This window comes from Pirellulales bacterium (assembly GCA_036499395.1).
Taxonomy (GTDB): domain Bacteria; phylum Planctomycetota; class Planctomycetia; order Pirellulales; family JACPPG01; genus JACPPG01.
Genome location: DASYDW010000039.1, coordinates 1 through 42,583, shown reverse-complemented (window position 1 = coordinate 42,583; position 42,583 = coordinate 1). Strand labels below are relative to the sequence as shown.

The following is a 42,583-nucleotide window of genomic DNA, read 5'->3' as shown; positions in this document are numbered from 1 at the left end:
CGCACGCACTCCTGGCTCAACCGCGCACGGCGCTTGTTGATCCGCTGGGAAAAGAAAGCCGCGAATTATCTGGGCCTGCTCCATTTTCAATTCGCTATCGTCGCCTTGAGAGCCGCCAAGGTTCTCGGATAGGCTTTTAGGGGAAAAGCCTCGCCGCACAAAACGAAGACGCCCGTCGAACCACGGGGCTCGACGGGCGTCATGTTCTGTTTCGAAGCATGCTAGTGGCATGCATGGCCACGGTCAGAGATTACTTGGCGCGAAATCGGCGACGGAGGCCGAATCCGACTAAGCCGAGCATTGACCAGATCAAGAATGTGCCCGGTTCTGGCGTGGTTAGCTGACCGTTTCCGCCAGGAAGTGCAACTACCTGATCTTGATTTGAACTATTTGTGATCAGACCATTGGAATCGTAAGTCGGCGCACCGTTAGTCGCGACGATCGCGAACAGATTCGCTACCGGGCCGGCACTCGCAAGCTGGCCGAAGGCGCTGGTCATATACTTATCGGCCAAGTCGATGATATTGTTTGCTGGATTAGAAACGGCGCTGAGAGTATTCGTTACCCGGACATAAGAGGCGGCAGTCGTCCAGAAGGCATTGTTGGCTGCCGGGGTGCTTAAGGTTAGGAGTCCGGCTGGCACGTCCGAGCTTAGAGGCTTATCGTATTCAAGTTTCCAGATCGCCAATTGGAAAGCGGCCCGGGCGATCGGATCTGTGAAGACGGGGCTGCTGCTGCCACCGTTGCCCGTGATTTCGACTTGCCACATTGCGGCAATCTCGTTGGCCGCAGCTAATCCCATAGGAGTGTCGGGATTGTTGATCGGGCTAGGAGCATTCGGTAAGAATGCCTGAGTATACGTGTACTGCGTGGATCCAGGACTGACAGGTTGCGGAATCTCGATGCAGAAGCTCGTAAAACTGCCGGTCGAACCGTAGTTGATATACCCAGGATTAGGTCCCGAATCAACCGTCCACTGGAACTGGCCACCCTGTCCGGTGTTGACCGCTTCTTGACCTGAATTGAAATTGATATTGATCGATCCGTCACCGCCGTTAAATGTGCCGAGATTGGCGGTAAAGGTTGCCTGCGATTCCGCGGCAGCGAGAAGCGTGACGAGCAAGGCTCCCAACGTCCAGAAGGTTTTGACAAGCTTCATTGGTAAATCTCCTGATTTCCTTGAGGGCCGCCTTAACGCAGTTCGCGGCTGTTATGGTCTTCTGTAGGCCATACGCGGCTAAGGATGAGTTCCTGACAAATTTTTGGGGGATCGTGGATTGAGCAAGCAACGCCAACTTGACACTCCGAAGCCCGAGGTGGGCCGTTGTTGCGGATGATTTAAATCGGCGCAAGTCGCTATTGAACAATGGGTTCTGCGACAAAATGCCGCGGCTGTTCGGGCGACACCGGTCCGCAAATCGGACACGGCTTCAACTGACCGCGGAGGCATGGTTACCGCATCCAGCTTGCGCCGCAGAATAGCGGCCAAGGAGCGCACGTCTGGCTCCTTTAAAAGGCTCGAATGGCTGCCCAGAATTACCTCGACATCCACCGTCGCGGCGTATTCGCCCCACCCCAGATCATGGCGCGGAACGTGAATCAGCAGCCGGGTGCGCAGAAAAAGAGCCGGCCACTTAGAGTAAGACCGGCTGAAAGACCGCAATATTTTGAGTGGCAAACATCGCGAAACGGACGAATGCTGCTATTTCTTCCGCCAGCGGCAGAACCCCGCTACGCACAGACCCAACAGGCTCCAGCCCGCGAGACTGGTTGGCTCGGGGACTGCAGCAGAAAACTCAAAATTGGGCCCCAAAAAGGCTGTCTGCGAGTAGTCTACACCTTGGTAGATCTGGATTGTTGGGTAATCCAGTGACCCATTGTAGTCGAAATAGTATGGACCCTCAGACCCATTAGACGTCAACGTAATGCCCGAGGTGACGATGGAGCTCACCGGGATACCAGAATTTGCTGGATTGCCGCCGTTCTCATTTTCATTCGGAGCAGAAAAGCCTGCCAGCATATACGTATGACCGGCTAAAAGTTCGGTTGCAGTGACAGATTGTGACACAAAGTAACTGTACCCTGCAGGCCCACCCACGATGGCGTCACCGGCGCCGGGGCCGATCGTGGTCTGAACTAGGGGAACCGTGTGGCTTCCTGACGCGTCATAGATTGCGACATCATGGGGATATACTAGCGCGCCGCCGTTTTCCGGCGGATAGGGGCTGAGGTAATAGTCTAGCGCAGTAACTATGATGTTTGTATTGGGCGTAAACAGCATGCCGTCGTTTCCAGCTTGCGTATATACCGCGCCCGGCCCCGGCACATCCATGGCGAGATCCGCCCGCACGTCCCGCACTCTAGACGTCACTATCAAAATGGCTACCAGCCCGAATATGAATGAGGTCTGTCGCACGTTAAGTGGCCTTTCTGAATCGATGATTACAGTCACACACGCCTATCTGCTCTGCCCTTACTACGCCCGCCGGCAGGGCATCCTGACGTCGGATCGAACCTTATTTCCCAAAAATCGGCATCCGGTAAAGACGACTGCTAAAAATCGGCGCTTGTTGCAAGTGACCATCCCCTGGCTCAAACCTTGGAATGCCGCAGGGATGAAGGGAATGCCGGCATAAAAGGCCGCGTTTGAAGGTCTGCCCTACCGGTCGACGACCAGGGTAGCGATTTTCGGCACGACAACTTCTCTTCCAGGGACAACGATTTGAATCGCAGCAAGTCGCTACCGAACAATGGGTTGTGGGATAGAATGCCGCGGCTGGCTCGGCCGACACCGGTCCGCTAATCGGACGTAGAATCAGCCGACTACCGCGGCATGGTCACCGCGTCCAGCTTGCGCCGCAGAACAGCGGCCAAGGAGCGCACGTACGGCTCCTTTAAAAGGCTCGAATGGCTGCCCGGAATTACCTCGACATTTACCGCCGCGGCGTATTCGCCCCACCCCAGATCATGGCGCGGAACGTGAATCAGCGGCCGGGTGCGTGCGCGAAATAGCGAGAGCCGTCCCGCATACGGCGCGGGCCGGTACTTCAGGAAGGCGCTGAACAGCCTGGGGATCAGGTGCCGGCCGCGATCGGTCGATTCTCTCAACTCGAAGAAGTCTTCGTGCGTAGGGGTCGGCGGCGCGCGTCGCTTCAGACCCAGTCGGGCGATCAGAAAGTCGCGCATGCGATGCAGGCGCTGCCGTATTTTCCGGCGCAACGGAAATTCACGCCAGTTCCTGATCATGCCCAGAAACCAGCGTGGGAAGTTCCACAGGCAGGCCGGCGCCGCGCGCAGCACACCCCGCAACGATTGCGGCGTTTCCCAGGCCGGCGGCGTGTCGACAATGGCCAATAACGCCACGTCACGACCTGCGCGCCGTAATTGTTGCGCGATCTCGTAAGCAACTTTGCCGCCAAAGGAAAAACCGGCCAGACAGCAAGGTCCCACGGGATAGTGCGCTTGCAGTTGGGCAACGCAATCCGCCGCAACTTCCTCGACGCTTTCATAGGGCCAGGGAACTCCCTCGACTTCCCGAGGCTGGAAGCCGTACACGGGATGATCACGTCCTAAATTCCGTAGCAGGTCCTGCCAATACATCAGTTCGCCGTCGACGGAGTAGCAAATGAATAGCGGCGAACCGATTCCGTCCGGTTGCAGCACGACCAACGGCGTTGTTCCATCTTGCGGGAAGTCCTGCAAGTTCTTGGCAAGACTGGCGATCGTCGGGCGCTGGAAGAAGACGGCATAATCCAGCCGCTTGCCGAAAGCGTGTTCGATCTCGGAGAACAGGCGGATCGCCAGCAGCGAAGTTCCGCCCAGATCGAAAAAATCATCTTCGACACCGACGCTCTTCAATTCCAACAATCGCGTCCAGATGCTGACGAGTCTTTGTTCGCAATCGCCGTGCCGCGCCGCCAAGGAGGAATCGTCAGCAGGGTTGTCCAACGTCGCATCGCCAGGTTGCGCGCTGTATTTCCGCCCCGGCTGTGGTAGTTGCGAGAGGGAACATCCGGGATCGGCCACAGCGGTTTCGAGCAGCAACTTCCAGTGTTCAACCAATCGCGCGATCGTCGAGCCCGCAAAAAGGTCGCAATTATATTCAGCGGCGATTTCCAACCCACCTCGCGATTGACCTTGGACGAATAATGTCAGATCGTAGCGCGCCGAGCCTGTCTCAACAGGACAAGGGTCGATCTGGAGTTCGGGCGAGATCCAAGGGGCGCGCGGGGCATATTGCATTGCCAAGGCGACCTGGAAAATGGGCATATATGAAAGGCTGCGCGCGGGGCGAACTTCCTCGACAATCAATCCGAAGGGAACCTCTTGATGCGCATAAGCGGCCAAGGCAACGTCGCGCACGCGGTGGATCAGTTGGCGAAAGGTTGGTTCGCCCGATAAATCCGCGCGTAGTGGCAGCATATTTACGAAGAAGCCAATCAGCCCTTCGAGTTCTACACGGCGGCGTCCGGCGACCGGTGTACCGAGCACGAGGTCGTGTTCTCCGGTCTCTTGGTACAACAAGGCGTAAAGAGCCGACAGCAGAACCATGAACAACGTTACCTGTTCTGCGTGGGCAAGGTTCTCAAGCCGTTCGACAAGGTGCGACGAAAGCGCCGCGCTGTGCTGTGTCGTGCCGCGAAAAGCGGGGCGGTCCGGTCGAGGCCCATCCATCGGAAATGACGTCAAATCCGGTGATCCGGCCAGCCGACCGCGCCAATATTCAAGCTGTCCTTGCAGTTTGCGGCGGTGCGAGCTTTCATGATCCCAAGCGGCGTAATCCGCATACTGCAAGGGTAACTCCGCAAGCGGCTCGATCTGTCCTTGCCGTTGCGCCGCGTAGAGCGCCGCTAATTCGCGAAGAAGGATGTCGATCGACCAGCCGTCCGCGGCGATATGATGCACCACAATTAGCAGGATATGTTCCTGGTCGTCTAAGCAAACCAGCGACGCGCGCAACATCAGATCGCTGGCCAGGTCGAAAGGGCGGGCCGCTTGCTCGTTCAGTAATTGCTGGCAGCAATCGGAGCGCTCCTTATGTGATGCACCGCTCAGGTCGACGCGCTCGAGGTTGAACGGACAAGACGGCAATATCTCTTGCCACACTCCTTGCGGCCCGGAGCGATAGATTGTGCGAAGGATTTCGTGGCGATCCAGGAGGGTGTCGAGGCATGACTCAAGCGCAGCGATGTCCAAGGGCCCTCGGATTCGAAGTGCCAGGGGAATATTGTAGGCTCCGCCGAGCCGTGCCACCTGGTCCAGCACCCACAATCCTTGTTGTGCATGGGAAAGCGGCAAGCGTTCCTCTCGACGGGCGCGCGGTATTTCTGGCGTCGGGCCGATCGTGGCAGCGGATTGTGTTTCGAGCCATGACGCGAAAGCGAAGACCGTCGGCAATGCGAACAACCGCTCCAGCGAGATGTCGAAACCCAACGACTGGTAAAGCCGGGCGCTGACCGCCGCTGCTTTCAAGCTGTGACCGCCAAGGGCAAAGAAGTCGTCATGGATTCCCACGCGCGGCAGCCCGAGCACTTCGGCCCAGATGCGCGCCACAACCCTTTCGAAATGTGTGCGTGGCGCTTCGTAAGCAGGTTGCGCCGCCGCTTGCTGATCGAGCCTGGCACTCAGCGCCTGCCGATCAATTTTTCCGACAGAAGATTGTGGCAGAGCGTCGACAAACGTCCACGTGGAAGGAACCAGGTACGCCGGAAGCTTCGCGGCCAGGAAGCGTCGCAGATCAGCAGCGGTAGCCATCTCGCCTGCACGCAAGGACACGAACGCGGCAAGTCGCTTTTCTCCGTGCGTGTCCGTTTGGACCAGGACCACGACCCCGCTGACGGCAGGATGGCGGGTTAGAGCAATTTCGATCTCTCCCAGCTCGACACGAAAGCCACGAATCTTCACTTGCCGGTCTCGGCGGCCAAGGAACTCGATCGTTCCATCGGCGCGCCAGCGTGCTCGATCGCCAGTGCGATATATGCGCGCGCCGGATGCGCCGAGCGAGTCTTGTACAAATCGCTCGGCCGTCAAATCGGGTCGCTTCCAGTAGCCGGCCGCCAGGCCATCGCCCGCCAGGTACAACTCGCCTGGCACACCGACGGGCAAGGGCTGTAATGAATGGTCCAGTATGTAGGCGCGCGTGTTAGCGATTGGCCTACCGATCGGCAGGGAGGCGAGCTGGAGGTCGTCCCCCGTGATGACACGACTGGTGGCAAACGTCGTGGATTCTGTGGGACCGTAACAATTTATCAGCCGAGTGTGAGGAAGCTCTTTCAAGACGCGTGCAGCATGTGACACAGAGACGACATCCCCGCCGGTGCAAAGCTGCCGAATGCCGCGCAACTCTTGAACGGAATAGTCGACCATCTGATGAAATAAGGCGGCTGTCAGCCACAGGGTCGTGATCTCGTGCTGGGCGATCACCGCGCCGATCTCTTGCAACGAAGGGAGATGCGCCGGCATTAGAACCAAGCGTCCGCCGTTTAGCAGGCAGCCCCAGATCTCGAACGTCGAGGCATCGAAGGAGATGGGGGCCAACTGCAAAAAGACTTCGTCCGGCCCGAGAGCGATATAGTCGACATTCTGAACCAATCGCACGACGCCGCGATGTACGACCTCGACCCCCTTTGGCGATCCCTCGGAACCCGACGTATACATGATGTAAGCCAAGTCCGTCGCGCTCGAACGCGGCGATGGATTCGCAAGCTCACAGGAATCGGTCGCCTGGATTGCCTGGTCGAGATTCAAAACCTGGGCGCGATGCGAGGGGAAGAGATCCGCCAGGCGAGACGTCGTGACCAGCACCACCGGATTGACGTCGTGCAACATGAAGGCCAATCGCTCGGGCGGATAATTTGGATCGAGCGGAACGTAGGCAGCTCCCGCCTTCAGGATGCCAAGCACGCATTCGATCATCGCCGCTGAACGTTCGACGCACATAGCGACGGGCATGCCTCGACCAATTCCTAAGCGGCGCAGCCGATGTGCCAGTTGGTTGGCGCGCGAGTTCAACTCGCGATAGGTGATATGCCGACTTCCCTCGACCAACGCGATGCGATCGGGGGACAGTTCGACTTGCCGTTCGAAAAGCTCGTGGACAGTCGCGTCGCGCGGATAGGGCCGAGCGGTGTCATTAAAGCCATGAACTACGCAATCAAGCTCGTTGGGCGACAACAGCGAAAGCTGCGAGACCTGCAGCGCTGGATTGGCAAGCGCCCCAGCCAGCAGTGTTTGCCAGCGCTCGATGAGCCGCGCGATCGAATCCTCAGCGAACATATTCTGATCGTAATCCACCGTGATCTCGATCCCGCAGGTTTCGTTCGAGCGAGTGGAAATGGAGAGCGCGTAATGTTCGATACGTGCTGCGATCGTCGTTGGCGCGTGCGTCGCGGAGATGTCCGCTTGCTTGTCATTCTGACCTCCGTACCATGCGAAGACTGCGGCCGGTACTGGCATCGCACCACAGGTGTCGACGGAATGAGGCTGCTCAACGACGCGACTTCTACATTCGTGTGCATGCTCAGTGCTGGCCGAAAGCAACTTCTGTACTTTCAAGACCAGTTCGCTGAAAGGCTGACGATCTTCGGTCGTGATGTGCAACAGCGGCGACTTGTCCTGTTCGTTATCCGTACTACCCAAGTCTGTTGACGTGGTCGGCGCAAGCGTGCCCACCAGCAGATCAGCGTCGGGGGATAATCGACAAAGTAAAGCCGCAAAAGAAGCGAAGAGTACAGCGCCGGGGTTCGTTTGGTAGTCTTGTCCAAGTGTTATGAACTGTTGCCGCAAGGATTCGCTAAATCGGCTTCGATAAGTCGTCGATCGAATTGCCTGCCGTGACAAAGGCGCGAAGTCAGCACCGATAAGTGGCCTTCCGGCAGCGCCGCCGATTCGAACGCGGAAATCGCAGTCGCGGTTCGCGGCCACCGGATTGTCTTCGATCTTGTTCATCGTCGACTGTCGATCAGTGCTCGTTTCGTTGAGTGATCCCGACTCAGTGCGAGAACTAAGGCGTTTTCAAGCCGAAATGTCGGTCGAAGGCAGTTCAGTCAAAGGATCGTTCATCCTCGACCGAAAAGCAAAGCAAACCCGGGCAAATCGTGGCACGGGGAGCCGGTTCGCGAAGAGTGCAGGGGGCAAAACGGCTTGTCAGGTTTCGGCCTCGAGCGGCGCACCACAGAGGGGAGTAAGTCTGGACGGCATCGTGGCTGGACATTCCCCTCGAATGGTCGCGATTCATCGCTCGAGGTACGACACCCTTGTCCGGCTCAACGAAAGTCATAGTTCTGACGCTCGCGATCTCAGGTGTGTTTGCACCAACGATCGCGTTAAAAACTAACGCCGGAATCGTGGCTGGTTCGGACCATTTGGCTGCCTATGACGGACAAGACGTTCCTGGGCAACCGGACGTCGATGCCACGGTCGCATCCGAGCCGCAACCCCTTCCCAGCCTTCAAGATCTGAGCACTTTCGATAACGCCGCAACCTCGAGTTCTCTAACGGGCCCGGCAAATTCCGTCGTGGACATGGCGACTGACGCGGTTCAAACGCAGACTTCCGAATCACCATTGCTATTGCTCAGTTCGACCGCCAGTAGTCGGCCGGCCGGTTCGAAATTCGTAGCCGGCCAGTCGTCGTCGCTAAGTTTGGCTGTTCAGGCCTCTAATCAGGCTGTTAATGCCATCACCCCCATGCCGGCGAAAACCGGCCGATTGGCCTTTTGGTCCGATACCAATCCGGCCAGTGCGGCCGACATCCTGGCGGCATTTCAAAATGCGGGAATGGGCACAGTGATCAGCACAGTCCTCGCTTCAAATGCCCCCACTTCGCCAGTCGATGTTAGTGCTTACGTTGTGATCCCCCTTTCGAATCAATTCCTCTCTGACGGAGGTGTGCCCGAACCGTCAACGTACATCATGTGGATGGTACTTGGCACGGGCACCCTATCTGTGCGTTGGTGGCGCCGCCGAAAACGTGCATTATGACCTCAGTAATACACGAAGACATTTGGAATGTGAGCGCAGCTTCCGAATATGTGCGCAGGGGAAATGTAAGCGCATTGCAAAATGCGGATTGTTGTCGCATGACGAACAATGTGCCATCGTCAGACACGGCGAGGTTCACTCGGTCAGATCGGTTCGAGCATGGCATCGTCCAGCTCGACTGAAACGCCCTGCTGCAAGAAGGTGACGGCGACAATTAGCCTCGTTTGGCGGCAGCGCGCTTCGATAATTCCCTCGATGCCGGCGAAACATCCGTGCCGCACGCGAACGCGTCGTCCGGGCCGCAATTGCGACTCGATCGTCAAGGGCACATCGGCGGCGATGAGCCGCTGCACCTGCACGAGATCGTTATGCAAACGCCGGCCATCGATCACCGGCAGTAAATGCACAATGCGTTTAGTAGCGAGGCTTTGCGCCCGCTCGTGTTGGTCGGCAAACAGGAAGATATAGCTGCCGAAAAGGGGCTCTTGGGATCGCAAGCGTCTACCGCGATACATGTACCGCCGTTCGATCAGCGGCAGATAAAACGGCACCTCGCGGCAGGCGAGATCTTCGGCCAATCGCTTTTCTTGGCGGACCTTGGTGTAGGCCACCCACCAGCGACGCTCTGTCTCGACCGCGCAGAAATCATCAAGAAGGTCGTCAGGATAAATGGTGGTGTGACTAAGAACGAACGCCATCGCTGTCTCCTTCAGATGATCCGACCTGCGACGATGCAGGGTCTCTAGAGATCAAGCGATTATTCCGCGCAGAATCGGACGACAAATGCGCGTATTTGTCTGTCAGGAATTAATGTGCGCCTTCCAAATGCGGACTCGCAAGTCACCTATTCGTAAGGCACTACGTGGGCAAGCGACGTCAAGAATTTCTTCCTGCTTTTTATTTCTGGTGTCTGGAAAATCCGGAGATCGGCGCAGATCCGCTGTCAGGAAGTTTGTTGACAAGAATTTGTTCGCTGCTAAAAGTCTAAGACTGTCGATGCCGTACACAGTTAAAAACGTCTTCGGGCTAGTGTACGTCAGATATCGACCGCGACGTCGTTAGGGCGTCGGCCTGCGAAGGAGATGGCACAAGACCGTTTAGGGATGTCCGAACGACTCGTGCCTTTGAAAAGTTCGTGTGCGTGGGCACGGAACGGACCAAAGCGTGTCGACTCCACCTGGTGCGTTAGCACTAGACAACGACACCTCCGGCAGGAACGCGAAAGGTGAATGCAAAGGGCGCAGGTCGACCCATGTGCACGGAGTGCAGGCCGATCACAACCTTCCCCTAGAAGGATCGGCGCTGGTAACAACAATCGTGGGCAGCGGCAACCGTGGGCAGTGCCGACCGTGGGCAGTGGCAATCATGATCGAGCTCTGCATTCATCTTGCGCCGCATCAAGGCCGAGCCGTCTGTGCCGCTTAAGCCTGGCGAAATGGCGGTCGCGAGCGCCGTTCGGCATCCGAAGTCGTGATTAAGATCCGACAGCTCCTGTGTCAGCGACTGTGAACAAATCAGGTTGGTCCGCGCGGCGTCGGTACCGAATCGGCCGCTTAGTCATGCGGCCGTGCCAATACTGTGTGCCCGATCAAGGCGACATTCTGATCGCGTGAGTCACGTTGAGTAGTGCCAAACACATTAAGCGATCCAAGAGCCGCAGGGCGGGCACCGGAAAGGGACGGCGCGCGGCCACGCCAGCAAGTGCGGCTGATCGAACGCGTAGCGCCACGGTTCGTCGAAAATCACAGGCAGCGGCTTTTCAATTTAGTGCGTTGACGCCAAAGCCCGCCGCCAAGGATGGGACGTCGCACGCATCCGCCAAGCAAGCGGGCGGAAACGTTGCGCCGCGTCCTAAGTCAAAACAAGCTGGTAGTGCCATGATTACATCCGTCCAGACCGCCGCCGCACGAAGATTACATAGCCAGGCTCTTGGCCGCCGCGTGGCGACAAAAGCAAGCAAGTCACGTACGGCCCGCGATAGCGCGGCGCGTCAAACGAATCAAGAGCAGCGCCCCGCGATCTCCCGGGCTCCGGCAAGGATTAAGCAACACGCAGGCTCGGCGGGCGCTGCCGCCCTGGCACGATCCGATCGCGCGCTTGTTGATCGTTGTCTCGCCGGAGACAGCTCGGCCTGGACGCAGCTCTATGAACAATTTCATTCGTCGCTGCTGCTTTCCATTCGAGTATTGCTGGGCGCTAGCGGTGCTCAGCGAGATCTGGTCGATGAGATCGGCGCGAAAGTGTGGTTTGCGGTGGTCGACCGAGATGGGCAGCGACTCGGCCACTTCGATGGTGAGCGCGGATGCCGGCTGAGCACCTTCCTGGCCGGCCTGGCCAGAAACGAAATCGCCCGATACTTCCGCGCCGAACGGCAACGCAACCTGCGCGAAACGCAGTTCTGCCGTAATAGCGAGAAGGTCATGTCTGATTGCCAGTGGCACAGCGAGACGGGGATGAGCACTGCCGTCACCGAGTTCCTGGCTACGCTTACGCCGCGTGAACGCGACTACTGCCAGGAGCATTTGCTTGGGGCCGGCCGACCATCGCCGATCGACTATTCCGACGCCAATCGCTGGCAATTAAATCACCGCGTCCGCCTGAAATTGTGGGCGTTCTTGGACAATCTGTAATCAAACCGAGCCAAACGTGAAGAACAATTCACAACGTATAGCGGGAGCGCGCGATCAGAATTCGAACACCGATGCGGGTTCGCCGCGCGCCGAGGCCGATCTCGCAGTTGATCGAGAAAATGCGAGCCCGGCGACCGCGCCCCTCTACAGGTCGCCCGCATACATGACTTGCGTCGCTTTGCTAGGCGTAACGTTCGTGTGGACGTATTGGCCAACGTTACTGAGACTCGCGAATGCCTGGAACGTCGAGCCCGACTATTCGCACGGATACTTTGTCATACCGCTGGCGTTGTTTTTTCTGTGGGTCCGCCGAGACCGCATGCCCGAGATCACGGGGGTGTGTTGGAGCGGCCTGCTCCTCGTCGCGCTGGGGCTCGGCCTGCATCTTTATGGGAGCCTGTATTATCTCGAACCAATGAACGGATGGTCGATGACCGTGTGGTTGGCAGGCGCGGCATTGTTGCTTGGCGGTCGACGATTCTGTATGTGGTGCCTCCCATCGATACTGTTTCTGTTGTTTATGGTCCCGTTGCCTTATGGAGTTGAGTCAGCGTTTCGCCAGCCTTTACAGCGCGTCGCGACAGAGGTCAGTTGCTGGACCTTGCAATCACTAGGGCTGCCGGCGCTCGCCGCGGGCAATGTCATCACGATTGACGATACCGAATTCGAAGTGGCGCGTGCCTGCAGTGGATTGCGGATTTTCGTATCGATCGTCGCCCTGGCCTTCGCTTATGCCGTGATCGTGCGGCGTCCGTGGTGGACCAAGGTCTTGATCTTCCTGAGCGCTCTACCGATCGCAATCGTTGCGAACGCCGTGCGTGTCACGATGGTGGGCATCGGATTCGGCCTCGTCTCGACGCCCAAGGGGCACGCCCTCGTGCATGACGTGGCTGGCTGGCTGGTGATTCCACTCGCGGCCGCCTTGATGGGAGCATTCATTTGGTACCTGGGAAGGTTGATCGTGCAGGTTAGACCGTTAACCAGCCGGGAGATGTTGCGGCGCTAAGCTGGCGTCGGCGGGAAGCAATCGTCTCGATCACGATGATGGGCAATCCATGATGAACAGCGAGCCACAATCGTCGCCGGTCAATGATCGGCGAGAACTGGTGCCAGTTGGCACGCCACGCGCCACGGCCAGGCGGGAATCGGCGCGTTTTTCGCCGCCTCCGTCGAACGGCCGGATTACGCCCGCGTTTATTCTGTGGGTGTTGTCACGCTGGTTCGCAGTGGCGGCGCCAGTGGCGCTGATTCTTGGTGGGGCGGGCGCGGTCGTGTCGTGGATGGCTTTCAAGCCGAAGTTCGAGGCCGAAGCCTGGATTCGCATCGAGGACCGTCGTCCCTATGTCGCGTTTCCGAGCCAGGAAGAGTCGAAACGCTTCGAGAAAACACAAGTCGAGACGATTCGCAGCCCGATCGTGCTCAGTAAATGCTTCAGTCAACCGGATATCGCTCAACTACCGGAGTTGAAAGCGGAACTGGATCCGGTGAAGTGGGCCGCCAAAAAACTATCGATCGTCGGCGTCGCGGATTCAGAGCTGTTTCGCATCAAATTCCAGGGGCCGAACCCGACCAACGCCGCCAAGATTTGCAATGCCATCGTGGACACCTATTTAAACCACCATCTGGGCGAGGCAACCCTGGAAGCCCAGAAAATGATCGAAACGCTTAACCGGCTGAAAGCCGACCGCGTTCACGAACTGGAGCGGATGCAAGAACGGGTGCGGACCCTGACAAAACAAGTAACGGGCAAGGACATCGGCGTCGTACTCCACAGCAAGCAAGAGAAGCCGGTAGTCAGCCCCTTGGCATCGCTTGAGACCCGACTGTCCGACGTGGAAGTCGAGCGCCAGGTCATCGAAGTGCAGCTCGAAGCGGCCCAGCAATCGTTGGAGCGTGAGGAAGAGATCGCGGTTCCTGAAACCACTTTGGAGCAGGTCGTCGCAAATGACACAGACGTCGTAGAGATGACCGCGACCTTGCAGGAAATACGAGCGCAATACCGAGAATATGAGCGCGTCTCGGCGAAGCCCGAACAATTGGACGCAGTAAAAGACCTGACGACACGGTACAAAGCGACGGCGAGCGCGCTTGCGAAGCGCAAGGCTGAAATCCGCCAGCAGGGGGCGAAGGAGATTCAAGCCGGTCTGCTGGCGTCGCGCAAGGACAAGGTCGAGGCGCTGACGGAGGAACTAAAACAGCAAAAAATGCTGGAGCAACTGCTGCACGATCGGCTGCAAGCCGAGCGCGCCGAGCTGGAGAAGAATGGCGATCAGGCGCTAAATCTCGAATTTGCGCGGAACGAGATGGAACGCGCCGAAGAGGTATTTCATCGTATCGCGGATCGCATCATGGCCTTGCAGACCGAGAAGGCCGCCGAAGCCCGTGTTTCGATCTTGAGTTCAGCGACTGCGCCCGTCGAGCCGGTGACGACGCAAACCAAGTTCGTGGCGGGCGTCGCGGGCGTGCTGTTTGTGCTGCCCTTCGCACTGGCATTGTTATGGGAGTTGCGGGTGCGTCGTGTTGCTACCGTCGACCAGTTGCAGGACGAAGCCCGTTTGCCGGTGCTCGGCGAGATTACCGAAATGCCGATTCGGTCGATGTTGCCCGGCCGCCGGGCCGACGCCAGGTTCGAGCGGCAGCGTTCAGCATTCGAGGAAAGCATCGCGCATCTTCGCACGAGCCTGGTTCTGAATGACGACACCTCGAATCTGCAAATCTTCGCCGTGGCGAGTGCCGTGAGCCGGGAAGGAAAAACTAGCGTCGCCGCGCAACTCGCGACGAATCTAGCAAAGGCCAGCAATCAACCTACGCTGTTGGTCGATGCCGATCTCCGTGACCCGGACATTCATCAAGTTTTGGGAGTTGCGCTCGGTCCGGGCCTGGCCGACGTCTTGTCGCACAAGGTATCGCTGGAAGAAGCAATTGTTCCCAGCGCCATACCAAACGTGTGGGTCTTGCCGGCGGGCCAATCCCCAGTCAGCCCGCACACGCTGTTCACTATCGACACCTACCAGAGCGTATTAGAGGCGCTACGCGCGCAATACCGCTATATCGTCTTCGACTGTCCGCCACTGTTGTCTGCCAGCGAAGCGCTCACGGTGGCCAAATCTGCCGACGGCGTCATGTTATGCACCCGGCGCGACGTCAGCCGCGTGAGCCAGGTGCGCGATGCGCGCGATCGCTTGATTCGCGCCGGCGCTCAGCTATTGGGCGTCGTCCTGAGTGGAGTATCCGCGAAGAACTACGCGGCGCGATACGGCGGGTACGGTTATGCAACCGTCGTCTCGGAAACATCCTTCGGTAGCACTGACGGCTAACAGCTACCAATGAAATCCGGTCAACGCGCTAAGCCGCTCGGCGGTCTTGCGCTGGGAACACGGGTGATAACATGTCTCACGCTTCCAAATCCAAGATGTCCAACCCTCCACGGTCAGTGGTGACGTCAGGTCGCGGCTCCGTTCCGCAAAATGCGGGCTTCACCTGGCACGTGAACTGGCCTTTATTGTTGGGGACCGTGGCCTGCGTCGCGGTGATCGCGCCGTTGGGATATCTGTGGCACTCCTATCAACTGCGACGACATGGCTCGGTGTTCTTGAGCCGCGCCGCGGTGCTCGAGGAAAAAGAAGAATGGGGCGAAGCGGTGCAAAGCGTAGAGCGTTATCTGCGAATCTATCCGGAAGACGCCGCTGCGCGAGCGCGACTGGCCCGCGACTTCGATCATCTGGCTGACGAATCGCCTGCCAAGATCCCGACGGCGGAGCGGCTGTACGGGATTGCCGTTGGTTTGGCGCCCGACCAGACGGACCTACGTATTCGGCACGCCGAGCGATTAATGCAGGTCGGGCGTTTTCGTGACGCCCTGGCGGAAATCAATGCGGCGCTTGGGCAACAGGCCGGTGATACCAAGGCTTTGCGCTTGAAAATCGCGGCGGCGTATGGAAATGCGAGGGCGCGCGGAGACTTCAGCGCGCCTGCTGAATTGATCGCCGATTTTCAACGAGCGATCGACGCGAGCAAAGGCATGCCGGAACAGATCGACCTATCCATTCAGTTTGCCGAAATGTATCGGCATGATTTGACCGAGCCAAGTGAGGACGTTCGCCGCGCGACTGCCAAACAGATCGTCGACGACATGGTGGCCGCCAACCCCGCGGTCGTCGCCGCCTGGGTTGGACGTTATCTATTTCACGCTCGCAACGACGGCACCGGGTCGGATGCCGATCTGGACCGGGCGCTCGAACTCGATACGGAACATGCGAATGTCCTGGTGCAATTGGCGGCCGCCGAGCGCGCGAAAGGCAAAGACAATGGCGCCGCTGCCGCCTTTTTCGAGAATGCCATTGCTGCGCATCCCAACGACGCGCGGTCCTATCTGGGCTTGGCGCAGCTGCAAGCCAATTCGGAACAGTCGGACGAAGCCATTGCGACGATGAAGCGCGGACTGTCGTCGGTCGGGCAGGCCGACCTGCCGTCGTTGCAGTTAACGCTGGCATCCCTCTACTTATCCGCAACGAATCTCGACGACGCGGAGCAAATGCTCAACACCACGGCCAAGCAACTGGAAAGCCGGGAAAACCGCATGACCAAGGGCGCTGTGAGTCCCTTGCGAAGCACTCTGGACGCGCTGCGGGGGCAATGGCACATGGAAAAGCAGCAATGGTCGCAGGCCATTGTTCTGCTGAATCGTTCGGTCATGGAGAATCCATCCGTTGCCACCAAGCACGAAGTATCGAGCCGTGCTCAAAGCTATATGCAACTAGGACGGTGCTACACGGCGCTCAGGCATTGGGACCAGGCTGCCATGGCGTTCAAGGAAGCCGCGGCACTTTTGCCCCAGGCCATCGCTCCTCAGTTTGCGGCCGCTCGCAGTTGGGAGGCCGCGGGGCGCATGGACGAGGCCGTGCGAGAATTTCGTAATGCGACGTTGCATCCCGAGGCGACCGATGAGGTGTGGGCTTCCTTGATCGAGGGGCAGATTCGGAAGCAGGTGACCTCGGCCGCCAAGCAACGCGACTGGCAGGCCGTCGAGGAGAGCATCGCCGAAGGGCGCAAGCGTTTTCCCGAGTCGAAGGCCTTGACGGCTCTTGTTACCCAATTAAACGACCTGCGTCAGGGTACGCGCGACACGCTGAAGTTGATGGAGGCTGCACAAGCGGCCGACCCGCGCTCGGCTAGTCTGACGGAATTACTGCTCCTGGCCTACGAGGCCGAAAAGCAGCCGGATAAAGCGGATGCGCTGCTGGGTGTCTTTGCGGCGGCCAACGACAGTGAGACCGCCGTGGTCCTGATGCGCGCGAACCTGCTGACGGCGCGCGGGAAGTTCGAGGAAGCCTGGCAACAGATCACGGCGGCCCTGCCACTGATGCCCGCCGAACAACAGGAGGCGCTCCAGTTTCGCGCCGCTAGCATCGCGATGCGGTCCGGCAAGATGGATGAAGCGAGACGCATTCTGCAAGAGTTGGCGTCACACGACGACCGTAGCGAAATCTTGCTTGAGATGCTGGCCGATCTGGCGATGGAGACCCGTGACCTGCGCGAGTTGGCACATTGGGAAGAAGAATTACGGAAGCAGGAAGGTGCCAACGGAACCGGATGGCGTTTCTATCGCGTGCAGCGACTGCTGAGCGAGGCGACCGGCGCTGACAGATCGGCGCTGGACGAAGCGGAGCAGACCGCGGCCGAGATCGTGAAATTACGGCCGATGTGGTCAATCGGTCTGGTATTGCAAGGGCAGATTGCCGCACGCCGCGGCCAGCCGGAGCGCGCCATTGATGCCTATCGCAAGGCAATTGCACTGGGCGAGACGCGGCGTTTTGCTCGTGAACAACTCGTAACGCTGTTGTACGCCACCGGTCAATTCGAGGAATTGCGGGAACATTTGGATGAATTAGGGGACGCGGCGATGCTTTCGCCGCGGTTGGGCAATATCGCCGTGGCCATGCGAATCAGACAAGGTGATTCTCACGACGCCACACGATTGGCGCAACAACAGGTCGATCAACGTCCTGACGATGCCATGAGTTTCGTAGTGCTCGGTCAGTCTTTGCTGGCCGCTAAGCAGAATGCCGAAGCCGAGGAGGCATTTCGCAAGGCGATCACGGTTTCGTCGCAGGAGGTGCGCGCTTGGCAGGGACTATTCGGCTTTTTGATGGAAATGGGGCGCCGCGAGGAAGCCGCGGCAACGGTCGCCGAGATGGCGCGTTCAGTAAAACTTCCCGAGCGCGATTTGATTTTGATCGTTGCCCAGGATCAATTGTTGCTTGACGATCAGGAGGGGGCCGCGAAATCCTTTCGCAAAGCGCTCGAGCTTGCTCCTACGGACACTATGGTTCTGAACCGAGCCGTGGCCTTTTTTACTGACCGCGATCCTGAATTTGCCGAGCGGTCATTGCGCCGCGCCCGCGAGTTAGATCCTGAGGCAAACGGTACTCGCTTGGGCCTGGCATCTTTTTTGATTGGTCGTGGGGAACAAACGCAGTTGGCCGAGGCCGCGGGGCTACTTGACAGCATGTCGCGTGAAACAAAGGGGAGCGCTCGCGCGCAAGGATTGCAAGCCCGCCTACTGCTGCGTCGTGGGCAGCCGCACGATCACCAGCGCGCCGAAAAGATTCTCGAAGACCTTGCCGCGCGCGGCGAAGCATCCGATGAAGACCGCGCGATGATCGTGGACCTGTACCAAATCGAAGGGCGCGCCCGCGAAGCGCAAGAACATGCCTTTGCACTTGTCAATCGGAACAACCCCCAGCCCCGCCATCTGGCCCGCTACGTCGATCTATTACTGAAAGACAATCGCGCCACCGAGGCCGGTCCGTGGTTGAAGAAACTGTCGGCCATCGATCCACAAAGCTTCGCGACTTTGACTCTGCGTGCCAGGTTGCTGGCCGCCGAGAGACGGTACGGAGAAATCGATTCGATCGTCGGAATGTACTTCGACGAACGATTAACTCGCGCGACAACGGATACCGAGAAGTCCAAGGTGCTCTTATCCGCCGGTAACCTGTTCGCCCAGTTGCAAATGGACGAGCAAGCGGAACGATTTTTGCGACGGGCGGCAAAGCTTGACCCGGCGGCCTATCCGTCGCTCGCGAACTGGCTGGCTCGCCACGATCATATTGATGAAGCGGTTGCGCTTTTGTTGCAGGCCGGTGCGAGCGATGACACGGCGCAGACCGCGACAGTGCTGGCCGAATCACTCTCTGTTGGGAATACGAATCGCGAAGTCGCTGCGCGTGCCGAGCCGCTACTTAACGAGGCCTGGAAAAAGCACGGCGAAGATACGAGGTTTCTTTCGGCGCTGGCTACGTGGCGGCTGGTCGAAGATCACGGCGAGGTGGCGATTCCTATTTTGCGTAAAGTGCTGCAGATCGAACCGCGCAATATCTTGGCCATGAACAATCTGACCGCCGCTCTTTCACAGCAGGCGGCACATCATGCCGAGGCCCGAGAATTGATCGATCGCGCGCTTGCGCAAGGTGGGCCGATCGCGGAACTTTTGGATACCAAAGGGACCCTCTTGCTCGACATGGGCGATATCGAAGGGGCCATCGGCGTATTGCAGGACGCGACGTCACGGTCCGTGGCCGATGCCCGGCATTTTTTGCATCTGAGCGTAGCGCTGCAACGTGTCGGCAAACTATCGGAATCTCGTGAAGCGATCGATCGCGCCCGCAAGCTCTCCCTGGATGCCGCCACACTGACTCCACGCGATCGTAAGGCGTTGGAAGAGCTCGAGCGAGATTTGAAGAGCTGAACCTGACGGAGAGGAATTTTCATGCCAAAAGCCCTAATGTTCGCAGTTGCAGCAACGTGTACGGCGACGATCGCCGCCGGTTGGGTGGAAGGGAAACTATCCAATCGCTGGGGCACACCACCTGATTTGATTGCCGCGGGAGAGTGCGTGGCACGCGTGCCAGAGCGGGTAGGCGACTGGGAGTTACAATCTTCGGAACCGTTCGAAGACGAAACGCTGCAAATGCTGCAATGCGCCGGCTATCTGTCGCGAAGTTACAAAAACGTGCTAACGGGCGACATTGTACGAGTGGCCTTGCTGGTGGGCCCCCCTGGCCCAACCGCGGTGCATACACCGGAAATCTGTTATTCCAGCCGCGGACAGACCATCGTGCAGCAACGCAAATCCATTGCCACGCGTCCCCAGCAGCGGCCCGACGAATCACTTTGGCGGATGGTCTTTCGGTCCAACGACGTCGAGCAGAATCGATTTAGCGTCGTATACGGCTGGGCCGACGCGGCGGGGCAGTGGCGCGCGTCGGTCAATCCGCGCTATGAGCACGGAGGGGCGTCGATGCTTTTCAAGATCCAAGTTGCCGCGCCTTTGGCCGATCCTGCCGACGAGCAGGGGCCCGATGTGTGTCAGCAGTTCCTGCGTGACTTTCTTCCTGCGCTCGATGCGACGTTGTTTTCGACGTCGTCGCCATCGTCGAGCTCCGTCTAAGATGCACTCACTATCTAGGAGTTGGCAACATGGCCAGCATCACGGAACGTAAAAAGCTCCGCTCTGGAGTGGCATTGACGAAGATCGACCGCGGACGGCCGCCGATCAAGATGTCAAACTATTGTCGCTGGAAGCACGGTCCCGATCGTGTCATGGCCGTGGTGCTTTTACTCCCGGCAGTACCGCTGATTGCTCTGTTGATCTTGTTGGTGAGAGTGACCTCGCGAGGGCCCGGTATTTATCGGCAGGTGCGTGTGGGGCGCAATGGCAAGTACTTCACCATGTATAAAATCCGCACGATGCGGCACGATGCCGAGGCGCGAACCGGACCGACGTGGGCCACGAACAACGACCCACGGCTGACCGGGTTGGGGCGATTCATTCGTTCTGTGCACTTGGACGAGTTGCCGCAACTGATAAATGTCGTCAAAGGAGACATGGACCTGGTGGGCCCGCGCCCCGAACGTCCGGAATTCACCCACTTTCTGGCCCAAGAAATCGACGAGTACGTTGCCCGCCTGGTAGTTCGCCCCGGCGTAACGGGCTTGGCGCAGGTCAACCTTCCTCCCGACTCGGACTTAAACAGCGTGCGACGGAAGTTAGTGCTTGATCTGGAGTACGTTCGCCACGCGAGTTTAACTCTCGATCTGCGCATTCTTTGCTGGACGGCATTGCGCCTTTGCGGAATGAAGAAGGTATCGATGCGGATCCTGAGGCTTTATCGAGCAGTGAACCTTCCGGAGGACGTGGCTCAAAGGTCCGGACCACCCGACACCGCGGTGGTTCGCGCGGCGACGGTGGACACGGTCACGGTACCTCGCCAAGGCGACGCTCATTCGCGCAAGGGCAACCCACTCCCGCAGGTGTCGCAGCAAACGAAGCCACGATGAACTACGGCGCAGTAACTGACCACGCGGGGAACGAGTAAATCGTGTCACAAGTACTCAATGCACTGACGATCGACGTCGAAGACTACTTTCAAGTCTCGGCGTTCGAAGGACATGTCGCGCGTCACGACTGGCATCATTGCGAAAGCCGCGTGGTCGAAAATACGCGTCGATTATTGCACCTGCTCGACGAGCGGAACGTGCGAGCCACGTTTTTCGTCTTGGGTTGGGTGGCCGAGCGATTTCCGCAACTCGTGAGAGATATTCACGCCACAGGGCACGAAATCGGTTCTCATAGCTATTGGCACCGGCTTGTCTATGAACTCACGCCTGACGAGTTTCGATCAGACCTGCAAAAGTCGCGCGATGTGCTTGAGCAGATCATTGGCGAACCAATCAACGCCTACCGAGCCCCCAGCTTCTCGATCACCAAGAATTCGTTCTGGGCGTTGGAGATTCTGGCTGACGAAGGCTTTACGATTGATTCCAGCATCTTCCCGATTTACCACGATCGCTATGGGATACCGGACGCTCAGCCCGGTTTACATCAGATCGATACGGCCAGTGGCGATTTGTGGGAATTTCCTCCGGCAGTTGTGCGCAAAGCACGCTTGAACATTCCCGTTTCGGGGGGCGGCTATTTTCGCCTTTATCCGCTGCCGTTCACGATTCGCTCCTTACGCAGCATCAATCAGCAGCTTGCTCGACCGTTTGTGTTTTACGTTCACCCCTGGGAAATCGATCCGGAGCAGCCTCGGTTGCGGGCAGGGTCGTGGCTGGCCCGACGACGGCATTACGTCAATCTCAGGACGACCGAATCTAAATTACGCCGGTTGCTCGCATCGTTTCGATTTGGCTGCCTGCGAGATTGCATCAAGCAGGCACAAACCGAGGCTGCAGAGTCGTCAGCGGTGTCGGCACTGTCCAGTTCGTCATCTACCCCGATCTGCTGAATCGTTACAGCATTGCCGTGGCCCAAGATAGATCGTTTAGCTGACGTCGTGGCCGATGACGAGCTTAAGAGTAAGAGTCGCCTTTCACCAAGATGAGCATCCTAGAAACCAATCGCGACCGCACGGTTCAGGGCAGTCTTGCATCTGCCGCGCGACCGTTCATCTCGGTCGTTATGCCTGTTCGCAATGAGGCGAGTGCGATCGGGAGCACCTTGAACGCCCTATTGCGGCAGAGCTACGCGCTCGATCGCTTCGAAATCATCGTGGTTGATGGCGAATCAACGGACCGCACGCGAGAAATCGTACAGGGCTTCATCGATGAATCTGGTAGTGTTCGTTTGCTTGCCAATCCTCGACGTTGGTCGAGCGCGGCACGCAACCTAGGCATTCAGGCGGCACGCGGAGAAATTCTCCTGATCGTGGATGGTCACTGCGAGATCGGCTCGGATAGATATCTTGACGAGTTGGCCTGGACATTTGAGCGGACGAGCGCCGATTGCCTTGGCCGGCCACAGCCGCTCGAAACATCGCAACCTAGCACGTTACAGCGGGCGATCGGCATCGCTCGCGCGTCGCGACTGGGGCATCATCCGGCGTCGCACGTCTTCTCGAAGCGCGAGCAAGTCGTGCCGGCTCATAGCGTGGCCGTGGCTTATCGTCGCACGGTATTCGATCGCGTAGGGCTGTTCGACGAATCGTTCGACGCTTGTGAAGACGTTGAGCTGAATCATCGGATCGATCGCGCCGGCATGCGTTGCGTGTTCGTGCCCGCGCTGCGTGTGGGGTACCATCCGCGCGCGACGTTGGCCAGGCTGTTTCAACAGATGTCGCGTTATGGCCGGGGGCGGATGCGGTTGTTGCGCAAACATCCGGAGACGTTTTCGCCCTTGGGGTTCGTGCCTGCGTTGTTTCTGTTGTTTGTGCTCGTGGGCGCTCTGTTGACCCCGTGGTCGCGCTCGGCAACATGGCTGCTCGCGACGGGCGTGGCCTCGTATGGTCTGGTCGTCGTTGGTTTCTCGGCGGGGCTGGCGATCAGAAACCGTTGCTGGAAAGAGTTGCCATTGCTGCCGGCAGTGTTCATGACGTTGCACGTTGGCGCCGGCATGGGAGTCCTGCTGGAGCTGATACGACCAACTCGTCGATCAGCCGAGGATGTCACACGGCATGAGAGTTCCTAATGGATTGGCCACGGATAGGTGCGGGCATCCATTTAGGAAAGCAATGAAGTCTTATATCTATGAAGGTATCGCAGCTTTTGGTTCGCGAGGTAAAGCGACTCACTGATATGGCTTGCGCCCATCTGACGTCAATACTTGTGCGCTACGTCGCAATCGGCTTATGCATCGACTTCAATACGTGTGGACCGTGCCATGGCATAACTCGCGCGGCACAAGATGGCGCGCCCTACTCGAACAGGTCTCTCCTTCACAAAAGCTCCTCGTCGGCAACAGCTCGCTCAAAGGCGAGGCCGTTTGCGGTGCCCTTACCCCAGGCTTACGTGCCGACTTCTGCCCCTTTACCTGCGCCCAAACCTGCAACTCGGGCGAAGGCGAAGACTGGCGCGGCGCCAAGAACTGCGATGACGCCAAAAACGAAGGCCCAGCCAATAAATGCCAAAACGTTAGCCGCGAAACGCAAAAATCCTGTTCCTCTAAAATCCAACAATCCCTTTGCGAATTCTCGGCCGAAGTCGAAGTCCGGTGCGGACCCCCGGTCAACGAAAGCGAAGAATGTCGGGGGTTCAAAGCTTTCCGCAAGCATGCCCAGCTCGTCGACAGGGCTGCGAACGGCGGCGAGGCCTTTCGCAATTCGAAGCGCCGGGACGGGTTGGCGGCCCAACCAGGCAGGATCAGGCTCAAAAAGCGCAGGGAGCTCGAAGGTCGCGAAAAGCGCGCTCGACGACCGGCGCTAAGCATGGTCGTGTCACGCAAGGCTACGAAGAATGGAAAAAGGGCCTCGCGGAAAAGTACGGCCGCACGACGTAAAAGACTCGGCATCGGGCTCGTAGCCGCGCGGAGCGGTCGTATCTGACATGAATGACGTTCGCAAAAGAGTAAAGTCGGAACCAAACATCGCAGAGAGAACGCTCCGAAAGGTGATGAATCTACACAAAGATATGAGTTTCAAAAAAGTTCTACCGCGAGTAACAAAGTGCAGCCATGGGGCGAAGTCATGATCTCCGGGCGTGATATCGTCGTACTTTCCGACGACTGGAACGGGCTGCCGACATCGACAGTCCATTTGATGCGACAGTTCTTGCGCGACAATCGGATATTTTGGCTGAATCTCGTTAGCCGCATGCCGAAGCTACGTCGCAGCGATCTCACCAAAGTGACGCACGTGGCTCGACGCTGGATGGCGGAAGGAGCGGGACTGTTGGCTCACACGACGAGCCATCAACCGACGCTTGTTCCGCGTGTGACGACACCGATCATAATTCCCTATTTCAAGCCGATCGTGCGCCGGCTGAACGGTATAAGTCTTAAGCGGCATTACGAGAAGCTATGTCGCGCGCATCAGATTCAAAGGCCGATTCTCTTGACTACGTGGCCATCAGCGGTTGACTTCGTTAAGTCAGTCGACGCGGCTCCAAAAATTTATTACTGCGTCGACGATTGGCCGCACTATCCGGGCCTGAACAGTTCGGACTGGCGACAGATGGAGGAGGATCTTCTCGAACATACCGACGCCATTGTTGCTACAAGCTCGGACCTAGTCAAAAAAGGGCGACCGGACCGCGCTACGCTCTATCTACCTCAGGGAGTGGACTTTGACCACTTTCGACGTGGCGCCGACTGTCGGGAACCGATTGCCGCATTAGAGGAAATTCCACGTCCGATCGTCGGGTTCTTCGGGCTGGTGAGCAGTTGGGTAGATTTGCAGCTGCTAAGCCGGCTGAGCGAGCACTTTCCCAACGTCTCGTTCGTGATCATCGGTAGGTCAGAACTGGATCTAAGTTTACTTCGAAAGAAACCCAACGTGTATTGCTTGGGGGCGGTCGCGTATGCAGACCTGCCGCAGTACGCAAGATATTTTGACGTCGGCCTGATCCCTTTTGTCATCGATCGACTTACCAGGGCCGTCAATCCATTGAAGCTATACGAATATTTTGCGCTTGGTTTACCTGTCCTAGCTACGCGGCTGCCAGAGTTGGAGCGTATTGAAGGACCGATCGAACTGGCGAGCACGCCAAACGAGTTTTGCGAGAAGTTGCGAGTGTTAATGGCGCGCCGTTCTCTTGCCAGGGAACAAGAGGCGATCTCGATCGCGAGCGTGAATACCTGGCGTCGGCGCGCCGAGCAGTTCAGCGTGTTTCTAGGAACTGTTGCTTTCAACTAGCGACAAATTCCGTCCGCAATGGATCCTACCCGTTAGGTTAGAAGATTGTGGCCGTAACGCCCCTTTTAACGCCTTGTCGAGAGGGTTTCGTTCCTGTGTTGACCGTCGTGCATTTTGCGGCATCGCGCTTTTATGGCGGTCCCGAGCGGCAAATGCTCGGTTTGGCGGAGCATCTCACGAATTGGCGGACAGTATTTGCGTCGTTCGCCGAGGATGGTTGCTGTCGAGAGTTCTTGAAAGTTGCCAGCGACCGAGGATTCGAAGCCTTTGGACTCGTCAATGATACTCCAAAGCTGTGGGCCGCATGTCGTGAGGTGCGGTCAATACTACGCCGCACATCGGCTCGCATGCTCATCTGTCATGGATATAAGGCGAACCTGATAGGCCGCATCGCGGCGGCGCAGGAAAAGATACCCGTTATAGCCGTATCGCGCGGTTGGACCGGGGCGAGCTTTAAGGTCAGGCGCTTTGAAGCCTTGGATCGACGAGTTCTGCACTGGATGGATCGAGTCGTGTGCGTCTCACAGGCCCAAGCTGTCAAAATGCGCCAGGCCGGTGTCGCGGCTGATCGTGTGATTGTGATTCGGAATGCGATCGATACCAGGCGTTTTCAATGTCGCGACGTCGGCTACCGCGCCCGCCTACTCGCTATGTTCGAATCGCCGCCGCGGATTATTGTCGGCGCGGCAGGTCGGTTAAGCCCCGAAAAGGGATTTGATGTCCTGATACGAGCAGCGGCACGTGTCGCGGAAAGCGATAGGTCGATCGGCTTTCTATTGTTTGGAGAAGGGCTACTTCGCTCGCAGCTCGAACGTCAAATTGCCGTCGCGCGCCTGCAAGATCGAGTCAAACTGGTGGGGTTCCACGCGGAACTGGACCAATACTTTCCGCACTTCGACATTCTGGCCCTCCCGTCGTTTACCGAAGGGTTGCCAAATGTTGTCCTGGAAGCGTTCGCTGCTGGCGTGTCTGTCGTGGCGACGGCCGTAGGCGGTGTTCCCGAGGTGGTTGACGACGGAATAAGTGGATATTTGGTACCCCCTGGCGATGATGCCGCACTGGCGGACCGACTCGTTCAGGTCGCTGGCATTAAGAGCCTTCATAAGGCAATGGGAACCCACGGTCGATGCCGAGTCGAACGCGAGTTTTCCTTCGTCGCGCAAGCCAAGGCCTACGAGGAGCTATTTTTTCAGCAATTGGGCAGCACGATCGAGCCAAACCGTTCCTTGTCTTCGAATGAAAACGATGTATTCACCCACTCAGGCCGCTGACCCCGAGATTTTAGATCGCCCGTCCGGTCAGGGTTGGCATCGCGCGATTCGCGTGTGCTACTTGATAGATCGTCTTGCCTGTGGCGGGACCGAATCTCAACTCGTGGGACTGATTGACCGTTTGGATCGAGCTAAGGTTCAGCCGTTTCTCTGCATCCTTGACGGTCGCGATAAGGTATCCCGGTGTTTTGAGCCTGTAAATTGTTCCATAAAACGATTTGGCGTTCGATCACTTGCGCGACCTTCCGCAATGCGCAAGGCAATTCGTTTTGCGGGCTGGCTACGAGCACAACAGGTAGACCTTCTTCAGGTGCATTTTCCCGACAGCACGTATTTTGGGACTTTCGCCGCGAGGCTGGCGCGCGTCCCCGTGATCCACACGCGGCGTAATGTAGGATATTCGCTGACGCGGCGACACCGTCTGTTGGGAAGGCTATCAACTCAGCTTGCGCTTTGCACGATCGCCAATTGTGAAGCCGCGCGCCGAGTATGTGTCGATCAAGAACATGCGCACCCTGCGTCCGTGGAGGTGCTGCCTAATGGAATTGACCTGGGCCGATTCAACGCAGTGCCCGACCTTGCGTCGACGTGGAGAAGTGAAGCGCCCCGCATAGGAGCCATCGCTAACCTGCGCGCGGTGAAAGGATTAGATGTATTGATCGAAGCAGCGGCCTTGGTGGGTCGTACATTTCCGGCGGCGACTTTCGTCATAGCGGGCGAGGGAACAGAACGACGTGCATTGCAACGACTCGTCGATCAACGTGGTTTATCACGGCAATTTCATTTGCTCGGCGAGGTAACAGACGCAGCGACGTTCCTGGCCAATATCGACATTGCAGTTTCAAGCTCGCATTCCGAGGGGCTGTCTAATGCGGTCTTGGAATACATGGCCGCCGGACGTGCAATCGTCGCCACCGCCGTCGGGGGCAATGTGGAATTAATTGACGTGGGACGCACCGGGCTGTTAGTACCGGCGAACGATCCGCCAGCACTCGCGCAGAATATATGTCATCTGCTCGACAAACCTGATCTCGCCGCATCATTCGGCGCGTCAGCCAAAATCGCGGTGCAAGCCTTTTTCTGGCCGCGAGTCGCTGAGTTGCATGAGCAGTTCTACCGGGCCCGGCTGACTGAATACGCCTCGATCAAGGCCGACCTAAGGAAGCCGTCTGCAACGTAACGCGTAGTGGCGTTCGGCCTCGATTGCTTTGCACGAAGTTATGTCAATCGAAACGATTCCCGGGATGCAGCCGTCGGCGCCCATCGTCTGGAGTGCGCAAAGATGATTTGGCTCCTGGGCGGGTATATGTGGCTCTTCATTCATCGGCCGTTCGAGGTATGGCCATGGCTAGGCGATTTGCGCGTCGAACGAGTTTATATGGTGTGCGTTGTCGTGGCATGGATTGCCTCGGATCGAAAACGCTGGCTTCGTAATCGCATAAACGCGGCATTCTGTATGTTTTTCCTCGTCATGCTGGCCTCGTGGAGCATGAGCAGCTATGGGGACGTCAGTACCAAAAAGGTGGAAGACTATGCGAAAACCGGCGTGCTGTTTTTGTTGGTGATGTCCTCTGTGCGAAATGAGGCGGATCTCAAGCGCCTTGTAGCGTTCTTTCTGCTGGCGGTTGGTCTCTATGCGTGTCATTCGCTTCGAGAATACTTCAACGGGAAATATGTATGGCGAATGGGAACCTCGCGCATGGTGGGAGTAGATACAACTTCAGGAGATCCTAATACGTTTGCCGGAACCCTGATCTATTCGTTGCCGATGGCACTCCCTTTTTGGTACACCGCGCAAACCTTAAAAGAGACACTGCTCATCCTTGCATACATCGTGCTCTGTGCAGTGTGCATCCTACTGACAGGGTCACGAACCGCCTTCCCTGTACTCATGTCCTACGTACTCATTATGGTATTAGCGAGCAAGCATCGAATTCGAATGATGGTGCTTCTGGCTGCGGCGCTAATGATTCTATGGAACGCTCTGCCTGAAGACCGACAAAACCGCTACCTGACTTTGATCGATCCATCGTACGGACCGCAAAACGCACAGCGGTCAGCAGAAACACGAAGTGAGCTGTTTTGGGAGGGTGTCGCCTTATGGCAGACGCACTCAGTCCTTGGAGTTGGCCCGGGCGCCTTCGCCGAGGCCACCGGCCAAGGGATTCAGGCGCACAATCTCTTCGGAGAGGTGTTGGGCGAACTCGGCAGCCTGGGCGCGCTGGGCCTCGCTGCGATCGTGTTGTGCTTTGTGCTCAACTATCGTGACGCACGTCGGATTGCAAAAGACGCGCCAGAGTGCGCCGCATCATTCTCGCACTATGTGGTTATAAGTACGTTGTGTACGACGGCCTTTCTAGTGGTAATGGGACTGGGGGGCCACAATCTGTACCGTTACAACTGGATGTGGATGGGTGCCTTTCAAGCTATCGCTTTACATGTCTTGCAACAGGCTGCTTTCGAGAATGAAGTGCAAGAGAAAGCGGGGAGCACTATGGTCGAAGCAGATGTCGAGATCGGCGCCGACGTGGCATTTGTGTAATGGAAGGCCTGACGCGTACGACGAACAAAGCACTGGCGATGCGAAATGGCTGGGCGAGTGATCACAATGGCTAGCAAGGATAGGTTCTCTCCCGTAGTTCGTGGAATCATTGCTCCCGCTTGGGCAGCTTGGGAGTATAGTCCATACCTGCGCATTTATCGTCAATTAGAACGAAGCCAATTCGTGTCGCTACGTGAGGTTGAATCGCGGCAATTCGAGGCCCTGGGGCAATTGATTGCGCACGCTTTCGCCACATGTCCGTTTTGGCGATGTCGCTTCGATGAGGTGGGACTTAAGCCGTATGATATTCGTTCGCTTAATGACATTCGCCTATTACCGCTATTGACCAAGCAAGATCTGCAGCGACATTACCCCGACATGCGTTCAACCGCCTATGCCAACGCCCTTGTGCAGGTGAAGAAGACCTCTGGGTCGACAGGCGTAGCCGTAGAAGTTGTTGTCGACGAGGCGGCACAGCAATTCAAACGCGCTGCGACCGTGCGCTCCGATCAATGGAGTGGCTGGCGCTTAGGAGAGAGGGTTGCTTGCGTGTGGGGAAATCCCGAATACGTGCGGCGCGGCTGGCGTGGACGACTGCGCAATTTGTTGCTCGAGCGAGCAACTTACCTAGATACCCTGAAAATGGATTCTGCCTCGATGTCTGCCTTTACAGACCGCCTGCGTCGGAAGCCTCCGTCGCTGCTGTTCGGCCACGCTCATTCGCTTTATCTATTGGCGGAATACGTGCGGCAAAATGGGGGGGCGGGTTTTCAGCCGCGCGGCATTATTTCTACAGCAATGGTGCTGCATGACTGGCAGCGCCGCCGCATTGCCGAAGTGTTCGATTGTCCGGTTACAAATCGCTACGGGTGCGAAGAAGTGAGCTTGATCGCGTGCGAATGCCAACGGCATGATGGCCTGCACGTCAATGCAGAAGGAGTTTTCGTCGAGATCGTTCGGTCCGACGGTTCTCCTGCCGCGCCGGGAGAGCGGGGATCCGTTGTTGTGACCGATTTGCAGAATCATGCCATGCCTATGCTGCGTTACAAAGTCGGCGATACCGCGATTGCCGCGGATCGCGTCTGCCCCTGCGGCCGTGGTTTGCCGCTCCTGGAATCCATTGAAGGACGCGAAGCCGATTATGTGACGACCGCTGCCGGCGAAATGATATCCGGAATTTCGCTGACCGAGAACTTTGCCATGCTCGTGCCAGGCGTTGGACAACTTCAGATTGTTCAGGAGGCTGTCGACCGGTTCACTTTCAGAATCGTCCGCGATCACATCTTTGATACGTCCAGCCTGGCTCGCCTGGATGCTCTGACGAAAGAGCGTTTTGGACCTGGTTGCACCTACAACTGTGAATTTGTCGAAAGTATACCGCAGGAGCCCTCGGGCAAATACCGTTTCTGCATTTCCCATGTTTCTAACGCATATACTTCACCGACAGCAGTGCCCACATGAACCCCGCCACGGTTAGCGTCGTTATTGCCACGTATAATTATGGGGCGTACATCGGGGAGGCGATACAATCCGTATTGGAACAGAGCTATACCGGTTTTGAATTGCACATTATCGATGACGGATCTACCGACGATACGCAGCAAATCGTCAGCGAATTTCTGAGTGATGCGCGCGTCCGCTATCATCGCACCACGAATAGGGGCCAGTCGGCTGCGAAAAACCTTGGAATTGCATTAAGCACCGCGCCGTTTGTCGCGTTTCTGGATGGGGATGATTTGTGGCTTCCGGATAAGCTGGAGCGGCAAATCCCACTGTTTCTGAACAAGCCTGAAATCGGTGTCGTATATAGCGCTCGGCAGGTAATGGACCCTGTTGGTCGTGCCATGTCGGTGCCGCAACGTCCTCTGTATCGCGGCAACGTACTCAATGAAATCTTTCGTCGCAACTGTGTGTGCTTCTCCTCGGCCGTGGTGCGTCGTGAGGTCTTCGAGCGCGCCGGAGGGTTCAACGAAGCACTTCCAATGGCCATCGACTACGAGTTGTGGTTGCGCATCGCAAAGCACTACCAGTTCGACTTTGTGAATGACCCGCTCGTTCTCTATCGCACCGGACACGCCAATATATCGAGCGCGCCGGGCAAGCGACTGGAAATTGTGCGACAGATTATCGAGTCGTTTTTACAAGATGAGGAGAACCAGGTGCGTATCGCGCCACGCGTGCGCAGTTTCACCCTGGCGGAGTATTGGCATGACGTCGGTATCGTATTCATGGTTGAAGGGCGCCGCAGGCAGGCATTCGCCGCATTTATCAACGCATTGAAATACTACCCCGGATTAAAAATGGCATGGCGTGGAATATTGACATGCTTGTGTCCAACGTGGATCCGCGAGAATATCTTGCGGCTCGTCGGCCGAGAGGACTGGACGCAAAAAGTCTCGTGGGGAAAAGTGGGCATGTGACCTAATAAAACCAGAATGGCGTTATCAAAAGCAGTTGAGCGTGTAATAGGAGCATGAGTGCGGCGCGCAATATACGCAGGCTACGCATGTGCGAAACAATCGATGGATTGCATGGCGCGGCAGGCCTGCGTGAAGGCGATCGCGCCGGGATCTGATCAAGGTTGTCGACGCCTCGGCAGCACGACGAGACACGTTCAGATGGAATGAACTGTCAAAATATATGAGGCCAATCTGTCGTCTTGAATGCAGGTGCGAACCCGCCTAGATCCTTGAATAGCTCAAGGAGTCTTTCGCAGACGACGCACAAACCGATGTGCAAATATGTGCATAAGGGGTTCGCTGTCGGAAGCCCATTGTCGCGGAGAATGATCCCACCTCTCCGCACCCGCCGGCCATGGGGTCGCGCTGTTTGGATTAACTGCGCCAATAGAGTTCGCGATTTCCATGCGCGACGATATGCGCCAGCGTGTGAAGTTGTTCAAAGGCCGCACCAGATCGTCAAATTACTGAAAGTCTAGGAAGAGATCGGTTGATCACAGCCAGCATAACGAGCAAGCATCGCATTCTGTTCAACGCGTTCTGTAGCGCAACCGGCTTCTGCGCGACTGCGGTGGGTGCGTTTTATATGTCCCCGCTGCTGGTGCATGGGCTCGGAAACCAGCGGTACGGCATCTGGGCGCTGGTGGAGTCAGTGCTGGCCTACCTGTCGATCCTCGATTTCGGGATCGGCGCCGCGGTGGTACGCTATATCGCCCGCTTCCACGAAGTGCATGACGAGAACGAAGTCAACCGGCTTTTCAGCACAAGTATCGTGCTGTTTGCCCTCGCAGGTCTCGTCGCTTTGGCAGTGACCATTTCATTGGCCTTCCTCTGGTCCAATCCGCTGGGAGTACCAGCCGAGTTAGTCTCGGATACGCAATGGTTATTGGTCGCCTTGGGACTCAATCTGGCAATTGGATTGCCATTGAATGTCTACGCTGCGGCTCTCGACGGGCTGGGAGACTTTCCAACAAAAACGGCGATCCGGACGTTTTTCCTAACCGTTCGGTACGCCTTATTCATGCTAGCGATTCAAGGCGACGGTGCTGTCCCGAAAATCGCGACCATCGTGCTGCTGTGTGGCGTGCTGGAATGTGCCGTGGTTGGCGTTTTCGCACATTTGCGCCTGCCGGGCCTGCGCTTTGCACCAAGGTTCGTGGATCGGTCTACGGTGCGCCGCATCGCCAGTTATAGTGGCCATGCATTCCTGGTGATGGTAGCCAGTCGAGTGTCTTTCCAAACCGATGCGATCGTAATTGGTGCTTTCTTAGCACCAGAGGCGATCACATTTTTCATGATCGGAGCGAAACTCGTCAGTTATGCCAAAGATGGCATTCGTAGTCTGACGACGGTTTTGACCCCATCGATAAGTGCGCTGGAGTCCCGTGGAGATACAGCAGGAATTCATCGCATTTTGATCACCGGTACCAGGTATGTACTATACCTTGTGCTACCCATCGAGCTTGGCTTCATAATTCTTGGTGAACCGTTCATCTCCATATGGATGGGCCCAGAATATGCGAGCGAATGCTTTACCACTCTGTGGGTTTTGGCCGTTCCTCTAGCCCTTACGATGTCGCAATCCGTTTCGGCACGGATCCTCTTTGGTACTGGACGTCTCGGGTGGTTTTCGGGTGCCACGGTTCTCGAGGCGATTACAAATCTAATCCTCAGCGTTGCTCTTGTGCGTCCATTCGGTATTGTCGGAGTTGCGATTGGAACGGCTGTGCCAAATATCGTCCTCAATCTAGCACTTGCTCAGCATATCTGCCGATGCACGAAGGTTCGCATTGCAACGTACGGCCTGCATGCCTGGCTACCACCCCTGCTTGTCGCACTTATCCCGACAGCAGTGTGGGTAGTCACCCGAGTGTACTGGGGACCGCCCGGGGAGTGGATGAGTTTTGCCTTTGTCCTTGCCACTGGACTTGCGCCTTATGCACTTTCCGTTTGCGTCCTGGAACTGCAAATGCGCAGTTGGCGTGCATCAAAGGTTGAGCGGTCCGTCAGTTTGAACCAAATGTCGTCCGTCGCATGACTTTATCTGCGGCACAATGTGACGTGAGCCGCGCCGTGGTCCGACGCGACCTAACTCTGAAAACCGGCTTGAGACAAATAGCGCAGCGTTCTACCTCGATCGCGACTCTTCGAAATGTTCTGGTATGCCGGAGAGCGCTTACGGTGCTAACAATCGTAGGCACCCACCGGTGGGTTCGTGTAATCGCACTTTCATTGTTCCTCGGTCACGGATCACGGCTGTCTGGGGACGAAGGTGTAGAATCGCAGGCCACAATGCCGACGTCTGCACAGAGTGTGGCCGCACGTGCCTTTGGCGCTCTGTTGTTGGACGATGAGGCGCCATTGCTTCCCAGGGCGCAAGATCCCAAGCATCTTCCGCGCGCTGTCCTTATCACGAAGCCCGGCTCGCGGATTGTACTGGATCGGGACTACATCGCAGCGACGACGGCACTCGTCATTGCGGCACCAAATGTGACGATCGACGGACGCGGACATGTCATCGAGTTCAATACCGATGGCAAAGCGGCCATGCCCGGGATCGTTGTTTACACGGGGGCTTGGGCTGAAGACGACAAGATCTTGCCGCCGATCAAGGGTCGCCAAGCCGACAATGTGACCATTCGGAACCTGGTCTTGAGACAAGTCAAAAAGGCTCCCAGAAGTCACGGCGTTCGTAGTTTTCACGCTAACAACCTGAAGATTGAGAACTGCACGATCATGGCAGGTGGCGAAGATGCGCAAGCCATCTTCCTTCGGTATGGCGATGTAGAGTTGCGTCGGAACGTGCTGCTAAGCGAACAAGATGGCGCGTCCAACCGACACTCCGGTCCTGCCAATGTTACTTCGCCCAAGGTAGTGGCCATCGGTAACGTCCTAGTTGGTGGTAATTCAGGGTTCAATGTCCACGAGGCTGGATCACGGCTGATCGGAAACGTCATCTCTCACTTGTCCATTGCGACTAATGGTTACGGCGTATGGTGCTATCAGCCGACGTCCGTGGAAATTCGGGATAATGTGATGCTGCCTCTTGATGGTCGCGGAGTGCTGCTGAATGGCACGAACGAAGAGCATCCAGCGAATGACAATCAAATTGTCGGCAATGTGATGCTATGTTGGAATCGACCAAATGTGGAGTACGGAGACTCGCTAAACGCCACCGGAGTACGCATACGATATGCCGCGCACCGAAATGTAGTAAGCAGCAATACCATACTTGCGGTTGGCGGCGGACTGTACGCGGGCGCAAGTGGCATCTACCTAACTAGTCAGACACCCGGCGCCACTAGCACCATCGTCGACAATTCCGTTTACGCCCTCCTGCTAGGCGAGCCGTCCCGCACGCAATTTGCGAAAGCGATTACGTTCGAGGGCCATGAGCAGTGCGACTACGCTATCGACAAAAATCAGCTTTGCAGCAACCACCACATTATTTCGCTATCCGGCTACGACACTTCGGGCGAGCAACGCAGGCCAATGGTGGGGAATTACCTGCAGTGGGTCGACGGGCAGAACGCCTTAGCCGCCTTTCAAGAGGCTGTCTCAGCGAAATGTGATGAGATTCATGTTGCAGACAATCCTTGGTCACAATGGGTTGTCGCGAGGGCTCTCACGGCACTCCGCCCACTCGCTGAAGTGCCACTGCAGTCTACTCGCAAAACATTCTTTTCTGGTTATTGGAAAGGAAACGAATTCGTCTCGTTGCGCGCGTCGAAGGGAAACGCCGGGGTAGGGTTGGAGGACATCGAGATCTCGGCATCGCAATATCCCGGGAAACGTCGCATTGAGATTGGCGAGGACGCCGTCGAGTACTGGCTCGGTCGCGACGGCGACGAAGGAAATGCTCCCTATCGAAAACATTTAACGGCCAATGTGCCGGCCAAGGAATTGTCGGCGGAGTACGAGCATGCACCCAGCGTCGAGATAGTCGGCAAGAATAAATGAACTCCGCTCGTTGTGGTACTGAGATGACTCATGCCAGGGCGACTTCGCCGAACTCTGCCGGGTACACCTGGTAAACGGCCATGAATGCTGGTCGTAATCGAAAACGCGGCCAAAAAGCGCGCAGCGGTTCACTCCATGCTGGCAGGCGACAAAAAGGGAAGCGGTGAATACAAAACGGATTACGTCGCGAAATAACGATATAGCTAGTCATCAAAAACGTCTCGTGCTGAACGCCAAGCGAGGTGAAAGCCGCAGTGAATCACCGAGCCACGAAATGCTGCAAGTGCATACTCAAGATAATATTGTTGGACAGAGCAACCGCCGAAAACCGAGCGCCGCTTTGACCGTAATTCGCAAAGCCGCACGCCTCGCCGCATGGACGTATTTGATCGCCATCGTATCGATTTGGATACTGCTCGGCACATGCGGCGACCGCTGGTGGTTTGCCACAGTTCTCCTTTATGCGCCGCGTTGGCTGTATGGGATTCCTTTAGCGGCTCTCATTCCCGCGGCCGCATGCGCCAATCGTCGATCATTGGGGCCCTTGATGTTGGGAGGATTGATTTTCTTAGTTCCTATCATGGGCTTACGATTGCCGCTCAGACAAATCGGTGCAGCCAATGGACCAAGTCTGCGCGTCCTGACCTGCAATGTTCAAGGAGGTGCAATTGCCCAAAACGCGCTGATGGATTTGGTACGCGCTGAGCAGGCGGATCTCGTAGCTCTGCAGGAGTGCTCCGCCGAGGTGCAGTTCGAGTTCCCCCCGGAGTGGCAAGTCTTGCGCAAAGGGCAGTTGCTCGTCGCCTCTCGTTTTCCCTTGCGGGACGTGCAACACTCCGTGCGGGCACATCCCCATTCCCCTTGGCCGCCCGTCAATGCGCTACGCTGTCTTGTGGCGCATCCCGTTGGCGACGTCGGGCTGTGTTGTGTGCATTTACAAACGCCGCGACCGGGGCTCGAAAAAGTCCTGGATCGTCAAACGGCTGTGAACCCTGCCCGAAGCTGGATGCTGCGTGAAGAGACGGAATACCGACTATGGGAGTCGGAAGAACTTGAAGCGTGGATCGCCGATTTTGACGGTCCCACGATCATCGCTGGGGATTTCAATATGCCTGTCGACAGCGCGATCTATCGAAGTACCTGGTCGCATTGGACAAACGCGTTCAATACAAGCGGGTTCGGCTTCGGATATACGAAGAATAGCGCCATGCGGGGCTGGAGTTACGGCTCCAGGATCGACCATATTCTTTTTGACTCGGGGTTTTTTCGCTGCCGAAGCTGTTGGATCGCCCAGGATGTTGGCTCGGACCATACGCCGTTAGTCGCCGACTTGGTCCTTGCTAAGGCTCGCGATTCCTTTTGATGCACGCCTCGAACGGCAAAGGGCACGTGCCGATGCCCCCCGTATGAGTTCACGGATTGAAAAAGTTGCGACGGCCGGCAGTCAGTAAGCCAATCTCAGCACCTTGTATTTCACAGAGGGCGCCGACCGACTGCCGCGAAGTTTGCATGGGAGAGGGGTCAGGCGGTCAAAATGGCGAGAATGATCATCATTTTTCGCGTACCCGTGCTGTCATGGCATTTGATCGAGGAGCCTATTTTGTCCCTGAAGAGGTTTCTCGTATATGACCCCAACCTGTACCTCCGGCGTCGCGGCACGCGTCGCGTGACTGCGTAGCCGTTGCACAAATGGAAGAGTCTTTTCGATGAGTACGCTTTCTCACGGTCATTGCCCTCCGCGTGTCGCTCTGGAACCGCCAAGTATTGACGACGTGCGACAGAACTTCACAATTCTGGATCGCGTCGGCGACACGATGCCGCAGCAGGGCGTCCTTGTCTGTTACGAGGACTATTCCGCGGGCGATCGACTGTGCGATCAAGTTGTGCCGTTGCCTCGACTATTAGCCTTCATCCCCAATGCGTTGCTACTTCGCGATTTTCTATTCGCGTGCAACCTGTTGTGGAGAACGCGCGGCAATGCCGTTTTGATCGCCAACGGAGGGCATCGATTGGGACAAGTAATTTGCGTGTTGAACTACTTCCTTGGTCGTTGGAAACGACGGATCCTATTGTTCGAATTGTATCCAGAGAGCGCTTCCCCGCTTAAGAGAAGAGTGCTGCGATGGATGGTCTTGGGCAGTAGCCTCTGCGTCGTATTTTCGCGCGTGCAAATTCGGCTGCAGGCGGAATATCTGGATGTCCCTGAGAACCGGTTCGTTTTCGTGCCCTATAAAGCCAATCATTCGCAGAGTCAGCCGATAGCGATTGTTCCGGGCAATTATGTTTTCTCAGGCGGCAATACGAAACGCGACTACGCGACGCTCTGCGAAGCGGTGCGCGGAACCGGCATCCCGGTAATGATATCGGCGACGGACCCGGCTGTGATCCGGGGATTGAACGTACCGAGCAACGTCATCATCTTGTCCGCCGTCGAACCCTCATTCGCCAAGCTCATGGCTGGCAGTCGCTTCGTCGTCATTACAATCAATGCCGGGGGAGTTCGGGGCGCGGGCGAAGCCAGTGCCTGCAATGCCATGTGGCACGGCAAGGCCGTCGTATGCGCCGATGATCTCTCCGCGTCCGACCATATCATTGACGGAGTAACTGGTTATATCGTACCGGCGGGCGATGCTCTGGAGCTCAAGGCGAGAATCCTCCAGCTTTGGGAGGATACCGAGGGAACTCAGAATATGGGGCGCCGCGCCCATGAGCATGTCGCCGCGTCGTTGACGCATGAGCATTTTCTTCGAAGGCTGCTCGCCTTAAGTGATTTGTTGAGCTGCTATGAATCCTGACAGGACGCACATTCTCAACCGTTTGCCGCGGCGCCTATTCGATGGATCGGTATAACGATTCCTCATTCGCAAATGAATCGCATCGGGCACCTCCTGACACTAGCTTTGGGCAAATCAACGCCTCCTTTTCCGGGGCGCTGGAAAATCATGTCGTCGATGATACAGTCATACGGTTTACGCAGCGACCGCGTTGTCGTGGCCAAGCGTCGCGGCGCCTGGTTTCAACTCCACTTGAAAAATATGCTCGACGTGTACCTGTATTATTCAGGTTACTGCGACTACGCTGAAACAAGATTTCTGGAACTGAACTTACGCCCCGGCGATGTAGTCTTCGACGTCGGGGCGAACCTCGGCTACTACTCATTGCTGGCCGCAAGAAAGGTTTCGCCGACGGGGCAGGTCCATGCTTTCGAGATTTCGGCCGACGAACTCACCAAGTTCGAGAATAATGTTGTGCTGAATGAGTTTGCTTCGGCGATAACCGTAAATCGAGTTGCCGTGGCAGCCGCGGTCGGCACCGTACCGATCACGCCCACCTTCGGCGCCGGCACGACCTCCATCGATATCGAGGAAACGTATCGCGCCGAAATAATCGCGGCAACGTCGTTGGACCAGTACGTTCAAGACCGTAAACTACTTCGCGTAGATTATTTGAAATGCGATATCGAGGGCGCAGAATCGCTGATGCTCGAGGGTGCGCAAGCGCTCTTGGAGCATAATCGTCCCGTGATGCTTCTCGAACTCAACCCGGCCGCGCTTGCACGATTTGGCTCGTCGGTCGGCGACGTGCTGCGCGCAACCAATCGTCACGAATACAGTCTCTTTTGCTTCACGTCGTCCATTAAGGGGATCGAGCTCCGAAGGATGACGAAGGACGACGAGCCAACGGGTGAGGGCTTCACGAATGTCGTTGCAATCCCGCAGGAGCGCCTTCCGAAGCTCTCCGCACGATTGCCGCTTCGCCTGCCCGATCGTGTTTAGCATGTGCATGGGCGCGGCGGTCGTCAGGCAAACCTGTCAGGTGCTCTTTGACATATCGGGTAATGCAGACGGCCTTCCCACAACCAAGACCTTAGGAATCGTTGCCAGCGTAAATGCAGGATCGAATACGTATACCTACTTTCTTTCGGGCGGCACGGATGGGGATCACAACCCGGTATGGTTAATCAAGCATTTGTTTTCACCGCCAACACGAACATGACGACACTGTCGTTTTCGAGCTTGGACGACAATCCCGATTCGATTACCGCCTTTGGCCCAGCCCTGGACAATGTGCGCGTGAACGCGATTCCCGAAACGTCGTCGATGGTTATCTGGTCGCTGCTCGGGGGGACATGGCATTTTTGTCGATCGGTATCTACTTTTGCTCATCAGCTCATGAAGGTATGAATGCTCCAATTTCGACCCGCAAAATATTCACCGACCGGGGGGCGGTCGAAGCTTTTCGAAGTTGGATTTGCGCGCAGTCGTCGAGGAAGTCCTGTCTGAGCGTACTAACCCGCCAGTATCAAAATGGTTTCTCACAGCCATGAGTCATACCACATTGACTGATCCTGTAGGAATAGCATGGCGAGCGCCACTTATGGCAATGGTCTTGCTGGGAATGATCCTCCGTTTGCTACCATTGATATTGAATTGGAACCACGTCACTATCTTCATGGAAAATGACTCGTGGGGCTATCATAATATCGGCGCCAATCTTGCCTTGGGGCGCGGTTACTCGCAGCTGCGTCAGTCTCCCTACGAGCCGGACGTTTACCGGCCGCCGGGTTACCCGGTGATCATTGCAATTGTGTATGGACTCGTCGGCGAGATCCCGCAGGCCGTCATCGTCCTGCAGATCGTCTTCAGCGTAGCAACGATCCCTCTGACATTTCTCGCTGGCCGTTTGGTCAGCGATGTGCGAACGGGCCTTTGGGCCGCGCTGCTCCTGGCAATTGACCCACTTTCTATTACCTACGCGAATTTGCTTCTCACCGAGGCATTCTCAGCCTTGGCCGTTACGTCCATATTTTTGCTGCTCGCATGTTACTGGCGAGACCAAGGTCTGATGCAGCTTTGGCTTGGTGCATTGTTAATGTCTGCCGCGATTATTGTGCATCCCGTTATGCTGTTGGCGCCGGCCCTGTTTCTGGTGTTGCCTATTTGCGCCAAGTCACTCCGGACGCGGCGAGCCCTTTTCATGAGCCTATCCGCTTGTCTAATCGCGTGGACACCGGCATCTCTTTGGATTCTGCGAAATGCTCGCGTGGCAGACTATCCGGACATTTCGTGTGTCACAGCCGTGAATGTTTTGAAGTATAAGGCGGCTGGCGTGCGGGCCGAACTACGCGGCACCAGCCGCGAGGTAGAACGGGACAGGCTAGTAGAAGAACTAGAGCGTTCTGCCGCTCCTGGCGCATCACGTGGTGATATCTGGCAATCCTGGAAAGGGAAGGGATGGGAAGTAATCAGAAATCATCCCATTATCTACGCAAAGCTTCATCTGCACGGGATGTTGATCGAGTTGTTTGGTCCCGGCCGTGATGGTTTGGCGAGATTTCTATATGGCAGCGACAACGTGCTAGATGAAAGTGGGGATGTATCTGATGAGCTAATTCATCGGGCGGTCACTGCACAGTCCACGATGGCTTTGGACGGAGTTCGCTGGGGCGCACTTACGATTCAAATCTTAGTCTTTGCATTACAGGCTATGGGGACGGTACTTCTCGTTGTTCGGCGTCGCTTTGGCGCGCTCGCCGCGTTGTGGTTGCCGGCAATTTACGTGTTGGCCTTGTCCGGCGGCCCCGAGTCGTTTTGCCGCTTCAGAGTTAGCTACATGCCGCTGCTTTGTATCGTGGCATCGTTTGGCATAACGGGCATGCTTTCGACAGGCACACGATCGCGTGCCGCCCTTTGCAACGCCTTCCGCGGCTAAAGCGTTTGATTCGGGAGCACTCGAATCACATTCACTTAGAAGGTTTCATGGAAGGACCAGCTGAGGTCGTTTGCGCGACTGAATCGCGGAGAATCAAATGTGGCTCTGACGCCCGTTTTAGCCGCGGTATCAGAAAGAGCTCCCCAACCCAGGAAGCAAACGGTTGACCCTCTCCGTGAACGTCCGGGAAACAGGACCTTCTTTGGGCATGTGATACGGTTCTTCGAAAGCCAGCCCGTCAGCAAAGCACGGTTCCCCCTTCCGGGGCTGAAATTCCTGGCCATGGGAATCCGTCACCGCGCTGCCGCGGCGCATCCCCCTTCCCCGATATCACCTCCTGCAACGCGGTATCGCACCACCCGAACGGGTCACGTGGAAGATTCCTGTACATTGACGGCTTACGTGGACTCGCGGCGGTTGCCGTAATGCTTTATCACTTCACCGGTCATCGTATCTTCGAGAACGTGGACGACACCAGCGCGCTAGGAGGCCTGCGAGCTGTATTGCAGTACGGCAACTTAGGAGTTCCTGTTTTCTTTGTCATCTCTGCTTTGTTATCGCGCACAGCGTTGCGCATACACGTGTTGATGGCCGTTATCTCGCGACGTTCGCTGTCAGGCGCTCTCTTCGCCTGGACCCGCCGTACTGACTGGCAATTGTGGCGGCTGTTGGCGGAACGCTGTTCAGCAGCTTAGTACTTGGGATTCACACCGCAAAGTTGCCCACCCCTTGCTGCGTTGCTGCCCACGTAGCTTACATTTACCCCTTACTGGGCTACCAGCCGATTGAACCAGTCTTTTGGACGCTGGTCCATGAGGTTCAGTTTTATCTGCTATACATCATCCTTCTGGGGCTTGTGCAGAAGATGTCGAGTGTCGACCGCCCGTCTCCCTTCCTACTGTTCGTATTTTACGGCCTGCCAGCCATCCTCTCGGCGCCCGGTTGGTATCATGTGACAGGCCTCTGCCTGGATACCTGGTATATGTTTGCGTTGGGGGTCTTCGCTCGTTGGTGGTATGGCGGAGAGGTTGCCTTTTGGCTGTGTGGATGTGTTGCGGCCTGTGTGGCTGCCTCACTCTGGACCGATCCTACACCGTATAAATGGGCCGCGTTACTGACAACGGCTTCCCTTTGGTTTACCATTCAACGACGAATATTAACGTCTTGGCTCGGTTGGGGCAGCCTGCAGTACTTGGGAAGCATTTCGTACAGTCTGTACTTGATGCATGGAATCATTGGATGGCGTGTCTTAAGCGTGAGATATAACCGAATGTTGTGGACGGGTTAGTTGAAAAAGGCGGCGTACTTGGGTTTGAATTTGGTTGCTTAAGACCCAATTCCCCCGGAGTACGCCACCATGGCTGAGAGTATCAATTCGACGTTGTCGTTGCCAGTCG

29 protein-coding genes are annotated in these 42,583 nt (G+C 56.9%); 24 read left to right on the top strand and 5 right to left on the bottom strand.

Annotated features, from left to right (window positions below):
* A partial coding sequence (locus VGN12_06755; protein HEY4309136.1) for an IS5/IS1182 family transposase occupies positions 1–132 on the top strand: 132 nt, incomplete at its 5' end.
* A gap of 118 nt (positions 133–250) precedes the next feature.
* On the opposite strand, the gene VGN12_06750 is transcribed toward VGN12_06755, so the two are convergent.
* The 3 genes from VGN12_06750 to VGN12_06740 form a co-directional block, all read right to left on the bottom strand.
* Positions 251–1,159 carry a PEP-CTERM sorting domain-containing protein gene (locus VGN12_06750; GenBank protein HEY4309135.1) on the bottom strand — a complete coding sequence of 303 codons (909 nt, stop codon included), beginning with the start codon at positions 1,157–1,159 and terminating at the stop codon, positions 251–253.
* A 543-nt stretch (positions 1,160–1,702) separates the two neighbouring features.
* Entirely contained in the window at positions 1,703–2,452 is a 750-nt protein-coding gene (locus tag VGN12_06745) for a PEP-CTERM sorting domain-containing protein (GenBank protein HEY4309134.1), read from the bottom strand.
* Between the two features lie 371 nt (positions 2,453–2,823).
* Entirely contained in the window at positions 2,824–7,947 is a 5,124-nt protein-coding gene (locus VGN12_06740) for an amino acid adenylation domain-containing protein (GenBank protein HEY4309133.1), read from the bottom strand.
* A 308-nt stretch (positions 7,948–8,255) separates the two neighbouring features.
* Here VGN12_06740 and VGN12_06735 point away from each other — a divergent pair, with 308 nt between their 5' ends.
* On the top strand, positions 8,256–8,981 hold the full coding sequence (locus VGN12_06735) for a PEP-CTERM sorting domain-containing protein (GenBank protein HEY4309132.1): 726 nt from the start codon (positions 8,256–8,258) through the stop codon (positions 8,979–8,981).
* Positions 8,982–9,124: 143 nt separating this feature from the next.
* On the opposite strand, the gene VGN12_06730 is transcribed toward VGN12_06735, so the two are convergent.
* Positions 9,125–9,679: a transcription termination/antitermination NusG family protein gene (locus tag VGN12_06730; GenBank protein ID HEY4309131.1), complete on the bottom strand. Its 555-nt coding sequence runs from the start codon at positions 9,677–9,679 to the stop codon at positions 9,125–9,127.
* Between the two features lie 1,179 nt (positions 9,680–10,858).
* Between VGN12_06730 and VGN12_06725 the strand changes: the two genes are divergently transcribed.
* From VGN12_06725 to VGN12_06690, 8 genes are all read left to right on the top strand, one after another.
* Entirely contained in the window at positions 10,859–11,611 is a 753-nt protein-coding gene (locus tag VGN12_06725; GenBank protein HEY4309130.1) for a hypothetical protein, read from the top strand.
* 163 nt (positions 11,612–11,774) lie between these two features.
* The gene (locus VGN12_06720) at positions 11,775–12,617 is read left to right on the top strand and encodes an exosortase/archaeosortase family protein (GenBank protein ID HEY4309129.1); all 843 of its coding nucleotides are present in this window, start codon (positions 11,775–11,777) and stop codon (positions 12,615–12,617) included.
* A 49-nt stretch (positions 12,618–12,666) separates the two neighbouring features.
* Positions 12,667–14,928 (top strand): polysaccharide biosynthesis tyrosine autokinase, encoded by a 2,262-nt coding sequence (locus tag VGN12_06715; protein ID HEY4309128.1) that lies wholly within the window; start codon positions 12,667–12,669, stop codon positions 14,926–14,928.
* A gap of 170 nt (positions 14,929–15,098) precedes the next feature.
* Positions 15,099–19,361 carry a tetratricopeptide repeat protein gene (locus tag VGN12_06710; GenBank protein HEY4309127.1) on the top strand — a complete coding sequence of 1,421 codons (4,263 nt, stop codon included), beginning with the start codon at positions 15,099–15,101 and terminating at the stop codon, positions 19,359–19,361.
* Positions 19,362–19,382: 21 nt separating this feature from the next.
* The gene (locus tag VGN12_06705; protein HEY4309126.1) at positions 19,383–20,063 is read left to right on the top strand and encodes an exosortase-associated EpsI family protein; all 681 of its coding nucleotides are present in this window, start codon (positions 19,383–19,385) and stop codon (positions 20,061–20,063) included.
* 29 nt (positions 20,064–20,092) lie between these two features.
* Entirely contained in the window at positions 20,093–20,953 is an 861-nt protein-coding gene (locus tag VGN12_06700) for a sugar transferase (GenBank protein ID HEY4309125.1), read from the top strand.
* A gap of 41 nt (positions 20,954–20,994) precedes the next feature.
* Positions 20,995–21,903, top strand: a complete 909-nt coding sequence (locus VGN12_06695; GenBank protein ID HEY4309124.1) for an XrtA system polysaccharide deacetylase — start codon at positions 20,995–20,997, stop codon at positions 21,901–21,903.
* Between the two features lie 92 nt (positions 21,904–21,995).
* The gene (locus tag VGN12_06690) at positions 21,996–23,081 is read left to right on the top strand and encodes a glycosyltransferase family 2 protein (GenBank protein HEY4309123.1); all 1,086 of its coding nucleotides are present in this window, start codon (positions 21,996–21,998) and stop codon (positions 23,079–23,081) included.
* A 316-nt stretch (positions 23,082–23,397) separates the two neighbouring features.
* On the opposite strand, the gene VGN12_06685 is transcribed toward VGN12_06690, so the two are convergent.
* Positions 23,398–23,664: a hypothetical protein gene (locus VGN12_06685; protein ID HEY4309122.1), complete on the bottom strand. Its 267-nt coding sequence runs from the start codon at positions 23,662–23,664 to the stop codon at positions 23,398–23,400.
* Between the two features lie 615 nt (positions 23,665–24,279).
* On the opposite strand from VGN12_06685, the gene VGN12_06680 reads away from it, so the two are divergent.
* From VGN12_06680 to VGN12_06615, 14 genes are all read left to right on the top strand, one after another.
* Positions 24,280–25,242, top strand: a complete 963-nt coding sequence (locus tag VGN12_06680; GenBank protein ID HEY4309121.1) for a glycosyltransferase — start codon at positions 24,280–24,282, stop codon at positions 25,240–25,242.
* A 95-nt stretch (positions 25,243–25,337) separates the two neighbouring features.
* The gene (locus tag VGN12_06675; GenBank protein HEY4309120.1) at positions 25,338–26,513 is read left to right on the top strand and encodes a glycosyltransferase; all 1,176 of its coding nucleotides are present in this window, start codon (positions 25,338–25,340) and stop codon (positions 26,511–26,513) included.
* Positions 26,479–27,693 (top strand): glycosyltransferase, encoded by a 1,215-nt coding sequence (locus VGN12_06670; GenBank protein HEY4309119.1) that lies wholly within the window; start codon positions 26,479–26,481, stop codon positions 27,691–27,693. The genes VGN12_06675 and VGN12_06670 overlap by 35 nt, the downstream gene beginning before the upstream one ends.
* A gap of 102 nt (positions 27,694–27,795) precedes the next feature.
* Entirely contained in the window at positions 27,796–29,055 is a 1,260-nt protein-coding gene (locus tag VGN12_06665; GenBank protein ID HEY4309118.1) for an O-antigen ligase family protein, read from the top strand.
* A 66-nt stretch (positions 29,056–29,121) separates the two neighbouring features.
* Positions 29,122–30,516, top strand: a complete 1,395-nt coding sequence (locus VGN12_06660) for a hypothetical protein (GenBank protein HEY4309117.1) — start codon at positions 29,122–29,124, stop codon at positions 30,514–30,516.
* Positions 30,513–31,475 carry a glycosyltransferase gene (locus tag VGN12_06655; GenBank protein HEY4309116.1) on the top strand — a complete coding sequence of 321 codons (963 nt, stop codon included), beginning with the start codon at positions 30,513–30,515 and terminating at the stop codon, positions 31,473–31,475. The genes VGN12_06660 and VGN12_06655 overlap by 4 nt, the downstream gene beginning before the upstream one ends.
* 529 nt (positions 31,476–32,004) lie before the next feature.
* Positions 32,005–33,552 carry an oligosaccharide flippase family protein gene (locus VGN12_06650; GenBank protein ID HEY4309115.1) on the top strand — a complete coding sequence of 516 codons (1,548 nt, stop codon included), beginning with the start codon at positions 32,005–32,007 and terminating at the stop codon, positions 33,550–33,552.
* 305 nt (positions 33,553–33,857) lie between these two features.
* Positions 33,858–35,474 (top strand): right-handed parallel beta-helix repeat-containing protein, encoded by a 1,617-nt coding sequence (locus VGN12_06645; protein ID HEY4309114.1) that lies wholly within the window; start codon positions 33,858–33,860, stop codon positions 35,472–35,474.
* A gap of 223 nt (positions 35,475–35,697) precedes the next feature.
* The gene (locus VGN12_06640) at positions 35,698–36,837 is read left to right on the top strand and encodes an endonuclease/exonuclease/phosphatase family protein (GenBank protein ID HEY4309113.1); all 1,140 of its coding nucleotides are present in this window, start codon (positions 35,698–35,700) and stop codon (positions 36,835–36,837) included.
* A gap of 769 nt (positions 36,838–37,606) precedes the next feature.
* Positions 37,607–38,269, top strand: coding sequence for a glycosyltransferase (locus tag VGN12_06635; protein HEY4309112.1), 663 nt, complete (start codon positions 37,607–37,609; stop codon positions 38,267–38,269).
* A gap of 147 nt (positions 38,270–38,416) precedes the next feature.
* Entirely contained in the window at positions 38,417–39,250 is an 834-nt protein-coding gene (locus VGN12_06630) for an FkbM family methyltransferase (GenBank protein ID HEY4309111.1), read from the top strand.
* A 177-nt stretch (positions 39,251–39,427) separates the two neighbouring features.
* A complete protein-coding gene (locus VGN12_06625) occupies positions 39,428–39,658 on the top strand; it encodes a hypothetical protein (protein ID HEY4309110.1) in 231 nt (76 codons plus the stop codon).
* A gap of 193 nt (positions 39,659–39,851) precedes the next feature.
* On the top strand, positions 39,852–41,186 hold the full coding sequence (locus VGN12_06620) for a glycosyltransferase family 39 protein (protein ID HEY4309109.1): 1,335 nt from the start codon (positions 39,852–39,854) through the stop codon (positions 41,184–41,186).
* 272 nt (positions 41,187–41,458) lie between these two features.
* Positions 41,459–41,881: an acyltransferase family protein gene (locus tag VGN12_06615; protein ID HEY4309108.1), complete on the top strand. Its 423-nt coding sequence runs from the start codon at positions 41,459–41,461 to the stop codon at positions 41,879–41,881.
* Positions 41,882–42,583: the final 702 nt, after the last annotated feature.

What these genes read in the sequence shown, in the direction of transcription:
- VGN12_06750 (HEY4309135.1), bottom strand. Translation starts at nt 1,159, where the DNA reads ATGAAGCTTGTCAAAACCTTCTGGACGTTGGGAGCCTTGCTCGTCACG.
- VGN12_06740 (HEY4309133.1), bottom strand. Translation starts at nt 7,947, where the DNA reads ATGAACAAGATCGAAGACAATCCGGTGGCCGCGAACCGCGACTGCGAT.
- VGN12_06730 (HEY4309131.1), bottom strand. Translation starts at nt 9,679, where the DNA reads ATGGCGTTCGTTCTTAGTCACACCACCATTTATCCTGACGACCTTCTT.
- VGN12_06725 (HEY4309130.1), top strand. Translation starts at nt 10,859, where the DNA reads ATGATTACATCCGTCCAGACCGCCGCCGCACGAAGATTACATAGCCAG.
- VGN12_06720 (HEY4309129.1), top strand. Translation starts at nt 11,775, where the DNA reads ATGACTTGCGTCGCTTTGCTAGGCGTAACGTTCGTGTGGACGTATTGG.
- VGN12_06715 (HEY4309128.1), top strand. Translation starts at nt 12,667, where the DNA reads ATGATGAACAGCGAGCCACAATCGTCGCCGGTCAATGATCGGCGAGAA.
- VGN12_06705 (HEY4309126.1), top strand. Translation starts at nt 19,383, where the DNA reads ATGCCAAAAGCCCTAATGTTCGCAGTTGCAGCAACGTGTACGGCGACG.
- VGN12_06700 (HEY4309125.1), top strand. Translation starts at nt 20,093, where the DNA reads ATGGCCAGCATCACGGAACGTAAAAAGCTCCGCTCTGGAGTGGCATTG.
- VGN12_06690 (HEY4309123.1), top strand. Translation starts at nt 21,996, where the DNA reads ATGAGCATCCTAGAAACCAATCGCGACCGCACGGTTCAGGGCAGTCTT.
- VGN12_06685 (HEY4309122.1), bottom strand. Translation starts at nt 23,664, where the DNA reads ATGCTTGCGGAAAGCTTTGAACCCCCGACATTCTTCGCTTTCGTTGAC.
- VGN12_06670 (HEY4309119.1), top strand. Translation starts at nt 26,479, where the DNA reads ATGAAAACGATGTATTCACCCACTCAGGCCGCTGACCCCGAGATTTTA.
- VGN12_06665 (HEY4309118.1), top strand. Translation starts at nt 27,796, where the DNA reads ATGATTTGGCTCCTGGGCGGGTATATGTGGCTCTTCATTCATCGGCCG.
- VGN12_06660 (HEY4309117.1), top strand. Translation starts at nt 29,122, where the DNA reads ATGGCTAGCAAGGATAGGTTCTCTCCCGTAGTTCGTGGAATCATTGCT.
- VGN12_06655 (HEY4309116.1), top strand. Translation starts at nt 30,513, where the DNA reads ATGAACCCCGCCACGGTTAGCGTCGTTATTGCCACGTATAATTATGGG.
- VGN12_06630 (HEY4309111.1), top strand. Translation starts at nt 38,417, where the DNA reads ATGTCGTCGATGATACAGTCATACGGTTTACGCAGCGACCGCGTTGTC.
- VGN12_06625 (HEY4309110.1), top strand. Translation starts at nt 39,428, where the DNA reads ATGGTTAATCAAGCATTTGTTTTCACCGCCAACACGAACATGACGACA.
- VGN12_06620 (HEY4309109.1), top strand. Translation starts at nt 39,852, where the DNA reads ATGGCAATGGTCTTGCTGGGAATGATCCTCCGTTTGCTACCATTGATA.